This is a genomic window from Leifsonia sp. A12D58, from assembly GCF_047530025.1.
Lineage (GTDB): Bacteria > Actinomycetota > Actinomycetes > Actinomycetales > Microbacteriaceae > Cryobacterium.
The window spans coordinates 173,015-230,435 of the sequence record NZ_JBLJAT010000002.1; the positions used below are offsets into that span (position 1 = coordinate 173,015).

At 62.8% G+C, this 57,421-nt stretch carries 55 protein-coding genes (2 of these 55 cut by a window edge); 15 read left to right on the forward strand and 40 right to left on the reverse strand.

The window, feature by feature from the left end; all coding sequences use genetic code 11:
- The 9 genes from ACMT3I_RS06660 to hrcA form a co-directional block, all read right to left on the reverse strand.
- Positions 1-569 carry the start of a sensor histidine kinase gene (locus tag ACMT3I_RS06660; protein ID WP_414803683.1) on the reverse strand. The gene continues 1,243 nt to the left of window position 1, outside the view, so only the first 569 of its 1,812 coding nucleotides appear in the window; the start codon lies at positions 567-569; the stop codon falls past the left edge of the window.
- Between the two features lie 274 nt (positions 570-843).
- Complete coding sequence (era, locus tag ACMT3I_RS06665) at positions 844-1,743, reverse strand: GTPase Era (RefSeq protein WP_414803684.1); 900 nt, start codon at positions 1,741-1,743, stop codon at positions 844-846.
- Positions 1,736-3,052: a hemolysin family protein gene (locus ACMT3I_RS06670; protein ID WP_414803685.1), complete on the reverse strand. Its 1,317-nt coding sequence runs from the start codon at positions 3,050-3,052 to the stop codon at positions 1,736-1,738. Before ACMT3I_RS06670 ends, era begins: the two co-directional genes overlap by 8 nt.
- Positions 3,053-3,054: 2 nt before the next feature.
- Positions 3,055-3,516, reverse strand: a complete 462-nt coding sequence (gene ybeY, locus ACMT3I_RS06675; protein WP_414803686.1) for an rRNA maturation RNase YbeY — start codon at positions 3,514-3,516, stop codon at positions 3,055-3,057.
- On the reverse strand, positions 3,513-4,574 hold the full coding sequence (locus ACMT3I_RS06680; RefSeq protein WP_414804027.1) for a PhoH family protein: 1,062 nt from the start codon (positions 4,572-4,574) through the stop codon (positions 3,513-3,515). Before ACMT3I_RS06680 ends, ybeY begins: the two co-directional genes overlap by 4 nt.
- 40 nt (positions 4,575-4,614) lie before the next feature.
- A complete protein-coding gene (locus ACMT3I_RS06685) occupies positions 4,615-4,995 on the reverse strand; it encodes an HIT domain-containing protein (protein WP_414803687.1) in 381 nt (126 codons plus the stop codon).
- 20 nt (positions 4,996-5,015) lie between these two features.
- Positions 5,016-5,774: a 16S rRNA (uracil(1498)-N(3))-methyltransferase gene (locus ACMT3I_RS06690; protein WP_414803688.1), complete on the reverse strand. Its 759-nt coding sequence runs from the start codon at positions 5,772-5,774 to the stop codon at positions 5,016-5,018.
- 8 nt (positions 5,775-5,782) lie between these two features.
- Entirely contained in the window at positions 5,783-6,892 is a 1,110-nt protein-coding gene (gene dnaJ, locus ACMT3I_RS06695; protein ID WP_414803689.1) for a molecular chaperone DnaJ, read from the reverse strand.
- A gap of 50 nt (positions 6,893-6,942) precedes the next feature.
- Positions 6,943-7,965 carry a heat-inducible transcriptional repressor HrcA gene (gene hrcA / locus ACMT3I_RS06700; protein WP_414803690.1) on the reverse strand — a complete coding sequence of 341 codons (1,023 nt, stop codon included), beginning with the start codon at positions 7,963-7,965 and terminating at the stop codon, positions 6,943-6,945.
- A gap of 180 nt (positions 7,966-8,145) precedes the next feature.
- On the opposite strand from hrcA, the gene ACMT3I_RS06705 reads away from it, so the two are divergent.
- The 5 genes from ACMT3I_RS06705 (at position 8,146) to ACMT3I_RS06725 (ending at position 11,910) form a co-directional block, all read left to right on the forward strand.
- Positions 8,146-8,610 (forward strand): DUF4870 domain-containing protein, encoded by a 465-nt coding sequence (locus ACMT3I_RS06705; protein WP_414803691.1) that lies wholly within the window; start codon positions 8,146-8,148, stop codon positions 8,608-8,610.
- A 170-nt stretch (positions 8,611-8,780) separates the two neighbouring features.
- Positions 8,781-9,155 (forward strand): DUF4870 domain-containing protein, encoded by a 375-nt coding sequence (locus tag ACMT3I_RS06710; RefSeq protein WP_414803692.1) that lies wholly within the window; start codon positions 8,781-8,783, stop codon positions 9,153-9,155.
- 310 nt (positions 9,156-9,465) lie between these two features.
- Complete coding sequence (locus ACMT3I_RS06715) at positions 9,466-10,581, forward strand: iron-containing redox enzyme family protein (RefSeq protein ID WP_414803693.1); 1,116 nt, start codon at positions 9,466-9,468, stop codon at positions 10,579-10,581.
- Entirely contained in the window at positions 10,578-11,567 is a 990-nt protein-coding gene (locus tag ACMT3I_RS06720; RefSeq protein WP_414803694.1) for a glycosyltransferase, read from the forward strand. The genes ACMT3I_RS06715 and ACMT3I_RS06720 overlap by 4 nt, the downstream gene beginning before the upstream one ends.
- Positions 11,568-11,574: 7 nt before the next feature.
- Positions 11,575-11,910, forward strand: a complete 336-nt coding sequence (locus ACMT3I_RS06725) for a CDGSH iron-sulfur domain-containing protein (RefSeq protein WP_414803695.1) — start codon at positions 11,575-11,577, stop codon at positions 11,908-11,910.
- Positions 11,911-12,019: 109 nt separating this feature from the next.
- On the opposite strand, the gene ACMT3I_RS06730 is transcribed toward ACMT3I_RS06725, so the two are convergent.
- From ACMT3I_RS06730 to lepA, 5 genes are all read right to left on the reverse strand, one after another.
- On the reverse strand, positions 12,020-12,553 hold the full coding sequence (locus tag ACMT3I_RS06730; protein ID WP_414803696.1) for an HNH endonuclease signature motif containing protein: 534 nt from the start codon (positions 12,551-12,553) through the stop codon (positions 12,020-12,022).
- Positions 12,554-12,683: 130 nt separating this feature from the next.
- Positions 12,684-13,913, reverse strand: a complete 1,230-nt coding sequence (gene hemW, locus ACMT3I_RS06735) for a radical SAM family heme chaperone HemW (RefSeq protein ID WP_414803697.1) — start codon at positions 13,911-13,913, stop codon at positions 12,684-12,686.
- A 5-nt stretch (positions 13,914-13,918) separates the two neighbouring features.
- Complete coding sequence (locus tag ACMT3I_RS06740; protein WP_414803698.1) at positions 13,919-14,566, reverse strand: DUF1990 family protein; 648 nt, start codon at positions 14,564-14,566, stop codon at positions 13,919-13,921.
- Between the two features lie 46 nt (positions 14,567-14,612).
- Positions 14,613-15,770, reverse strand: a complete 1,158-nt coding sequence (locus tag ACMT3I_RS06745) for a hypothetical protein (protein ID WP_414803699.1) — start codon at positions 15,768-15,770, stop codon at positions 14,613-14,615.
- Positions 15,771-15,809: 39 nt separating this feature from the next.
- Positions 15,810-17,660 (reverse strand): translation elongation factor 4, encoded by a 1,851-nt coding sequence (gene lepA / locus ACMT3I_RS06750; RefSeq protein WP_414803700.1) that lies wholly within the window; start codon positions 17,658-17,660, stop codon positions 15,810-15,812.
- Positions 17,661-17,748: 88 nt separating this feature from the next.
- Between lepA and ACMT3I_RS06755 the strand changes: the two genes are divergently transcribed.
- The 4 genes from ACMT3I_RS06755 to rpsT all read left to right on the forward strand — a co-directional run bounded on the left by ACMT3I_RS06755 (position 17,749) and on the right by rpsT (position 20,940).
- Positions 17,749-19,038 (forward strand): sensor histidine kinase, encoded by a 1,290-nt coding sequence (locus tag ACMT3I_RS06755; RefSeq protein WP_414803701.1) that lies wholly within the window; start codon positions 17,749-17,751, stop codon positions 19,036-19,038.
- Positions 19,035-19,661: a response regulator gene (locus ACMT3I_RS06760; protein WP_414803702.1), complete on the forward strand. Its 627-nt coding sequence runs from the start codon at positions 19,035-19,037 to the stop codon at positions 19,659-19,661. Before ACMT3I_RS06755 ends, ACMT3I_RS06760 begins: the two co-directional genes overlap by 4 nt.
- Before the next feature lie 42 nt (positions 19,662-19,703).
- On the forward strand, positions 19,704-20,561 hold the full coding sequence (locus ACMT3I_RS06765) for an alpha/beta fold hydrolase (protein WP_414803703.1): 858 nt from the start codon (positions 19,704-19,706) through the stop codon (positions 20,559-20,561).
- Between the two features lie 118 nt (positions 20,562-20,679).
- Positions 20,680-20,940 (forward strand): 30S ribosomal protein S20, encoded by a 261-nt coding sequence (gene rpsT / locus ACMT3I_RS06770; protein WP_414803704.1) that lies wholly within the window; start codon positions 20,680-20,682, stop codon positions 20,938-20,940.
- Positions 20,941-21,155: 215 nt separating this feature from the next.
- On the opposite strand, the gene ACMT3I_RS06775 is transcribed toward rpsT, so the two are convergent.
- The 6 genes from ACMT3I_RS06775 to ACMT3I_RS06800 all read right to left on the reverse strand — a co-directional run bounded on the left by ACMT3I_RS06775 (position 21,156) and on the right by ACMT3I_RS06800 (position 31,205).
- Positions 21,156-22,286: an aminopeptidase P family protein gene (locus ACMT3I_RS06775; protein WP_414803705.1), complete on the reverse strand. Its 1,131-nt coding sequence runs from the start codon at positions 22,284-22,286 to the stop codon at positions 21,156-21,158.
- A 102-nt stretch (positions 22,287-22,388) separates the two neighbouring features.
- On the reverse strand, positions 22,389-23,417 hold the full coding sequence (gene holA / locus ACMT3I_RS06780; protein ID WP_414803706.1) for a DNA polymerase III subunit delta: 1,029 nt from the start codon (positions 23,415-23,417) through the stop codon (positions 22,389-22,391).
- Between the two features lie 48 nt (positions 23,418-23,465).
- Positions 23,466-25,910, reverse strand: coding sequence for a ComEC/Rec2 family competence protein (locus tag ACMT3I_RS06785; protein ID WP_414803707.1), 2,445 nt, complete (start codon positions 25,908-25,910; stop codon positions 23,466-23,468).
- A gap of 43 nt (positions 25,911-25,953) precedes the next feature.
- Positions 25,954-26,784, reverse strand: a complete 831-nt coding sequence (locus ACMT3I_RS06790) for a helix-hairpin-helix domain-containing protein (RefSeq protein WP_414803708.1) — start codon at positions 26,782-26,784, stop codon at positions 25,954-25,956.
- 189 nt (positions 26,785-26,973) lie between these two features.
- Positions 26,974-29,502: a leucine--tRNA ligase gene (gene leuS / locus ACMT3I_RS06795; protein ID WP_414804028.1), complete on the reverse strand. Its 2,529-nt coding sequence runs from the start codon at positions 29,500-29,502 to the stop codon at positions 26,974-26,976.
- Between the two features lie 152 nt (positions 29,503-29,654).
- Entirely contained in the window at positions 29,655-31,205 is a 1,551-nt protein-coding gene (locus tag ACMT3I_RS06800) for an anthranilate synthase component I family protein (protein WP_414803709.1), read from the reverse strand.
- A 46-nt stretch (positions 31,206-31,251) separates the two neighbouring features.
- On the opposite strand from ACMT3I_RS06800, the gene ACMT3I_RS06805 reads away from it, so the two are divergent.
- Positions 31,252-31,911, forward strand: a complete 660-nt coding sequence (locus tag ACMT3I_RS06805) for a DedA family protein (RefSeq protein ID WP_414803710.1) — start codon at positions 31,252-31,254, stop codon at positions 31,909-31,911.
- Positions 31,912-31,924: 13 nt separating this feature from the next.
- On the opposite strand, the gene cydC is transcribed toward ACMT3I_RS06805, so the two are convergent.
- Genes cydC through ACMT3I_RS06825 form a run of 4 tightly spaced genes read right to left on the reverse strand, consistent with a single transcriptional unit; the run spans position 31,925 to position 37,763 of the window.
- On the reverse strand, positions 31,925-33,679 hold the full coding sequence (cydC, locus tag ACMT3I_RS06810) for a thiol reductant ABC exporter subunit CydC (protein ID WP_414803711.1): 1,755 nt from the start codon (positions 33,677-33,679) through the stop codon (positions 31,925-31,927).
- Positions 33,666-35,330: a thiol reductant ABC exporter subunit CydD gene (gene cydD / locus ACMT3I_RS06815; protein ID WP_414803712.1), complete on the reverse strand. Its 1,665-nt coding sequence runs from the start codon at positions 35,328-35,330 to the stop codon at positions 33,666-33,668. Before cydD ends, cydC begins: the two co-directional genes overlap by 14 nt.
- A gap of 6 nt (positions 35,331-35,336) precedes the next feature.
- The gene (gene cydB, locus ACMT3I_RS06820; RefSeq protein ID WP_414803713.1) at positions 35,337-36,341 is read right to left on the reverse strand and encodes a cytochrome d ubiquinol oxidase subunit II; all 1,005 of its coding nucleotides are present in this window, start codon (positions 36,339-36,341) and stop codon (positions 35,337-35,339) included.
- Between the two features lie 9 nt (positions 36,342-36,350).
- Positions 36,351-37,763: a cytochrome ubiquinol oxidase subunit I gene (locus ACMT3I_RS06825; protein ID WP_414803714.1), complete on the reverse strand. Its 1,413-nt coding sequence runs from the start codon at positions 37,761-37,763 to the stop codon at positions 36,351-36,353.
- 105 nt (positions 37,764-37,868) lie between these two features.
- Between ACMT3I_RS06825 and ACMT3I_RS06830 the strand changes: the two genes are divergently transcribed.
- Complete coding sequence (locus ACMT3I_RS06830) at positions 37,869-38,249, forward strand: BlaI/MecI/CopY family transcriptional regulator (RefSeq protein WP_414803715.1); 381 nt, start codon at positions 37,869-37,871, stop codon at positions 38,247-38,249.
- Between the two features lie 23 nt (positions 38,250-38,272).
- Positions 38,273-39,217 carry a M56 family metallopeptidase gene (locus ACMT3I_RS06835; protein ID WP_414803716.1) on the forward strand — a complete coding sequence of 315 codons (945 nt, stop codon included), beginning with the start codon at positions 38,273-38,275 and terminating at the stop codon, positions 39,215-39,217.
- Between the two features lie 98 nt (positions 39,218-39,315).
- Here the strand turns inward: ACMT3I_RS06835 and ACMT3I_RS06840 are convergent, their stop codons facing one another.
- From ACMT3I_RS06840 to ACMT3I_RS06860, 5 genes are all read right to left on the reverse strand, one after another.
- Positions 39,316-40,242, reverse strand: coding sequence for a glycine betaine ABC transporter substrate-binding protein (locus ACMT3I_RS06840; RefSeq protein ID WP_414803717.1), 927 nt, complete (start codon positions 40,240-40,242; stop codon positions 39,316-39,318).
- Position 40,243: 1 nt separating this feature from the next.
- The gene (locus ACMT3I_RS06845) at positions 40,244-40,984 is read right to left on the reverse strand and encodes an ABC transporter permease (protein WP_414803718.1); all 741 of its coding nucleotides are present in this window, start codon (positions 40,982-40,984) and stop codon (positions 40,244-40,246) included.
- Positions 40,981-41,685, reverse strand: a complete 705-nt coding sequence (locus ACMT3I_RS06850) for an ABC transporter permease (RefSeq protein WP_414803719.1) — start codon at positions 41,683-41,685, stop codon at positions 40,981-40,983. The genes ACMT3I_RS06845 and ACMT3I_RS06850 overlap by 4 nt, the downstream gene beginning before the upstream one ends.
- The gene (locus ACMT3I_RS06855) at positions 41,682-42,575 is read right to left on the reverse strand and encodes an ABC transporter ATP-binding protein (RefSeq protein WP_414803720.1); all 894 of its coding nucleotides are present in this window, start codon (positions 42,573-42,575) and stop codon (positions 41,682-41,684) included. The genes ACMT3I_RS06850 and ACMT3I_RS06855 overlap by 4 nt, the downstream gene beginning before the upstream one ends.
- Positions 42,576-42,730: 155 nt before the next feature.
- Positions 42,731-43,390, reverse strand: coding sequence for a TetR family transcriptional regulator (locus ACMT3I_RS06860; protein ID WP_414803721.1), 660 nt, complete (start codon positions 43,388-43,390; stop codon positions 42,731-42,733).
- A 294-nt stretch (positions 43,391-43,684) separates the two neighbouring features.
- On the opposite strand from ACMT3I_RS06860, the gene ACMT3I_RS06865 reads away from it, so the two are divergent.
- Positions 43,685-44,593 (forward strand): App1 family protein, encoded by a 909-nt coding sequence (locus ACMT3I_RS06865; RefSeq protein WP_414803722.1) that lies wholly within the window; start codon positions 43,685-43,687, stop codon positions 44,591-44,593.
- 45 nt (positions 44,594-44,638) lie between these two features.
- Here ACMT3I_RS06865 and ACMT3I_RS06870 read toward each other — a convergent pair whose 3' ends face one another.
- From ACMT3I_RS06870 to hisD, 3 genes are read right to left on the reverse strand one after another with little or no spacing between them, the layout of a single operon-like run.
- Positions 44,639-45,670, reverse strand: a complete 1,032-nt coding sequence (locus tag ACMT3I_RS06870) for a quinone-dependent dihydroorotate dehydrogenase (protein WP_414804029.1) — start codon at positions 45,668-45,670, stop codon at positions 44,639-44,641.
- Between the two features lie 9 nt (positions 45,671-45,679).
- Positions 45,680-46,165, reverse strand: coding sequence for a transcriptional regulator NrdR (gene nrdR / locus ACMT3I_RS06875; RefSeq protein WP_414803723.1), 486 nt, complete (start codon positions 46,163-46,165; stop codon positions 45,680-45,682).
- Positions 46,166-46,206: 41 nt separating this feature from the next.
- Complete coding sequence (hisD, locus tag ACMT3I_RS06880) at positions 46,207-47,517, reverse strand: histidinol dehydrogenase (protein WP_414803724.1); 1,311 nt, start codon at positions 47,515-47,517, stop codon at positions 46,207-46,209.
- A 102-nt stretch (positions 47,518-47,619) separates the two neighbouring features.
- Here hisD and ACMT3I_RS06885 point away from each other — a divergent pair, with 102 nt between their 5' ends.
- On the forward strand, positions 47,620-48,180 hold the full coding sequence (locus tag ACMT3I_RS06885; RefSeq protein ID WP_414803725.1) for a flavin reductase family protein: 561 nt from the start codon (positions 47,620-47,622) through the stop codon (positions 48,178-48,180).
- A 22-nt stretch (positions 48,181-48,202) separates the two neighbouring features.
- Here the strand turns inward: ACMT3I_RS06885 and ACMT3I_RS06890 are convergent, their stop codons facing one another.
- Positions 48,203-48,985: a lysophospholipid acyltransferase family protein gene (locus ACMT3I_RS06890; RefSeq protein WP_414803726.1), complete on the reverse strand. Its 783-nt coding sequence runs from the start codon at positions 48,983-48,985 to the stop codon at positions 48,203-48,205.
- Between the two features lie 265 nt (positions 48,986-49,250).
- On the opposite strand from ACMT3I_RS06890, the gene ACMT3I_RS06895 reads away from it, so the two are divergent.
- Entirely contained in the window at positions 49,251-50,522 is a 1,272-nt protein-coding gene (locus ACMT3I_RS06895) for a pyridoxal phosphate-dependent decarboxylase family protein (RefSeq protein ID WP_414803727.1), read from the forward strand.
- Between the two features lie 27 nt (positions 50,523-50,549).
- Here ACMT3I_RS06895 and dnaE read toward each other — a convergent pair whose 3' ends face one another.
- The 7 genes from dnaE to ACMT3I_RS06930 form a co-directional block, all read right to left on the reverse strand.
- Complete coding sequence (gene dnaE / locus ACMT3I_RS06900) at positions 50,550-54,071, reverse strand: DNA polymerase III subunit alpha (RefSeq protein WP_414803728.1); 3,522 nt, start codon at positions 54,069-54,071, stop codon at positions 50,550-50,552.
- A gap of 50 nt (positions 54,072-54,121) precedes the next feature.
- Entirely contained in the window at positions 54,122-55,045 is a 924-nt protein-coding gene (locus ACMT3I_RS06905; protein ID WP_414803729.1) for an RluA family pseudouridine synthase, read from the reverse strand.
- Between the two features lie 5 nt (positions 55,046-55,050).
- Entirely contained in the window at positions 55,051-55,650 is a 600-nt protein-coding gene (gene lspA / locus ACMT3I_RS06910) for a signal peptidase II (protein ID WP_414803730.1), read from the reverse strand.
- Entirely contained in the window at positions 55,640-56,290 is a 651-nt protein-coding gene (locus tag ACMT3I_RS06915; RefSeq protein WP_414803731.1) for a DivIVA domain-containing protein, read from the reverse strand. Before ACMT3I_RS06915 ends, lspA begins: the two co-directional genes overlap by 11 nt.
- 144 nt (positions 56,291-56,434) lie before the next feature.
- The gene (locus tag ACMT3I_RS06920; protein ID WP_414803732.1) at positions 56,435-56,719 is read right to left on the reverse strand and encodes a YggT family protein; all 285 of its coding nucleotides are present in this window, start codon (positions 56,717-56,719) and stop codon (positions 56,435-56,437) included.
- A 7-nt stretch (positions 56,720-56,726) separates the two neighbouring features.
- A complete protein-coding gene (locus ACMT3I_RS06925; protein WP_414803733.1) occupies positions 56,727-57,227 on the reverse strand; it encodes a cell division protein SepF in 501 nt (166 codons plus the stop codon).
- Positions 57,228-57,263: 36 nt separating this feature from the next.
- Positions 57,264-57,421 carry the 3' end of a YggS family pyridoxal phosphate-dependent enzyme gene (locus ACMT3I_RS06930; protein WP_414803734.1) on the reverse strand. The gene runs 529 nt beyond the window's last position, so the window shows 158 of its 687 coding nt (coding positions 530-687); its start codon lies beyond the right edge, outside the window; the stop codon is at positions 57,264-57,266.

The window sequence follows — 57,421 nt, forward strand, 5'->3', positions numbered from 1 at the left end:
CAGCTCTCCACGCCAGCGTGTGCGATTCGCCGTGCGGCACGGCTTCGTGTGATCAAGCCGAGGGCCCACGAGCCGCAGAGCACGGCAGCGACCACCTGCACGCGCCCGAGGAACAGCACACCAGCGCCGATCGCCCTGACGACACTCGACTCGGTCCAGGAACCGAAGACGTAGCCTGGCATGCCAAGCGAAGTGAGCAGGAGCGAGGACACCACTGCCGTCACGACGATCGCGCCGACCAGGCCGACCCAGCGCGACGCAGTGTTTCCATACGCGCTCGAGGCAAAGAAGACGATGACGCCGGTTATGAGCAGTGGCCACCCGGTCAACGAGGATCCAGAGATGGACTCTGCCATGAATTGCGCGAGCCCGATGGCGCCGGCAGTGAGCGCCCACCCGGGGCTGATCCGGGCCATACCGATTGCGATCGCCAGCAGCAGAATGACACTTGCATCGTTCCTGCCTCCGATCACGGCAGAGACGAGCCCCCAGGTCAGCAGGAAGGCGAGCGCCACTGCTGGTTCGAACAGCAGACGATTGTGCCGAAAAAGGGCGGGTATTCGATGCATCCTGCCTCCATTCTCAGCTGACGTTTCGGACATCGTTCCACAGTACGGCCCGAATTCCAGGCGCCGAACCGGTTCACCCAGATCTCAACCCACGGTGAAGTGAAATCATCCTCACGATGTACGGGAGACGGATGGGCAGGCAACCGCTCGCGAACCGACGAATGCCACGCACCGTTATGGTGCGTGGCATTCGCGAAACAACAACGGGCAAATCCCGCTCGGCTAGAAGCCGACAGGCGCCTAGAAACCGATATCGCCTAGAAACCGATATCGCCTAGAAGCCCAAACGGCCCAGCTGCTTCGGGTCGCGCTGCCATTCCTTGGCCACCTTGACCCGGAGGGAGAGGAAGACGCGCTTGCCGATCAGAGGCTCGATCTCTTTACGGGCACGCATGCCGACATCCTTGAGCCGGCTACCCGACTTGCCGATGATGATGCCCTTCTGGCTGTCGCGCTCAACAAAGAGGTTCGCGTAGATCTCGACCAGGTCCTGGTCGTCACGCTCGATCATGTCGTCGATCGTCACAGCGATCGAGTGCGGAAGTTCGTCGGTGACACCTTCAAGTGCGGCCTCACGGATGTACTCAGAGATACGCGATTCCAGGCTCTCGTCTGTCACGGCATCCGCCGGATACAGGGGCGCTTCAGACGTCGGGAGCAGGCGCAACAGCTCACCGGTGAGGGTGTCCAGCTGGATGTGGCTCGTCGACGAGATCGGCACGATGGCCTCCCAATCGCGCAACTGCGACACGGCGAGCAGCTGAGCGGCGACGCTGGTCTTCGAGGCGGCGTCGATTTTGGTGACGATCGCCACCTTCTTGGCGCGCGGGAACGCGTCAAGCTGCTCATTGATGAACTTGTCGCCAGGGCCGATCGGCTCGTTGGCCGGAATGCACAGGCCGATCACGTCGACATCACCGAGCGTCGAGGTTACGAGGCTGTTGAGGCGCTCGCCGAGCAGGGTGCGCGGACGGTGGATGCCGGGGGTGTCGACCAAGATCAGCTGGCCGTTCTTCTGGTGCACAATTCCACGAATCGCACGCCTGGTCGTCTGCGGCTTCGACGAGGTGATCGCAACCTTCTCCCCGACCAATGCATTGGTGAGGGTGGACTTGCCGACGTTCGGCCGTCCCACGAATGATACGAATCCTGCCCTGTAGTCATCTTTAGCCACGACCATGTACTCCTTCATCTTCAGACACTGTGACAAACGCGGTTTGCGCGTCGATCAAGGCCTTGTCACGCTCCACCAGCACCGTGCTGATTCGTTTTCGCCGACCCTCTGTGCGTTCGGCCGTCAATATCAATCCGCTCACCGACGCAACCGAACCGGCTTCTGGAAGCCGACCCAATGTCTTAGCGAGCAAGCCACCGACTGAATCCACGTCATCGTCATCGAGCTCGAGCCCGAAAAGTTCGCCGAGTTCATCGACAGGCAGTCTGGCGCTCACCCGGTAGCGGCCTGCGCCGAGGTCCTCGACCTCGACGACATCCCTGTCGTACTCGTCTGAGATGTCGCCGACCAGCTCTTCGATCAGGTCTTCGAGGCTGACCAGCCCGGCGATGCCGCCGTACTCGTCAACGACCATAGCGAGGTGGTTGGACTCAAGCTGCATCTGGCGCAGCAGATCGTCGGCCTTCTTCGACTCGGGCACGAAGACGGCTGGTCGTGCCAGCTCGCCGACGGTCAGGGAATCGACGTTCGCCGGGCGCTCGTAGACGAGCCTGGCCACATCACGCAGGTACAGGATGCCTGTCACGTCGTCGACTTCACCGTCGACCACGGGCACGCGCGAAAAGCCCTTGCTCAGGAACAACCCCATTCCGGCGCCGATCGTGGCGTCGGCATCGATAGTCACCATGTCGGTACGCGGGATCATCACTTCGCGCACAACAGTCTCGTTGAACTCGAAGATCGAGTGGATGAGCTCCCTGTCGTCCTCCTCGAGCACGTCGAGCTCTGTGGCTTCGTCGACCATACTAAGCAGCTGGTCTTCGGACGTGAACGTGTTGAGCCTGCCGCGGCCCGGTGTCACCCGGTTGCCGAGCGAGACGAGAGCGTTGGCGATCGGGCCGAGAAGTACACGCAAGAAGTGAACAAGCGGCGCGGTGAACTTCAGCAGTCCGGCCGGGTGCGCACGACCCACGCTGCGGGGACTCGCCCCGACGAGCACGAACGACACCCCGGTCATGATGAGCGCCGACAGAAACAGGGCAAGCCACAACGACTCGATGGTGGTCGCGAACACCAGCGTGACCAGCACCGCAGCGGTGGTCTCAGCGATGATTCGCATGAAGTTGAGCGCGTTCAGATGCGCGCCAGTGTCGGCAGCGATGGCCAGCAGCGACCGTTTCGACCTGGACGTTTCAGCCAGTTCGGCGATGTCCGCCCTGGATTGCGCTGTGATGGCAGAGTCAACCGCAGCCATCAGCCCGCCGAAAGCGACGAGCAGAATAGCGAGGACTACAAACCAGCCGATCATGACTACGCGCGGCCTTCCTGCAGGTAGAAGCCAGCCAGGATGTCGCGCTGGATGCCGAACATTTCTTTCTCCTCGTCAGGCTCCGCGTGATCGAAGCCGAGCAGGTGCAGGATGCCGTGGGTGGTCAGCATCAAGAGCTCGTCGAGCGTGCTGTGCTTGGCAGTGATCGCCTGCTCCTGGGCCACCTGGGGGCAGAGCACGATATCTCCGAGCAGTCCGGGCGGGGTCTCGGCATCTGCAGTGCCCGGGCGCAGTTCGTCCATCGGGAAGCTGAGAACGTCGGTCGGGCCCGGCTCGTCCATCCACTGCACGTGAAGCTGTTCCATTGCACCCTCGTCAACCAGCACAATCGCCAGGTCGGCGTCAGCGTGCACGTGCATCGCATCCAGGGCGAATGCGGCCAACCGCAGAATAGTTGCCTCGTCGACAGGAATTGCCGACTCGTTGTTGATTTCGATGCTCAACTCTGTCTCCGTTTCGGGATGCGATCGCGTACCGCGCCAGAGCGACGCTCTGCCCGGTTTGCGAATTCGCGTGCTTGTTCGCTCTCGTAGCGCTGTGCTTGCTTGTGCGCGTCGTATTCGGTGTACGCATCAACGATGCGACCGACCAGGGTGTGACGCACGACGTCTGCACTTGTCAGACGTGAAAAATGGATGTCGTCGACGTTGTCGAGCACCCGGGTCACCAAGCGGAGTCCGCTGGAACCCGCCGGCAGATCGACCTGCGTGATATCGCCGGTCACGACCATCTTCGAGCCGAAGCCGAGACGAGTCAGGAACATCTTCATCTGCTCTGGTGTGGTGTTCTGTGCCTCATCGAGCACGACGAACGACGAGTTGAGGGTGCGTCCACGCATGTACGCGAGAGGAGCGACCTCGATGGTGCCTGCAGCGAGAAGCTTGGGAACCAGCTCGGGGTCCATCATCTCGTTGAGAGCGTCGTAGAGCGGGCGCAGGTACGGGTCGATCTTGTCGGTGAGCGTGCCGGGCAAAAAGCCCAGTCGCTCGCCAGCCTCGACGGCCGGACGCGTCAGGATGATCCGCTCGACCTCCTTGCGCTGCAGTGCCTGGACGGCCTTGGCCATAGCCAGGTAGGTCTTGCCGGTACCGGCGGGGCCGATGCCGAACACAATGGTGTTCTCGTCGATCGCGTCGACGTAGTCTTTCTGGCCCAGGGTTTTCGGCCTGATGCTCTTGCCGCGCGACGTGAGGATGGCCTGACCGAGCAGCTCGGACGGGCTGCGCGTGCTGTCGTCGTTCAAGATTTTCGCCGAGGTTGTCACTTCTGACTCCCCCAGTTCCTGGCCGTTGTGAATCATCAATTGCAACTCCTCGATGAGACGTCTGACAGCTTCAACCTGCGCGACGGGACCAGACACGGTGATCTCATTGCCGCGCACGTGGACGCTGACTGATGGGTATTGCTTCTCGATCGTCGTCAGGAATCGGTCCTGCGGCCCGAGAAGTCGGACCATGGCGATTCCGTCGATGTGGATCCGGGCCTCGCCTGCTCCCGCCATCGGAGCAACGACCTCGGGTGTAGCCGGTTCTGATGCGTCGTTATGCTCCGCCAAGGGATCCCTCCGTGAGGTGTCCGCCGAGCAGATGCGCGTGAACGTGGAACACCGTCTGACCGGCATCCGCTCCCGTGTTGAACACCAGGCGGAACTGACCGTTCGTGCGCTCAGCCGCAATGTCGTTCGCGACAGCGATGAGCTCGGCGAGCAGGGCAGGATCGCCGGCTGCAAGCTCGACGACGTTGCGGTACTTCTCAGTCTTGACGGTGATCACAATGTGGACAGGGGCCTGCGGGGCAATGTCTTCGAACGCGATGATGCGATCGGTCTCTGCGACAACAGTCGCTGGAATCTCGCGCGCGATGATGCGGCTGAAGATCGACGGTGCTGCACTTTCGGTTGGGCCCGCGCCTGAAGAAGACATATCTCTATCTTAAGCTGGCGTTACCAGCGATTGAGCGTTGCGTTCAGGATGGCAAGAGCCGCGGGTCCGGCGGTCGATGTGCGCAGCACGGTGTCGCCCAGGCGCACCTGGGTCGCGCCGGCAGCTTCGAGCTGGGCCAGCTCCGATGGCGCGATGCCGCCTTCGGGTCCGACGACGAGAACGATGTCGCGCTCGGCCTCGCCCTGCGTACCAGCCGCAGTCGCGTCGAACTGGGTCAGGCGAGCGGATGCCGTCGGGTCGAGCAACAGCATCCGTGTCTCGCCGGCCAGCTTCACCAACTGCTTCGTCGTCGTCAGATCTTCAACGACGGGAAGCCACGGCCGAATCGACTGCTTGCTGGCTTCACGCACGATGGTTGCCCAGCGCTCACGCCCCTTGGCGATCTTGGCGCCCTCCCAACGGGAGATAGAGCGTGCGGCGATCCACGGAATCACGCCGTCGACGCCGAGCTCTGTCGCTGCCTGGATGGCCATCTCGTCGCGATCGCCCTTGGCAAGGGCTTGAACCAGACGGATGCGCGGGGTCGCCGCAGCGTGCAGCGTCGCCTCGTCGACACGAAGCGTCAGCTCGCCGGGCTCGGCGGTGACGACGGTGCCTGAGACGATCAGACCGTGCCCGTTTCCGAGCAGCAATGACTCGCCGGGGCGTACACGGCTGACGGTGACTGCATGCTTGGCTTCGCTGCCGCCGATGCTTACGAGCGCGCCAGGCGCACACGCATCAGGCTGGAGCGACTCGTCCAGGTAGAAATGGGCCATCGACGCGCCTAGCCGAGGAAGCGATCGCGCAGTTTGGCGAAGAGTCCCTGCTGGAACTGGCTGAGCTCAGGGGCGTGCCCCTTGTGCCTGGCCGCGAACTGCTGAATGAGCTCTTTCTCCTTGTGGTCAAGCTTCGTCGGTGTGACAACCTGGATGCCGATCTTGAGATCGCCCCGGCCGCTGCCACGCAGCTTGGTCACGCCACGGTCCTTGACCGTGATGATCTCTGCACTCTGCGTTCCCGGCTTCAACTCGACCTCGAGGTCACCATCGAGACCCTTGATCGTTGCGGTCGTCCCGAGGATTGCATCGGCCATCTGCACTTCGAGCGTGCACAGCAGGTCGTCGCCGTTGCGGCTGAAGACGTCGTTGTGGCGCACCTTGATCTCAAGGTAGAGGTCACCGTTGGGTCCGCCGGCAGGTCCGGCTTCGCCGCTGCCCGGCATCTGCAGGCGCAGGCCGGTGTCGACACCTGCGGGGATGTCGACGGCAACAGTGCGGCGGGCGCGGACGCGGCCCTGACCCTGGCAAGTCACGCAGGGCGTGGCGATGATGGTGCCGTAGCCTCGGCAGGTGCCACAGGGGCTTGACGTCATCACGTTACCGAGCAACGAACGAACCGCGCGCTGGATGCTGCCGGTTCCGTGGCAGATGTCGCAGGTGACCGGCGAGGTACCCGGCTGGCAGCAGCTGCCGTTGCAGGTCTCACAGACGATGGCCGTGTCGACCTCGAGATCGCGGTGGGTGCCGAAGATGACCTCGTCGAGGTCGATTTCGACGCGGATGAGTGCATCCTGGCCGCGTTCGCGACGCGAGCGGGGTCCGCGACCGCCACCTCCACCGCCTCCACCGAAGAACGTCTCGAAGATGTCCCCGAAGTTACCGAAGTTACCGCTGTCGAATCCGCCACCGCCCTGGCCACCCATGTCGTACTGCTGGCGCTGCTTGGGGTCGCTCAGTACGTCGTAGGCGTGTGTGACGAGCTTGAACTGTTCAGAGGCCTCTGCGCCGGGGTTCACATCGGGGTGCAGCTGTCTGGCCAGGCGTCGGTATGCCTTCTTGATCTCGTCGATCGTTGCGTCTTTTGAAACGCCCAGGACTTCGTAGTGGTCAGCCAAAAGCGGCTCTCCTTGTTGATCTGTCGTACGGGAAAATTGGAAATGAAAAGCTAGTTCTCGCCGAGGTGGCGAGAGAGGTATCGGGCAACGGCGCGAACCGCAGCCATGTTGTTCGAGTAGTCCATGCGGGTCGGGCCGAGCACACCGAGCCTGGCGAGGTCGCCGCCCGACGAGGTATATCCGCTCGTCAGCACCGAGGTCTCCCCGAGGCCGAACGATGCGTTCTCGCGCCCAATGCTCACAGACACACCATGCTGGTCTGATGCCATCTCGCCGAAGAGACGAAGAAGGACGACCTGCTCCTCGATTGCCTCGAGTACCGGGAAGATACTGCCGCTGAAGTCTTCTTCGGTGCGCACCAGGTTTGCAGCGCCAGCCATCACGAGGCGGTCGTGGCGGTTGGCCCCGACCTGTTCGATCAGAGTGGCGACGATCGGGTCAAGCAGGTCGCGCACAGGAACGGGACCGAGGCTCTCGGCCTCTCGCAGCGCGTTTGCCGCCTCGGCCATGCTCAGTCCGCCGACTGCGTGGTTGAGAGCAGACCTGACCATGCTGAGCTGCTCTTCATCCACCACGCGCGGCAGATCAATGACGCGCTGCTCAACTCGGCCCGAATCGGTGATCAAGACAGACAGCACCCGGCGGTCGGTGAGCGGAACCAGTTCGATGTGGCGCACTCTGGCGCGAGACAAGGACGGGTACTGAACCAGGGCAACCTGGTTCGTGAGCTGGGACAGCAGGCGAACACTGCGGGCGAGTACCTCATCGAGGTCGGATGACTGACCGAGGAAAGTTTCAATTGCCGTGCGTGCAGCGGGCGACAACGGCCTCACATTGGCCAGGTGATCGACGAACAGCCTGTAGCCCTTGTCGGTGGGGATCCGGCCCGACGAGGTATGGGGCGCTGCGATGAGTTCTTCCTCTTCAAGCAGGGCCATGTCGTTGCGGATGGTCGCGGCTGAAACACCGAAGGAGTGACGGTCGACGATCGATTTCGATCCAACCGGCTCGCGTGACGCGACGTAGTCCTGGACAATCACCCGCAGGACTTCAAGGCTGCGTTCGGACACCATTCAGCTACAGCCTCCCTCTTCACTCGGCACGCGTACAAGCATTAGCACTCGCATTGACTGAGTGCTAATCATATCGCGTCAACCTGAGGCTTCTTTGATTGCCATGGGGAGTTTCACGGCAGTAGCGTTGACTGTTACAGCGCGTTGCGTGTCCACGTATCCGCCTGAAGGGCATTGATCATGACTGATCCACATGCACAGACTCCCCCTGATCCAAGCGATGGCGCCGGGCAACGAGACGCCAATCCGCAGGCCGCACGCGATTACGGGCAGCCACCCTCGACTCCGCCGGCACCGCTCTCGGCAATGGATGACAAACAGTGGGCATCATTTGCACACCTGGGCGGCATCCTGGGGTTTCTGCCGTCGCTCATCATCTGGCTGGTGTTCAGGGACCGCGGTTCGTTCACCAACGTTGAGGCTAAAGAAGCCCTGAACTTTCAAATCACCCTGGGGATCGGGTATGTCGTGATCTACATCGCCACCTTCGTTCTTGGCGTCATCACGTTCGGTCTGCTCTCGTTCCTCAGCAACCTCATCTGGGTGCTGTGGATCATCGGCGTGGTCTTCTCAATCCTCGGCTTCATGAAGGCGAAAGACGGTTTCCACTATCGCTATCCGTTCGCCATCCGCTTCATTAGTTGAGCGGCTCACGGTGAGCTGTCGCCCGCTTTGCCTGCAGGCCGCTCACCTGGACAAAAACTAAACACTCGCACAGCCGCGATGCGCGACATCGTTCCAGTGGCTACTGTGATCACTGCACGTCATCTCATCGTCCTCAGCCCGCGCGATTCAAGCGCCAGAAAGGAATCATCATGTCTGACGCACCTCCCCCTCCTGCCAGCCCGTACCAGGGTCCCAGCCAGCTCAGCCCCGCTGACGAGAAGCTCTGGGCGACGCTCGTACACATCGGTGGCATCTTCTTCGAGTTGCTGCCCGCACTGATCGGCTACCTCGTCCTGAAGGATCGTGGCCCGTTCATCCGCCAGCACACCGCTGCGGCGCTGAACTTCCAGATCACAATGCTGATCGGCTACATCATCGGGGCCATCCTGTCGCTCATCGTGATCGGCTTCCTGATCATGTTCGCCGTGTGGGTAGTTACAATCATCTTCAGCATCCTGGCTGCCGTCGCAGCCAACAAGGGCGAAACGTACGTCTACCCGCTGTCAATCAAGTTCGTGAGCTAGTCACGTCACTTCGCGTCAGCGAACAGAACCGCCTGCCAGGCTTGTCCTTGGCAGGCGGTTCTGCGTTAAGCGCAGGTCTTCACCAGTCGATCAGTTGAGCGTGTTGAGCGTGTTGAGCGTGGTCTCACCGTGGCGAATTCCGCGACCGCCGCAAAATGGGCGCGGGATATTGCGGCTGGCGCGCGAAAAAGCCCGCGCCAGCCGGAATATTGCGCGCCCAGCTGATGTGAAAGCTCACCCACCGACCAATGCATCGCGCCAGACACCAACCGGGGTTGACCATTCCTGATGCCAGATGAACTCTAGGGGCATGGACACCCCAGGCAATCAGGCGACAGAGGCATGCCCCACCGCGACCTCCCCCACGTTTCACTCGAGAGGCCCACTCAGTCAACGACTCCTCATCGCTCTGGCTGGCCGCCCGTCGGCCGAAGCCCCCGAGCTGGCCGACTATCTGGGCGACATAGAACGCTCATTGGCAACCACTGCCGATGTTCTTCGGGACGGTGATCTGCAACTCACGCTCTTCATGCTCTACGGGCTGTTCTACGGAGACGTCGGCGATGTCGAAGACGGATGGGAGTGGCATCCGGTGACCCTCGCTGCACGCGCTGCTATCGAGGAGAGGTTCGAGCGGGAGTTGCGCGAACGCGTGCAGGTTCCATCGCTGCCGGCGACAGAGGCCGAAGCTGTTGCGGCCGCCCTGTTTCGTCTGACCGGCAAGGAGTCGGGGCCAAGCCTCGCGCGCTTCATTGCCCAGCGGGCGACAGCGAACCAGCTGGTGGAGTACGTGATCCATCGTTCCGTCTACACGCTCAAGGAGGCCGACCCGCACTCGTGGGCTATACCGCGCCTCACCGGCAGGCCAAAGGCAGCCCTCGTGGAGATTCAGGCTGATGAGTATGGCGGTGGTCGAGCCGATCGGATGCATTCAGTGATCTTCGCCCGCACCATGAGAGGACTTGGACTTGATTCTCGCTACGGGCAGTACGTCGACCAGGTGTCCGCGCTGACGCTGGCGTCGATGAACATGATGTCGATGTTCGGTCTCAATCGTCGTCTGCGCGGCGCTATCGCCGGACACTTGGCTGCGTTCGAGATGACCTCGTCAATTCCGAACCGTCTCATCGGCAACGGCTTCCGTCGACTGGGTTTTGGTTCTGACGTCACTGACTACTTCGACGAGCACGTTGAAGCGGATGCCGTGCACGAGCAGATTGCCGCTCGCGACCTCGCCGGGTGTCTAGCCGAGGATGAGCCAGCCCTCCTGGCCGACATCTTCTTCGGCGCGAGTGCCTGCCTGGCTGTCGACGGGCTGGCAGGGCAGGAAGTCCTAGCGGCATGGACCTCAGGGCGTTCCTCCCTGCGTGTTCCGCTCACCCCGCTGGCCGCTGCCGCATCTACTCTCACTCCCTCGATACCGTGAACGCGCCCCTGCGTGCCGACTACGTGCTGCCGCTGCTCTGGCGGGATGACAGCGGAACAGACGAGCTCACCGACTACCTGCGCACACTCAGCGGATGGATCGCCGTCACCGTCGTTGACGGGTCGCCCGGCGGCATGTTCGACGACCACCACGGCCGGTGGTCTGGGTTCGTTCGGCACGTTCGTCCTAACCCGTGGCCAGGCAACAATGGCAAGGTCGCCGGTGTCATGACTGGCCTGTTTCTGGTTGACGGTGACCGCGTGGTCATCGCCGACGACGACGTGCGTTACGACCTGCCTGCTCTCAGCCGAATCGTCATCGCGCTGGACAACGCCGACGTGGTGCGCCCCCAGAACTACTTCACCAGCCTGCCCTGGCATGCCCGCTGGGATACCGGGCGCACACTCATGAACCGTGCGCTCGGCGCCGACTACCCCGGCACTCTCGCCGTGCGGCGGGAGCTCATTCTGGCGGTCGGTGGATACGCCGGTGATGTCTTGTTTGAGAATCTTGAGCTGATTCGCACTGTGGCCGCGGCTGGCGGCCGCGTGATTCGGGCCGACGACCTTTTCGTCGGCCGGATGCCACCGTCCGTCGGCCATTTCGTTGGCCAACGCGTGCGCCAGGCCTACGACGACTTCGCCCAGCCACTGCGTCTCGTCGCCGAGTTGTCACTGCTGCCGTTGGCGCTGTGGGCACTCAGTCGACCGCAGCGGTTGCTCGGCGGCGTCATCCTGGCCTGCGCCCTGGGCGAGTACGGACGGCGGCGATCCGATGGCGCATCAGTCTTTCCCCTGACCGGTGCGGCCTGGGTGCCGCTCTGGATGCTGGAGCGCGCTATCTGCGTGTGGCTGGCCGTTGGTCTACGCCTGCTCGGTGGGCCCCGATATGGAGCCGGACGACTTCGCCGTGCCGCCACCCCAGTACGGCGGCTTCGGGCGTCGCGGGAGCCCGTGGCGACGCAGGCAGCATGGACACCGGTGTGAACGACGGATGAACGACGAGATGAACGACGAGGCGAACGACGAGATGAACGACGAGGCGAACGACGAGGCGAACGACGAGGCGAACGACGCAACGAGCGAGGCGGCGGCACAACCGACGAGCGGCGATCGGCCCGGGGGGCTGCATCCGCTCATCTTTGTGTGCGCGGATGGCCCCCTTCTTGTCCGCGGCAGTGTCGACATCGTGGGCGCAGATGGAGCTCCTGTTCACCTCACACGCAAGACCATCGCCCTCTGTCGGTGCGGGGAATCGACGATCAAACCGTTCTGCGATGGCTCACACAAGCTCGTGGGGTTTCATCCGGATCAGCCGCCAGCCAACTAGCTCGCTCGCCCTAGGCTTCTCCTGCGGCCACAGGCACGATGTCGCCTGCCGGGTCGCTATCTGGTGGGCGGCTTCTGCGTTAAGCGGATGTCGCGGGGCCCGAAGAAATTCAGCCGGTCCGCCGATGTCGGAGTTCGTCGCGTTGATCGCGTTGATCGCGTTGCATCTGCTGGTCGGCGAGTTGGTACGTCATCCGGGTCGGTGATTTCGTGGCCACGTGCCATCGCTGGAACCCGTCGAGCCAGACCGGGGCTTTCACCTGGGGCACGCCGTCGACCATTCGGATCTGCCAACCCGACCGGTGAACTGTGCGGTGGTGGAACCAACACAGGGTCACCCCGTTACTGACCTCTGTAGGCCCACCGAGCGCGTAGGGGATCACGTGGTGGATTTCCGCCCACGCCGCGGGACTCTGACACCCCGGGATAATGCACCCGCCGTCGCGAAGGGTGACGGCCCGGCGTTGCTGTCCGGTGAAGCACCGGTCGGTGACTCCCAGCTCGATGACCTTGCCCTTCGCGGTGATCGTCACCGGTTGCACTCCCCCGGCACAGATCATCTGCTCCACGGAAAGTATCGAGATCGGTGCCACCTGCCCGTCGATGTGGCCGGCGCAGCCCTGCATCCACCGTCGAGAAGACATGTTCCGCACTGCGGAGATCTTCTTAAATCCGGGCTGATTCGAGGCTCATCAGTGGGACTTGCGCACATTCTCCGCAACGCGGGACAGCATCATGTCGCTGCCGCGCGTCTGCTTTGACCAGGTATCGCGACTAGTCGTCGGCGAGCAGTCGACGCACAACCGCGTCGGCAAGCAAGCGGCCGCGCAACGTCAGCTCGACAGTGCCGCCGATCGCTGCACGCGCATCGATGAGTTCATCTGCGATCAGTCCGGCCACCTCGTGTCGGCCACGCTCCGAGAGTGAGTCGACGCGAATGCCCTCACGGATGCGGCTTGTCAGCAGCACCCGCTCCACCTCGCGAGTCTCGGCGTCCAGCGTCTCGCGTCCGGCAGCCGGCGAGTGGCCGGCAAGTACACGGTCGGCATACGCGGCCGGGTGCTTCACGTTCCACCAGCGCAGTCCACCGACGTGGCTGTGGGCGCCTGGGCCAACACCCCACCAGTCCTGGCTGCGCCAGTACGAAAGGTTGTGGCGGGAGCGGTGGTCGACATCCGTTGCCCAGTTGCTCACCTCGTACCAGCCGTAGCCGGCCTCAGCGAGCATTCGGTCGGCCATCTCGTAGAGGTCGGCCTGGTGATCCTCGTCAACGGATGCAACCTCACCGCGCTTGATCTGGCGGGCAAGCTTGGTGCCATCCTCCACGATCAGCGAGTATGCGCTGATGTGGTCTGGCTTCTGCGCGATCGCATGCTCAAGGCTGGTCTGCCAGTCGTCGAGCGACTCCCCCGGCGTGCCGTAAATGAGGTCAAGGCTCACATCCAGACCAGCGTCCCTGGCCCACTGCACGACGAGCGGAACGCGCTCGGGATCGTGCGTGCGCTCAAGGGTGGCCAGCACACGCGGCACTGCCGACTGCATGCCGAACGAGACGCGGGTGAAGCCGGCCTCGGCCAGTGCGGCGAGGTAGTCAGCATCCACTGAATCTGGATTCGCCTCAGTCGTGACCTCGGCACCGGCTGCGAGTCCGAAATTACTGCGGATGGCGTCGAACATCTTGATCAGGTCGGTAACCGGAAGCAGGGTCGGCGTGCCACCACCGAAGAAGACTGTCGCGGCCTCACGAGCTGGAACGCCGGACTCGGCGAGCACGCGGGCTCCGGCCTCGATCTCGAGTACCGCCTGGCTGGCGTAGTCGCTCTGCTTCACGCCGCGCAGCTCAGTGGCGGTATACGTATTGAAGTCGCAGTATCCACAGCGAACGCGGCAGAACGGCACGTGCAGGTAGACACCGAAGTCACGGTCGATCGCCCCAACCGCAGCAGATGCCGGGAGGAGTCCGTCGAGGGGTGCTGGGTCGCCGAGAGGAAGTGCGCTTGGCACGCGGTTTACGCTCCAGACGCGGGGTGCAATGCCCGCAAGTACTGCTTGGTGATCTTGGCCTGCTGGTAGCGCAGGACGGGTGCAACCAGCTTGTATTTCATTGTGCTGGGCTGCGAGAACGAGCGGATTGTCAACCAGACCGAGTCATCCTCGAGCTTCTCAACGATGAATGATTCTTCGCCGCTCTCCGGATGCCCCTCCATCGTTCCGTAGGCGAAACCGATCTTGTTGACCTCGTCGATCATGTAAACCACTCGCACGGGAGCAATGACATTGAACGGGCCGGCCTTGATTGCCAGCTTGGCGGTCATGCCATTGGCAATGTATGGCGTGCCGTCTTCGGCAAATGTCGCCTCGTTGACCGGATGGCTCTGGTCGATGGACGGGCTACCATCCTCGTTGAATGAAATCCCGGAGTACTGCACGCCGGTTCCGACCTCAAGGTCCGTCACCTCGATACCGCTACCGCGCTGGACACCCCAGGTCATCAGCGAGATGGCGGCCGCCCTGAAGCGGTCATCGCCACTGCCAAGCCTGACCGTGTGTTCGGATGGACGGTAGCCCTGGGGGGGAAACGTCATCAGGTCTGGGGCTAGTGTTCCGCCGATCGCTCCGTACGTGACGGAAGCATCGGTAAATGTTGCGCGGCGCATATCTCTAAGCGTAGGCGACACAGACTGAGTTGAAGCCGTACGCGCGTCAGAGTGCAGCGATCGCAAGCTCCAGAGCACGAATCGCACCGGAGCGTGCATCCGCAGTGTTCCGCTGCTCGTTGGAGGCATTCGCCGCCACATAGCTCCCGCGCACCAGCGCCTGCACGGTGCACTCGTTGGCGTCCCAACATACGAGCACAGCGGCTTCTGCACCCGCTACGGAGATCTCGGCAGCGGGATTCTTCGCCAGGGCATCCGCGACGAGTTCAGGCCAGGCCCAGGCCGCGCCGGGGATCATCTCAATTCCGACCTGTCTGAGTTCTCCCGCCGGCGTGCCGTACACATTATTGTGCCGCCAGACACACATGGTGAATCCCGCTCTGTCCATCGCGAAAGAGAACATTGACGCCCCGGTCCAATACCCCTCCGGCGCAACGAAGGACGGTGAGCTGAGCTCTGTCCTGAATGCCTCGTTGCTGTCGACGTCGGCGCAGTCATCCCAGCCAGTCGCAGCATCCGCGGCCGGTACGAAAGCAGGGCGCGGCGGTCCTGCCGCGGCGAGAGCATCCCGAACGGCCGTGCCGATCTGAACGGCGTCGTCAGCCAGCGACGGGTCGGATGCGGCGAGAGTCGTATGCCCATTGAACGACAATTGCACCCAGTAGCCGTCGTTCTCAAACCGCATGGTGCACGATCGCTTGGACACTTCGCCGATACAGCTCACCAGCGAGTCTGGCCCGATGAGGCCAGTCGTGAACCCGTCGGTTGGGAAGGACGCCGCCATTGCCTGAAAGTCGTCAGCAGCGTCGGGGAGAATTTCCAGGCTCAATTCCCATGACGCGCCTTCGCCCGTCACCGCCTTCGAGCTCTCCCATTGGCACGTCAGCATGCCGCCTTGTAGGAATGAGATCATGCTGTTGGACACGGATGACGTCTTCAAAGAAATCGTCGATTTCAGCTGCCCCATCGCGAGTGCCCGTGCGTCCTCGTTGATGAGTTCATCACAGCTGAGCGGGACGCGATCAGCCGGCCGTGAGGCGACGTCAGGCTGCTCAGGTTCCGGACCGACCGTTGCCTCCGGCGTCGATGCCGATGTCGATGTCGGATCTGGGCTCGGCAGCGGCGCACTCCCACATGCGGTCAGAGTGAGAATAGCGGCGATTGCCACGCATCGAAGAGCGATAGTGCGAAGATCCCCAGTCATGCCCTCACGCTAGCGGATGCGAGAGCGCCGGGACGCGTGCTACTTCTTGTCCTTCTTTTCGACGTCGCCGGAGAGGGCAGCGATGAAGGCTTCCTGCGGAACCTCAACACGGCCGACCATCTTCATGCGCTTCTTGCCCTCTTTCTGCTTTTCAAGCAGCTTGCGCTTACGGCTGATGTCGCCGCCGTAGCACTTGGCCAGAACGTCCTTACGGATTGCGCTGATGCTCTCACGAGCGATGATACGGGCACCGATCGCGGCCTGGATCGGCACGTCGAACTGCTGGCGCGGGATCAGCTTGCGCAGGCGCCCCGTCATCAGCACGCCGTAGTCGTATGCCTTGTCACGGTGCACGATCGCACTGAACGCATCGACCTGCTCGCCCTGCAGCAGGATGTCGACCTTCACCAGGTCGGCCGCCTGCTCGCCTGTCGGTTCGTAGTCGAGCGAGGCGTAACCGGCGGTGCGGCTCTTCAGCTGGTCGAAGAAGTCGAAGACGATCTCACCGAGTGGCATCGTGTACCGGATCTCGACGCGGTCTTCACCGAGAAAATCCATGCCGAGCAGCACGCCGCGGCGGCCCTGGCAGAGTTCCATGATGACGCCGACGTAGTCCTTGGGCGCCAGGATCGCTGCCTTGACGACGGGCTCCATGACGACTGAGATCTTGCCGGAAGGGAACTCGCTCGGGTTGGTCACAGTGACAGTGCGCTTGTCATCGGTGGTGACCTCATACGGCACGCTCGGCGCAGTGGCGATCAGGTCGAGGTTGAACTCGCGCTCGAGGCGCTCAGTGATGATCTCAAGGTGAAGCAGGCCGAGGAAGCCACAGCGGAAACCGAAGCCGAGTGCAACGGATGTCTCTGGTTCGTAGATGAGGGAGGCGTCAGACAGCTTGAGCTTGTCGAGGGCCTCACGCAGGATGGGGAAGTCGCTGCCGTCGATCGGGTAGAGGCCCGAGAAGACCATTGGCTGCGGCTCGGTGTATCCGGGCAGCGCCTCGGTCGCGGGCTTCGCCGCGGTCGTGACCGTGTCACCGACCTTCGACTGGCGCACGTCTTTCACGCCGGTGATCAAGTAGCCGACCTCACCGACGCCGAGTCCCTTGCTCGGGGTGGGCTCAGGCGAACTCACACCGATTTCAAGGATCTCGTGGGTCGCGCGCGTCGACATCATCTGGATTTTCTCGCGCGGCTTCAAATTGCCGTCGATCATACGAACGTAGGTCACGACACCGCGGTAGCTGTCGTAAACCGAGTCGAAGATCATGGCGCGAGCCGGAGCATCCGGGTCGCCGACAGGGGCAGGGATCTGACTGACAGCCAGGTCGAGTAGCTCACTGACGCCCATGCCGGTCTTGCCTGACACGCGCAGTACGTCTTCTGGCTTGCCGCCGATGAGGCTGGCGAGCTCCTTGGCGTATTTGTCGGGGTCGGCAGCCGGCAGGTCGATCTTGTTGAGCACCGGGATGATCGTGAGGTCGTTTTCGAGCGCCAGGTACAGGTTGGCGAGCGTCTGGGCTTCGATGCCCTGCGCTGCGTCTACGAGCAGGATTGCACCTTCGCAGGCAGCGAGGCTGCGGGAGACCTCATACGAGAAGTCGACGTGACCGGGGGTATCGATCATGTTCAGCGCATACGTCTGACCATCGATCTCCCACGGCATGCGGACGGCCTGGCTCTTGATGGTGATGCCACGCTCACGCTCGATATCCATGCGGTCGAGGTACTGGGCACGCATCGCCCGGTCGTCGACGACGCCCGTGATCTGCAGCATCCGGTCGGCAAGGGTTGACTTGCCGTGGTCGATGTGGGCAATGATGCAGAAGTTACGGATGAACTCGGGGGCAGTTGCGGCCGGTTCAAGCGCTGTGTGAGCTCTCGGTGACATGATCTGCCCATTGTCCCATGAGAGGGCGACTTCGGGTGCCGCGCCCCTTTCTCGCGCGTGTGGGTGCGCGCTGGTTAGGCTGAGCGCAATGTCCACTACAGACGCCGCACTCGTCAGTCGGCTGCCTCACTCCGCTCTGACACCCGTCTTCGCCGGATTGCAGATCGCGTTGCACCTGATGATCCTGGGGCTGACGGGCTTCGTGATTGTGCGCGCAGCGTTCGGCATCTGGCCGTATCCGGGCGCGGTGGTGACGCTGGCGGCCGTGTTCCTCGGCACCTATATCGGTGGCAGCTATCTATCCAGCGCTCGATCCAGCACAGCACGATCAACCCCACGCTGGGTAGTCCCGGTCTGGGTGATCATCCTGATGCTCGAGTGGCTGCTCCTCACCTTGCTGGTCTCGGATGCCGCCTACATCGTTTTCCCCCTCTTCTTCCTGCAGTTGAATGTGCTCCCGCTGCGCTGGGCAATCCCTTCGGTTGGCGTCAGTGTGCTGTTGGCCATCTGGGCGCTGACGTGGCATATCGGCTGGAATCTGGGCGCGACTCTCGGCCCGCTCATCGGTGCAGGGGCTGCCATCGCTGTCGGGCTCGGATACCGCGCGCTGCTCGCCGAGGCTGCCGAGCGGCAAGCCCTGATCACCGATCTCATCGAGACCAGGGCGGAACTCGCGGCGGCAGCGCGAGCCGCAGGCACGATCTCGGAACGCGAACGGCTCGCGCGGGAGATCCACGACACCGTCGCCCAAGGTCTGTCAAGCATCCAGATGCTGTTGCATGCAACCGAACGCACGGTGACGGATCCCACAGCCCTTGAGCACCTGCGGCTTGCTCGCGAGACCGCCGCGCTCAACCTGCAGGAGACTCGCCGCTTCATCCGAGAACTCACTCCCCCGGCACTCGAGGCCCAGACATTGCCCGCTGCTCTGGAGCGGCTTGCCGAAACCGCGTCGGCGTCTGCCGGGCCCCTCGGTTCGCCCGACGCGTCAGTCGGCCGCGCGGCGGTGACCGTGCATGTCACCGGCGATCCTGTTCCCCTGCCCATGCGCCTCGAGGCGACACTGCTCCGCATCGCACAGGGCTCGCTGGCCAACGTCGCTCAGCACGCGAATGCCAGCAGAGCCGAGCTGACCCTCAGCTACATGCCGAATGCCATCGCCCTCGACATCGTCGACAATGGTGCCGGCTTCGACCCCGCCGCAACAACCGCCGCCGGACGTGCCGATTCATTCGGACTGCAGGCGATCAGGGCCAGGGTCGAACAACTCGGTGGCACCTTCGTACTCGAATCGGCGCCGGGCTCTGGCACAGCCATCGCCGTCACGTTCCCGCTCAATACCTCACCCGACAACTCCACAAGCGAGGTTCAGGCATGATCCGACTGTTGCTTGCTGATGATCATCCGGTCGTCAGGGCTGGCCTTCGCGCCCTCTTTTCGGCCGAAGACGACATGGAAGTGGTCGCTGAGGCATCCACTGCTGAGCAGGCCGTGGAGTTGGCGGCACGGGTTCCCGTCGACGTGGTGTTGATGGACCTGCAGTTCGGCGGCGCCCTGCAGGGAGCAGAGGCGACCAGGGGTGTACGGGCCCTCCCGACCCCGCCACACGTGCTCGTGTTGACCAACTACGACACGGATGCCGACATCCTCGGCGCTGTCGAGGCCGGCGCGAGTGGGTATCTGCTCAAGGACGCGCCCCCGGCGGAGCTGATTGCTGCGGTTCGGGCTGCGGCCGCCGGGGAGAGCGCGCTTGCGCCCGCCATCGCGTCGCGCCTCGACCCGCACAGCAGCGAGGCAGACTTCCAGCTCACCCTCCGCGAAATCGAAGTACTCAACCTCGTCGCGGCCGGAATGTCGAACCGCCAGATCGGCCACGAACTTTTCCTTTCTGAGGCGACGGTCAAGTCGCATCTCGTGCACATCTTCACCAAGCTCGGCGTCAGCTCGCGCACAGCAGCGGTGGCCGAGGCGAGAGCTCTCGGCACAATCAGGAACCAGTAGTAGCCTGCAGGTTCCAGGTTCCAGGTCACAGAAACTCGACCCATGCATGCCATTGACGACGACCCAGGCGAGGTACAGATGACCGAGGCAACTGCGATCCTGCTGGTGCACGGCATCCGCACCTCGTCGACAATGTGGCGCCATCAGGTGTCGGCGTTGACGGATGCCGGCTACCGCGTGCTGGCCATAGACCTACCGGGCCACGGAACCAGCACGGACACCGCGTTCACCGTGGATGCCGCGCTGGGGTCGATCGACGCCGGCATGAATGCGCTGGCCCCGGATGGCGAACCCGTGATACTCGTTGGCCTCTCACTCGGCGGTTACTTCGCCATGGCCTATGCGGCAAAGAACCCGGATCGCGTGCTCGGGCTCGTTGCTGCCGACTGTTCAGCCCTCCCCCTCGGATTGCCGCTGCGGGGGTACATCACGCTGGCAGACCTGATCCATTGCATGCCGGACAAAGGACTCTGGCTGCACACTGAAATGGTGAAGCGCACGCTGCCGGCCAGTGGGGTCAGCGACGTGATGGCGGGTGGAGTCGCCCTCGACGTGATGGCGACCGGGCTCACCGCGACCGGCCAACTCGATCCATTGGCTGACCTCGCCGCTTATCCGGGGCCTATCTGGTTGCTCAATGGCCAGTTCGACCACTTCCGGCTGCACGAACGGCGCTTCCTGGCCGCGAATCCTCGCGCCAGACTCGTGGTTGTCGGCGGGGCTTCGCACTTGGCAAGCCTGTCGCAACCGGAACGGTTTACGGCGGCCCTGCGGCGAATCGCAGCCGAGCTCGACGCTGCCGGCGCAGGGTCCGATGCACCCGGCACCGCACCTGCCCGTTCACCGGTCGATACATCCGCGGACACACCCGCGCCCTCGATTGTTCGCCAAGGCAAATAACTGGTAACGTTGCTTGTTGACTTGCGTGATGGGTCCCACCCCACACGACTTTCGCCGCGAAACGCCCCTCTACCGTCTAGCGGCACATCCAATTAGAACCGAACGAGAGCGTATAAACGTGGCAAACATCAAGTCGCAGATCAAGCGTATTGGCACCAACAAGAAGGCCCAGGACCGCAACAAGGCCGTCAAGAGCGAGGTCAGGACCGCTGTCCGCGCGACCCGCGCAGCTGTAACCGCTGGCGACAAGGACAAGGCCGTAGTCAACCTCGCCGTCGCTTCGAAGAAGCTCGACAAGGCCGTCAGCAAGGGCGTCATCCACAAGAACCAGGCTGCAAACAAGAAGTCGGCAATTGCTAAGGCAGTTTCCTCCCTCTAAGTAGCACATGCGCCTTCGGGCACATCCATAAGAACCCCCGCCTTTCGAGGTGGGGGTTCTTTGCGTTGTGTGTGTGGGGGGCCGCGAAATCGGAGTTGTGGTCGTTATGAAGCGCTCAGACTGACCACAACTCCGATTTCGCGGGCTCGGGAACGGGCACGGGAACGGGAACGGGAACGGGCACGGGCACGGGCACGGGCACGGCCGCAACCCCGCTATTCGACGATACGCAGCGTGCGGTCGGTGTTGTTGAACCGCTCGCCGCCGATCTCGGTGACCGTGACGATGTCCTCGATGCGCACCCCGAATCGATCGGCCAGATAGATGCCCGGTTCGATCGAAAAGCACATCCCTGGCTGGAGCAGCTGCTCCTCACCCTCAACCATGTATGGCGGCTCGTGTGTGGTGACGCCGATTCCGTGCCCCGTACGATGGATGAACTCGCGGCCATAGCCCGCATCGGAGATCACGGCGCGGGCGACCCGATCGACCTCCTGGCATGGCACTCCCGGGGCTACGACATCAAACGCCGCCTGCTGCGCCTGCCGGACGATCTCATGCACGTCACGCTGTTCCGCCGTCGACTCGCCGACACAGACAGTACGCGTCGTGTCCGAGCCGTATCCGTTCATCAGGCCGCCGAAGTCCAGCACAACAGCATCGCCGACCTGGATGACGCGTTCGCCGGATTCGTGGTGCGGCTTCGCCCCGTTTGGCCCCGAACCGACGATTGTGAAGTCGACTTGCTCGTGCCCGAACTCGCGGAGGAGACGGGCGAGGTCGGCAGCCACTTCCGACTCTCGGCGGCCGGCAAACTGCAGGTTCACGATCTCGTAGTAGGTCGCATCCGCTGCAGCTCCGGCCAGTGCCAGCCGGGCGAGTTCTTCGGCATCCTTGATGGCACGCATCATCGGCAGCGCCTCGCTGATCGAGTGGTAGCGGGTCTCTGGCGCGTTGTCCTGCAGCCCCAGCAAATGCATCGCCCAGGCCGAGTCGGAGATCCCGAACCGTCCGTCCTGCCGAAACAGCCCGCTCGCCACCTGGTACGGGTCGGTGCCGTCGTTCCAATCGGAGATCTGGATGCCAGGCGCGCCGGCCGCGGCTTCAGCATCCGCCCGTTCCAGGATCGGCACGAGCAGCGAGGGAGGCGCGTCGGGGGTGAGCACCAGCATCGTCAGCCGCTCGGTGATGGCGGTCGGCTGATACCCGGTGAGCCAAACGAGGTCCGGCCCTGGTGTGACCAGCACGCCATCCAGGCCCGCCGCCTGCGCGTCGTCGACGACACGGGCCATTCGGGCCGCGTAGTCTGCGCTCGTGAACGCGGCCAGCTTTGCTTCGGGATTCATCGGTGCCTCCTCGGCTCTCTCTGTCGAGGATCCCACCGATTCCGACCGCTGTGAAGTCGCTGGCGGCAGCGCATCACGCCGCACACACGGGAAGGCCGGGCCCTAGAGGGCTCCGCGCCGAGCGATGACACCGATCAGACGTTCAAGCGCGAAGACCGGGTCGCGACCTGCACCCTTGATGGATGCGTCGGTCTCGGCCAGCACCTCGATGGTGCGGGCCATGCCTTCATCGGTCCAGCCGCGCAAGTCACGCTGGGCGCGCTCTACCTGCCACGGTGCGAGCCCGAACTGGGATGCGAGCTGGCCGCTACCTCCGCGCACGCCATACAGCTTCGCCATAGTGCGGATCTTGCTCGCAAATGCAGCGACGATCGGCACCGGGTCGGCACCGGAGGCCAGCGCGTGACGCAGCGTGATCAAGGCCTCACCGTTGCGACCGGCGATCGCGGCATCCGCCACCTTGAACGCATTGGTTTCGACTCGGCCGCCGTAGTAACGGTCGACCGTCGTCTCGGTGACCTCGGAGGTGGCATCTGAGATGAGCTGCTGGCAGGCGGCAGACATCTCGGCCAGGTCGTCGGAGAAAGCCGCGACGAGGGCGCGCAACGCGCTGGCCGTAACTCTCTTGCCGGCGACCTTGAACTCGTTCGAGGCGAACTCGTACTTCTCGGTGTCTTTCTTCAGTTCGGTGCAGACGACCTCGACGGCTCCGCCGACACCGCTGCGCAGCGTGTCGAGCAGCTTCTTGCCGCGTACTCCCCCGCCGTGCCGCAGGATCACGTAGGTGTCATCAGCCGGATTCTTGATGTAGTCGAGGATCTCTTCGAGGAACGTATCGCTGGTCTTTTCGACCGAGGAGACCCTGATGAGCCTCGGTTCGTTGAACAGTGAGGGGCTGGCGAGGGTCAGCAGTTCGCCCGGCGCATAGCTGTCGGCCTGGATGTCGCTGACTTCAATGCTCGGGTCTTCGAGCTTGAGAAAATCACGCAGTTGCCGGATCGCGCGCTCGGCCAGGAATCCCTCGGTGCCTGACACCAGAACGATGGGCGCGGGGCGCACCTGATTCCAGCTGAGCTGCGGGATCGCCACTTGGGTCTTTGCGCGGCTTGATGCTGCAGTTCGTGTAGCCACTCGGCTCCTTTTCTCGTGCGTATCCAGCCTAGCCGTGACCACTGTCAGTCATCTGCGTTCGGTCCAGACGGTGAGGGCGCCTCCCCCGGCCGGACTCGGCGCGATCACCAGCAACCCCCGCAAATCGGTACGAAGGGCAGTGGTGTGCGCATCCGTGAGCATTCGCAGCAAGCCTGCTGTCGGATGGCCGTATCCATTGTCTGCGCCGACCGAGATTAGTCCGACGGTTGCCTGCAGCTTGCGGTAAAGCTCAGCGCTCTGATCGCCCGATCCATGGTGAGCGACTTTGACGACATCCACGCTCGCCGGCTTCGCCGCAGCCCACACCGCCTGCTGACTGTCTTCTCCCAAGTCACCGAGGAAGATCGAGCGGATGCCCCGGCCCTCGAATGTCACCACGACGCTGCCGTCGTTACCGGCGGTCGGGGGTCCGGTGCCGCGCGGCCAGAGCACCCGCCAGACCAGCTCACCGAGCAGCCCGCCGTCGCCACTGGCTGCCCGGCGCAGTTCAGCGCCGCCAGCACTCAGGCGCGCCTGGACGTGCTCGTCTTTCGCACTGGTGGGTGCACCGACCAGGGCGAGCGTCACGATCCCGAGCACTGCATCGAGCCCACCGACGTGATCCTGGTCGTAGTGGGTCAGCACCAGTAGATCGATGTGGTTCACGTCAAGTTCGTCCAGGCAGTCGGCCAGCGGTACGGGATCCGGCCCCACATCGATGAGCGCGATGCTGTCGCCGTCCCGCACGACAACGGCGTCGCCCTGGCCGATGTCACAGGCGGCGATCTGCCAGTTCGCCGGAAAGCTGGCCGTGCGACCGATGACCCCGCCGATCGCGGCGCCCGCATACGCGCCGACAACCGCCAGCACTGCAGCGAGGCCGATTGCCCTGGCTGCAGTTTCTATCCGATGCTCTGGCCCCGGGATCCGGCGGAGCATAAGCATGAGCACCACCGCGGTCAGGAGCACCAGCGCCGTCAGGCCTAGCAGCCCGTCCCACCATGGGAGTCGACTGCCCGGCAAGCCGGCCGTGTACCTCGCGGTGGCAGCAATCCACACTGATGGCACCCAGGCGATCTGCATGACCGCGTCTGCGACTCCGGGCAACACAGGCAGCAGGATGCAAGCGAACAGGCCCAAGATGGTAGCCATTGGCGCTGCCGGTGCTGCCAACAGGTTCGCTGGCACGCCGTAAAGCGCAATCGTCGGACTCAACAGGATCAGCACCGGCTGGCAGGCCAGCTGTGCAGCGAGAGGCAGCGCCAGCAGTGCAGCGATGCCCGCTGGCATCCATCGGGCCATGACCTTTGCCAGTGGCGCTGCCAGCACCAACAGCCCGCCGGTCGCCAGCACCGAGAGCGCGAAACCGTAGTTACCGGCCAGCCACGGGTCGATCGTCAGCAGCACGATCACCGCGAGCAACAGTGCAGGCACGCCCCTGCCCGGCCGTCCCGCGCCCAGCGAGAACATTACGATCGATGCCATCACCGCCGCCCTGAGCACGCTTGCCTCAGGGGTGACCAGCACCACGAAACCGAGCAGCACGATCAGCGACAGGGCGATCCGTACGCCGCGGCGCAGGCGCAGATAGCCGCCACAGACCATGACTATCGCAATCACAAGCGCACAATTCGCACCGGAAACGGCCGTTAAATGACTGAGCGAACTCTGCTTCATCGCGGTGTCGAGATCGTCGGTGACCGCCGAGGTGTCACCGATCGACAGCCCAGGCAAAAGTGCGGCTCCATCGCCAGGCAAGTCGGTCGCCGCCACGGCGAATCCGGTGCGCAGCGTATTTGCCCAGGCCAGCCACCATGATGGTGGTGCACGTTCTTCTGCCACCCCGCTACCAAAGAACAGGACTGCCGCAGCGTCTCCCGCATCGGCTGCCACCATCGTGCCGGTGAGAGCGAGCGACGTGCCGATTTCATATCGGGTGCCCGAGGCGTCGGCCTCGAAGAAGATCACCGCAGGCACCGAGATGGTCTCTGCGCCTCTCGCGCCTGACGAGTCCGGCTCGTCCACGAGCGCGGTGATTGTGCCACGTGCCCTGAGCGGGGTACCTGTGCCCGACGCGAACATACCGCCGCCGGCACGGCGCTCTGTGGCCTGCGACCAGAGCGTCACCAGCACGTCGACCCGTTCATGCGTGCTGACCGCCGACGAGATCGATGCCGGCATCCGGCGGGGTTCGGCGACAGCGATAGCGGATGCCACCAACGCGGCAGCGGCCAGGCTCACGCAGGCCAACGGCATGGCTCGGCGAATCAGCATGCGCCGTCTGGACGGTGGCACGACCGGGACGGTGGCCACGACGACGGTGATGACGACAATCGCCGCAGCCCAAAGTACAACGAGTGCGTATCGTGCGGTACCGGGCAGGCCGATCAGGACTCCCGCTGTGGCCCAGCATGCAGCCGCGGGAACTGCAAGCCTGGCGTCGACCGTCGCTCTGCGGCTCGGAGACGAGGATCGTCCGTTCGGGCCGATCACGCCGTCACCCTTTCGCCCGCGGCACCCGCGGCACCCACGGCGCTCACACCGTCACCAGCTCTTTGAGTGCCTCGAAGGTCTTCTCACCGATCCCGGAAATGCTGCGGAGATCGTCGATGCTGGAGAATCGGCCGTTCGCCTCGCGATAGTCGATGATGCGCTGCGCCATTGCCTCACCGATGCGTGGCAGCGCCTGCAGTTCTGCGCTGCTGGCCAGATTGAGATTGACCTTCGCGCCGGTAGCCGCGCTTCCTGAGTTTCCCTCCCTGGAACCTGCGCCTGCGCCGCCGCTGGCTCCAGCTGCTCCGCCGCCCGCGATCACCTCACCGACAGCTGGCACATAGAGCTGTTCCCCGTCGGACACCACGCGCGCGAGGTTGACGCCACCTTGGTCGGCGTTCTCCGCCAAACCACCGGCGGCAGCGATCACGTCGACGACCCGTGAACCGTCGCTCAGCTCGTAGAGGCCCGGATTGGCTACCGATCCAAGCACGTGAACAAAAATGATCGCGCCGCCAGACCCGCCTACGGCGCCACCGGCGCTACCGGTCGGGGAAGTCCCGGTCCCGGCAGGTGCCCCGTCATCCATGCCATTCCCGGCACCGCCATCCGTGCCTGACACAGCCGAATCCAGCCGCACAGTCGACCGGTTGCTCTGCTGGGAAATCGCTGAGATCACAATCGCAACGGCCAGAGCCGCCACCAACAACACGATCGACGCACCCACGCCCACTCGCCACCGGGCTGCGGCTCGTGACGACTCTGACCGTCGCGTGGCCGACGCAGACGTGGAAAAATCGGCGCCCCGCGCACCACGCCTGGCCGACGGAGCCAGCGACGCGAATGGATCCTCAGGTGCCTCGGGATCCTCCATCCCCACAGGCTAGAACGATGAAACGGTGAACAATCACCACCTATGTTGCCCTGTGGGCAGCAAGCCACGACAGCGCCCTGTGGAGGGCCAGCCGCTCCACGGAGAACTCGTATTCACGTACGAACAGCGCGTGCCCACCGACATCAACTGTCGGCGGGCACGCGCGTTGAAACAACGAAAGCAGCGAAACTACGGCTTCGTGACGACGCTCACCATGCGCGGTTCGCGCACAATGACCTTCACGATCGTACGGTCACCGATTGAACGGATGACAGCTGCCGACTCACGAGCCATCTTCTCGAGCTCGTCGCTCGAGATCTTCGGCGAGACCTCAAGGCGGTCACGAACTTTGCCGTCGACCTGCACAACAGCGGTGACCGACTCGTCGACCAAGAGCGTCTGGTCGGGCTTGCGCCACGGTACGAGTGCAACGGTTGCTTCGTAGCCAAGGTGCGCCCACATGTCTTCTGCCGCGTACGGCGCGAACAGGTTGAGCATCATCGCGGTGACCTCTGCGGCCTCGCGCACTGCAGCATCCGCTGCGCCTGCGCCTGTGTCGATCACCTTGCGGGTGGCGTTCACGAGTTCCATCAGACGGGCGACAACGACATTGAACTTGAACGACTCGACGAGGCCAGGTGCGTCGGCGAGCAGGCGGTGGGTAACGCGGCGCAGGGATTCGTCGCCGGTCTTCCACTCGACGTCGGGCGCGCTCGTCACATCACGCGCAACACGCCAGGCGCGAGCGAGGAACTTGGCCGAGCCGACCGGGGAGACGTCTGCCCAGTCGATGTCGTCTTCCGGTGGGCCGGCGAACGCCATCGTGAGGCGAACGGCGTCGACACCGTGACGGTCGACTTCCTCCGTGAAGTACACCAGGTTGCCCTTGCTCTTCGACATCTTGGCGCCATCGAGGATGACCATGCCCTGGTTGAGCAGCGCCGTGAACGGCTCGGTGAACGAGACGTAGCCGAGGTCGAAGAGCACCTTGGTGATGAAACGGGCGTACAGCAGGTGCAGGATGGCGTGCTCGACTCCACCGACGTACTGGTCGACCGGAGCCCACTTCTCGGCTTCCTTCGGGTCGAACGCCTTGGTGTCGTCGTTCGGGTTGAGGAACCGCAGGAAGTACCACGAGCTGTCAACGAAGGTATCCATCGTGTCGGCATCGCGCTTGGCGGGGGTGCCATCGATCGGGTTCACAACGTTGACCCAATCCGTGGCTCCACCGAGCGGCGAGGTGCCCTTCGGCTTCAGGTCGAGACCCTCGGTCGGAGGCAGCAGCACGGGCAGCTGGTCTTCAGGTACAGGAATCTCAGTGCCGTCTTCGCCGTGGATGATCGGGATCGGGGTGCCCCAGTAGCGCTGGCGCGAGATCAGCCAGTCGCGCAGGCGGTAGTTCTTCGCTGCGCGTCCGTTGCCGTCTGCTTCGAGCTGCTCGATGATGCGCTTGATCGCGTTGTTCTTGCTCAGGCCGTTGAGGGCACCAGAGTTGATCAGGCGCCCTTCGCCGGCCAGCGCGACACCCGTAGAAGCGGGATCGAGCGGCGGCAGTTCTTCCTCACCGGCAAGCATCGCCTCGGTGATGACCGGGATGACGCCCGTGACGGGAGCGAGAGTGTCGACAACGACCCGCACGGGCAGGTCGAACTTGCGTGCAAAGTCGAGGTCGCGCTGGTCGTGAGCAGGCACGGCCATGACGGCGCCGTGGCCGTAGTCGGCCAGCACGTAGTCTGCAGCCCAGATCGGCAGGCGTTCGCCGTTGACGGGGTTGGTGGCGTAACGGCCGAGGAAGACACCGGTCTTCTCGCGGTCGGTCGCCTGACGCTCGATCTCTGTGCTGTTCTGCACCTGAACGAGGTAGGTGGCGAACGCCGCCTTGATCTCGTCTGAGGCGTCGGCGACGAGTTCAGCCGCGAGGTCGGCATCCGGTGCAACCACCATGAATGTCGCACCGTGCAGGGTGTCTGGACGCGTGGTGAAGACACTGACGGGCTCGTCGCGGCCTTCGATGGCGAAGTCGACATCCGCTCCGATTGAGCGACCGATCCAGTTGCGCTGCATGTTCAGCACCTTGGTCGGCCAGCTGCCCTCAAGCTGGTTGAGGTCGTCGAGCAGGCGGTCGGCGTAGTCGGTGATCTTGAAGTACCACTGGGTCAGCTTCTTCTTGACGACGACGGCGCCGCTGCGCTCGCTCGTGCCGTCGGCAAGAACCTGCTCGTTAGCCAGAACCGTCTGGTCTACCGGGTCCCAGTTGACCCAGCTGTCCTTGCGGTATGCCAGGCCCTTCTTGTACATCTGCAGGAACAGCCATTGGTTCCACTTGTAGTACTCGGGGTCACTGGTGTGGATTTCACGCGACCAGTCGAAGGATGCCGCGTAGAGCTTCATGCTCTTCTTCTGCTGCGCGATGTTGTCGTAGGTCCAGCCGCGCGGGTCGATGCCGCGCTTGATGGCGGCGTTCTCGGCGGGCAGGCCGAAGGAGTCCCAACCGATCGGGTGCAGCACGTTGAAGCCCTGGTGGCGCCAGTAGCGAGCGACGATGTCACCGAGCGCGTACACCTCTGCGTGCCCCATGTGCAGGTCGCCTGAGGGGTAAGGGAACATGTCGAGCACGTACTTGCGCGGACGCTTGTCGTCGGGGTCGCTGGTGCTGAACGGGTTCAGCTCTTCCCAAATCGGCGCCCACTTGGCCTGGATTGCGGCGAAGTCGTAGATCTCTTCGTCGCTCTCGCGACCGACGGATGGGTCGGATGATGCGCCGTTCGCTGCGGTGTCGTGCTCGTGTGCCACGTGACTCTCATTCAGTGCATGATCAAGGCTCTGCCTCGATGCGGCGCCAGCCTGGCACCGTCCAAGCTTCTAGGTTACTAAACCCTGACCAATGCCATCGCTAACTCTTCATTGGATACCCCGAGAACCGTTGCCAGCGCCCTCGCCTTGACCAGGGTCTCCTCGATCTCCTCCGCCGGACGCGACAGCGCGGTGATCCCTCCGCCGGTGCCGATCGAGGCGCCGCTCGGATCGAGCACGATGCTCCGGATGACCATGGCCAGGTCGACCCCGCCGTCTCGCCCGAGGTAGCCGAATGCGCCGGCATAGATCCCGCGCGGCCCCGCCTCGAGCCGATGGAGGATTTCCATGGCCCTCAGTTTCGGGGCCCCTGTCATTGAACCGGCCGGGAATGCCGCCGCGATGACGGCGACGGCGGTGAGTCCATCGGCCAGCGTTGCTCCGACCGTGCTGACCAGCTGATGGACGTGTTCGTAGCTCTCGACAGTCAGCAGGTCGGTGACCTGCACGGATCCGAGTCTGGCGACTTTGCCGAGATCGTTGCGCATCAGGTCGACGATCATCAGGTTTTCGGCGCGCTCCTTGTCGCTGGCGAGCAGTTCGGCGGCCAGCCGGGCGTCCTCTTCGGCATCCACTGCCCGCGGGCGCGTGCCCTTGATCGGTTTGGTGCTCACCTGCCCGGCCGGTGTCACGGTGAGGAATTGCTCGGGGGTGGCGCTCAGCAGCGACACATCGCCGAAACGCAGCAGCCCGCCGTGGTGGCTCGGACTCCCCAGACGAAGAACGCGATAAGTCTCAAGCGGGTCAGGATGTATATCGACGTGTATCTGATTGGTGAGGCAGAGCTGATACGCGTCTCCGGCCCGGATGTGGTCCTGGCAGCGCTGGATGAGATCGGCATACTCGGCTGCGCTGTGTCGCCAGGTGACGGCGGGCTGTGCGGGCTGTGCAGGCTGTGTGGGCTGTGCGAGCGATGCGGACTGTGCGGGCTGCACAGATCGGGGCACTGATTCAGAGTCGTTGTGCGGCGCTGTCGCGTCATGCAGAGCGAGCAATTCGGTCGTTGCCCAGTCGATCCACTCGTCAATTTCAGCCGCAGCCGGGTCTGAAGCCGAATCCAAATTGTCTCTGCCGCCAACTGTCTCCCTCACCAGCAGCGTGACGGTGCGCGCGGCATGGTCAAACGCAATCGCGCGATCAACCTCGAGCCACGCCGCATCAGGAGTGGGTGACTGATGAGCGGCGAGCCCGAGCATGCCGGCCCCCCACTCGTAGCCGAACCAGCCAACCCAGCCGAGGGAGAATGCGGGCACCTCATCAGCATCGGTGGGGCTGGTCGCAAGTTCGTCCTTCAGATACTCAAGGATCGACCCAACGCGGGTCTCCTCCAGAGAAGCCACATCGGCAGGTCTGCTGATAGTGAGTGTTTCGGCACCACTCACCGCATCAATGGATGCCGTCACACAGCGTGACGACGGCCCCGCGGCACCCAGATAGCTCATCCCCGTGCTCGCTGCGGCTCCGGCATCCAGCCAGAAGGCGTGCCGTGCGCTGCCGAACAGTGCGCTGAAGACTTGATCTGGCTCGCTCCATTCCGGGAACGGAATACGTCGAGTGAGGGTTGGCACACGACCAGCCTAGAGTGCACAGGTTCGACCGCTTAGGCTGAGTCTGATGAACGACATTCTCAGCTGGATACTGGATACCGTCTCTAGCGTCGATCCTGTGCTGCGCACAGTGCTCGCCGGCGTTGCAATCTTGTGTGAAACGTCAATTCTGATCGGCCTCGTCGTGCCGGGCGACACCGTTGTGATCGTTGCCAGCACCGCAGTGTCGAGTCCCCTCGAGTACTTCTCGCTTATCGTCGCAGTCATTCTGGGGGCATTGGCGGGCGAAAGCATCGGCTTCGCACTGGGGCGGGCGTTCGGCCCGTGGATCCAGCGGAGTTGGCTGGGCCGAAAGATCGGCGAGAAGAACTGGAACAAAGCCGAAAACTATCTCCGCAAACGCGGCGGCATCGCGGTCTTCGTCTCCCGATTCCTGCCCGTGCTGCACTCGCTGATCCCCCTCACCGTCGGCATGAGCCCGATGCGCTACCGCAAATTCATTGCCTGGACGATTCCGGCCTGCATCATCTGGGCGGTGGCCTACGTCTCAGTGGGGTCCGCGGCTGCTGGTAGCTACCGGGAGATGTCAGAGCGGCTTCACTTCGCCGGGTACATCTTCGTCGGGATCATCGCGCTGTTCCTGCTCCTCGCCTTTGCTGTCAAGAAGTGGCTCTCGCACCGTGAGGCTCGCCACATGACAGGCGGGCACGAGGCCGACTCCGAGTAAGAGTCACCGCAGATCAGCGCTGCCGCTGCTCCAACTCAACCGGTGCCTCAAGCACGAGCGTTGACGTGATCAGCTCGGCGGGGACCGGCGTGTGCGAGATCAACAGCACTGCACGCTGTGACGATGCGGCAGCGGTCAGGATGTCACGGATGAGTGCATCACCCTGGCCGGCATCCACGTTGGCCGTCGGCTCATCGACGATGAGAATCGGGAACTCGGCGAGCAGCGCCCTGGCCAGCGCGATTCGCTGGGCCTGACCACCCGAGACCAGCGCTCCCCGCTCGCCGACGCGTGCATCGAGCCCGCCACGCGCCTCGACCCAACCGGCCAGCCCGACGCGACCAAGGACAGCGAGCAGGTCGGCATCCGTCGCTGTGTCGCGCGCGAACAGCAGGTTCTGCCTGATGGTGTCATCGAACAACCACGGCCGCTGCTCACACAGTCCGACGATGCGATGCACCTCGGCCTGGGGCAGGGTGCGCGCCTCGACGCCGTCTAGCGTGTACGAACCGGTGTACTCCAGGAAGCGCACGAGCGCGTGGGCGAGGGTCGTTTTGCCTGCGCCGCTCTCTCCCGAAAGGTGAACACGATCACCGGGTTCGAGCCGCAGGTTCACACCGGCAACTGCCTGATGCGTTGCCCCTGGCCAGCTGGCACTGATATTCGTGAGCTCGAGCGCCACACCTGCGGGAATCTCCGTCGTCGGCTGCAGCACCGAAGCAGGGGCAGCGTCTGTGAGTGGCTCCTCTGACACTGTGCTGTCGTCAACCGGAATCTCCTTGGGCACCGTCGCGGGAACAGCAGTCGCCACGCGCTCGGCACTCGAACGAACCTGACGCCAGGCGCTCACCGCGATGGGAACGACGCCGAACACCTCGAACACTGCCATCGGCACGAGCACGATCACAACGAGAGCGGGACCGTTCAGCCCGCCGTCTGCACCGAGCACCGGCACGCCGGTGACAAGCGCAGCAACAGTTGCAGCGCCGGCCAGCAGCGAGACGACAGCCGCCTGCACGCCTGCACCGACCGAGCGCCGAAGCGTCGCACGACGCAGCTTGCTGTCGACCTGATTCAATGACTCGAGTCGGCGATCCAGCGCACCGAACGCGGTCAGAACATCCAGGTTCTCAACAACCTCGAGTACGTCGTTGGCCAGTGCCCCGCGAAGCGGCGCGATGCTGCGCTCAGCCCGAGCGGCCAGCACACCGGCGCTGAGCGTGCCGATCACTGCCGCCAGGATGAGACAGATCAGCAGGGTCACACCGGCAGCAGGAAGAATCAGCCAGACACCGATGACGCTCACCACAGCGATCAGTCCGGCAGTGGCCAGCGGCTGCACGACCCGCAACGGAAGGTCCTGCAGATCATCGACGTCAGACACCAGCCGGGTCATCAGGTCGCCACGCTTGGTGCCACCCAGTCCGTCAGGAGCCAGCGGCACGAGTCGCTTGAAGATACCGAGCCGCAGGTCGGCGAGCTGCCTGAATGCGGCATCGTGACTGGTGACGCGCTCCAGATAGCGGAACGCAGCGCGACCGAGCGCGAACGCCCGAACACCGACGACGGCCATCGACAGATAGAGGAGCGGGGGTTGTTCCGCCGCTCGGGTGATGAGCCAGGCGGATGTCGCCAGGAGAGCGACGGCGGCAAAGGCGCTCAGCAGGCCAGCGGCCAGGCCGGGTACAAACCGGCGAAGTCGAGGCTGAGCCAACCGAAGGATCGGTCGAATATCGGGCGCTACGTGACCAGGATCAGGAGTGGACATTGACGATCTCCCCCAGTCGCACGAGCTGGTCGGCTGCGTTCAAAACGGCGGGGCGATGGCTCACCACGATGACGATCCTTCCCTGGGCCGCAAGAGTGCGGAATCCTTCGATGAGCGCGGCCTCGGCCGCAGTGTCAAGCGCTGAACTGGGTTCGTCACAGACCAGCACACTGCAGTTCGTGGTCAGCACCCGATACATCGCCCTGGCGACAGCTACGCGCTGCGCCTGGCCGCCGGAGAGGCCAGCACCGTTGACCCCGAGCACGGTGTCGCCAGAAAGCTCAGACCCGCCGGCCAGCGAGAGCGAGGTGACAACGGCAGCGGCATCCGGTGTTTCATCACCGAGGCTGATGTTGTCGGCGATCGTGCCAGCGAACAGGCCGGGTCGCTGACCGGCCCAGGCCAGCCAGTTGCGGGATGTGCCGGGGGCAAGTGGTTCACCGCCCAAACTGATCTCGCCGCCGAATGTGACGAATCCAAGCAATGCGCCGACAAGCGTCGACTTACCGACACCGCTCGGCCCGGCGATCACGCTCAGCGTCCCTGGCCGGAAGTCGGCATCGAGCTTGTCAACGACTGTGACAGGACCGCGATCGATCGTCACTCCCCTGAAACGGAGATCCCCACCGCCGGCGATGGTTCCTGCGGTGCCTACCGGCGGCGCGGCAGAAGCCGACGCTTCAGCCGAGCTGCCCGTTGACCCTTCGTCGAGGATGGCGAATACCTCGTCGGCAGCCGCAATACCGTCGGCAGCCGCGTGGAACTGGGCACCGACGTTGCGGATCGGCAGGAAGACCTCTGGCGCGAGGAGCAGCACGAAGAGTCCGGTGGCCAACAGCATCCTGCCGTCAAGCAGGCGCAGACCGATCTCCACAGCGACGATCGCCACCGACAGGCTCGCCGCGAGTTCGAGCACGAATCCGCTGAGGAACGAGACCCTCAGCACCTTCATGGTGTGCACGCGATAGTCATCGGTGATGCTGCGCAGCCGCCCGAATTGGCGCTTCTCGCGGCCGAAGATCTTGAGGGTGGCCAGGCCACCGATCAGATCGAGGAACCCCGCGCTCAGCCGCTGAAGGGTCTCCCATTGTTGCTGCTGTACAGCACGCGTCGCCCAGCCGATCAGGATCATGAAGATCGGGATGAGCGGCAGCACGATGATCATCGTGATCCCACTCAGCACGTCCGACCACAGCACGACGACCAGCAGGATCGGCGTGGCGACGGCTGTCAAGATGAGCTGCGGGAGGTACCGGGCGAAATAGTTGTCGAGTGCGTCAAGACCGGTCGTCGTGACTGTGGTCACCCTGGCGGCCTGCGAACCGGCAAGCCAATCGGGCCCCCGACGGGCGATGGCCGACATGACCCCTCGACGCAACTGGCTCTTCACCTGTGCCGCGCCTCTGGTCGCCACGAGTTCTTGCAGCCAGACCAGGACTGCCCTGAGCACGATGACCCCGGCCAGCGCGCCGATGATGCGCGCGATCTCATCGAGAGGCGCACCATCGATCGCCCTGGTGATCGCCTGGCTGAGCAGCCAGGCGAACGCCACGATCATCAGGGTCTGGGTGAACCCGATCACTCCCCCGAAGGCGAGGAATGATCGGGAGGCCCTGGCATAGCGGAGCAGCCGTGGATCGAGGGGTTTCATGCCGTCCTAGTGAGCTGAGACTTCGATGTTTGCGCGCGAGACTCGCTTGCGGAATATCCAGTATGTCCAACCCTGGTAGAGCAGGATGACCGGCATCGCGATCAACGCAGTCCACGACATCACCTGCAGGGTATACGGCGTCGACGAGGCGTTCTCAACGGTCAGGCTGTTCGCCGGGTCGTTGCTCGCCGGCATCACGTCGGGGAACAGCGAGGCGAACAGGGAGAGAACCGCGAAGGCGATGGTCAGAGCCATAAAGGTGAAGGCCCAGCCCTCCGCGCCGCGAGCGTTGGCAATGACTGCGCTGATCAGCACGACGGCCGCAACCGCCGAGAAGATAGCGGATGCCACGGTGCCGAATGCAAACGTCGTCCAGACCAGGAATACGGCGGCCACAACGATCGTGATAATGCCGGCCTTGGTTGCCAGCGCGCGAGCGCGGTGCCTGATGTCACCATCGGTCTTCAGCGCGACAAATACCACGCCGTGAGTGAAGAACAACAGCAGAGTCGTCACGCCACCGAGGAGGGCGTAAGGGTTCAGGAGGTCGAAGAACGAGCCGGTGTAGTTGAAGTCGGCGTCGAGTGGCACACCCTGCACGATGTTCGCGAATGCGACGCCCCACAGAAGTGCAGGAACAGCCGAACCGATGATGATCATCCAGTCGAACGACCTCTTCCAGCGCGACTCCGGCCGCTGGTGACGATACTCGAACGAGACGCCACGCGCGATCAGAGCCAGCAGGATGACAAGCAGCGCCAGATAGAACCCGCTGAACAACGTGGCGTACCACTCAGGGAACGCCGCGAACAGTGCAGCACCGGCAACGATCAGCCAGGTTTCGTTGAGGTCCCAGACTGGACCGATGGTGTTGATGAGAACGCGACGATCGACGTCATCCTTGCCGAGGAATGGCAGAGACATGCCTACCCCGAAGTCGAAGCCATCGAGGACGAAGTAGCCGATGAACAGCGCGGCTATTATCCAGAACCAGAGAATATTGAGATCCATGGTGAGCTCCTAGTAGACCGTGACCTGTTGGGCGATTTTGCCGGAATCCGGATCGATCTCCGGAGCGTCATCCGGGCCCTTTTGGGCAGCCTTGATGATGAGCTTGTATTCGACGACGGCCAGAATGCCGTAGATGAGCGTGAAGGCGACAAGGGAGATCAGGACTTCAAGCCCTGTTACCCCGGGCGAGACGCCGTCTTCAGTCTTCATCAGGCCGAAGACGATCCAGGGCTGCCTGCCCATTTCAGTAAAGATCCAGCCGACGATCATCGCAGCGAGCGACAGCGGGAAGGTCCAGATGGCGATCTTCCATACCCACTTCGCCTTCGGCAGACGACCCTTGCGGGTGACGAAGAGACCGACGAGCGCGACGATGATGTGCAGGATGCCGAGGGCGATCATCCAGCGGAACGACCAGTAGGTGATCCAGATGATCGGTGTGTAGTCTCCAGGGCCATACATCTGCACGTACTGCGCCTGCAGGTCGTTGATGCCCTCGACGGTGCCGTCGAACGAGTGTGTCGACAACAGCGAGAGCAGGTACGGCACGCGGATTGAGAAGAGTTCGTGTACGCCGTCCGGTGTACCGAGAGTAAAGAGCGAGAACGACGCGTCGTAGCCAGTGGCCGTGTGATAGAGGGCTTCAGCTGCCGCCATCTTCATCGGCTGCGCCTGCACCATGGCCAGGCTCAGCTGGTCACCGAAGAGTGTGGTACCGATACCGGCGATGATCATCATCCACAGGCCGAGCTTGAGCGCCGGGCGCATGGTTTCCATGTGCTGGTTGCGCGAGAGGTGCCAGGCCGACACCGAGATGATGAGGCCGGCCGAGACCATGAAACAGGCGAAGATCGTGTGTGGGAACGCCGCGAGAGCGATGGGGTTAGTGAGCAGCTCCCCGATGCTGGTGAGCTCCGCCCTGCCTTTAGCCTCGTTGATCTGGTAGGCGACGGGGTTCTGCATGAACGCGTTGGCCGCAATGATGAAGTAAGCGGATGCCGTCGAGCCGATGACGACGAGCCAGATAGTGGCCAGGTGCAGCTTTCTCGGCAGTTTGTCCCAGCCGAAGATCCAGAGGCCGATAAAGGTGGCTTCAAGGAAGAACGCCACGATCCCTTCGAATGCCAACGGCGCTCCGAAGACATCGCCGACGAAACGCGAGTAGTCAGACCAGTTCATGCCGAACTGGAACTCCTGCACGATTCCGGTGACGACGCCCATGGCGAAGTTGATCAGGAAGATCTTTCCGAAGAAATGCGTGAGCTGCAGGTATTTGAGGTGGCCGGTGCGGACCCAGGCCGTTTGGAAGATCGCGACCGTCAGCGACATCCCGATCGTCAGTGGCACAAACAGGAAGTGATAAATCGTCGTAAGTCCGAATTGCCATCTCGACAACAGCAACGGATCTAGCCAGTCGACCACGTGGTCCTCCGCTCGTTTCCCAGGCCGCAGTTTTCTACGCCACGTAGAACTCTACTCCTCTACAGACCGTAGAACTTACAGCTGCCAACCTGTAAACTCGACGCTATGGCAAGTTTGGGTGAGTTGGAAAGGGCAGTGATGGATCTCCTGTGGGATTCAAAGCTGCCGCTGTCGGCAAATGATTTAAGAGATCGACTTGTCGTGGAGTCGGCCGCCGCTGAAAAGAAGGAGTTGGCGACGACAACGGTCTTAACCGTATTGTCACGCCTTGAAAACAAGGGCTTCGTCACCCGCGATCGCGGCATCCGTCCGCACGTCTACCGCTCCGTCACGTCCCGCGCAGACCACACCGCCGAGATGATGCACGAGGTGCTCGGTTCCTCCCCCGACCGCGAAGCAGCCCTCGCCCGATTCATCGGCAGCGTCAGTGCCCAGGAAGCAGAAACACTTCGTCAGCTTCTCGGCGGTATTGCCGCACGGACCTAGAGCCTCTAAGCGACACATTCCGAGTGTTCACCGCCGCAACTGTCCTTGCGATCATCGCGATCGCGTTAGCTTGGCCGATCCCGATCGCCCTGGCCAATGCCTCGTGGCCGTCGCGCGCGCCGGGAACCGCGCTGGCACTCTGGCAGTCGATCGCCCTGGCCGGTGGGCTCTCCATGATCGGCGCCCTGCTGTGCTACGGGCTCATCCCCTTCGGCGACTCGTTGCTGAGCGGCCTGGGTACCCTCGCCACCCACGCACTCGATGGGGTGCCCGAAGGCGTCGGACTCGATCACATCCTCGCGCTCACCGGTGCAATGCTGCTGACGTTTCACCTGCTGATGAACCTGTTGGCGACATCATTCCGCTCGGAGCGCCAGCGCCGACGCCATCACCAGCTCGTGGAGCTTTTGAGCGACCCGCTTCCCGACCGCCCTGGCACCCGCGTCATCGAGTACGCGGCTCCTGTCGCCTATTGCCTGCCTGGAGCGACGCGCTCGGTCACCGTACTGTCAGCCGGCATCATGCAGCTACTTACTGCCGACGAGCTGCAGGCCGTGATCGCTCACGAGAGGGCGCATCTGCGCCAACAGCACCCCCTGGTCCTGGTGACATTCAAGTCCTGGCGCAGCGCGCTGCCTTGGTTTCCCATCGCGAACCGCTCCGAGAACGCTGTGGCACTCCTGGTTGAGATGCTCGCCGATGACGAGGCCAGGCACGAGGTTGACGACCTGGTTCTCGCGAGGGCCATCGCGCTAGCCGGAACCTCAGGGCATCCAGAACTCGCTGTGGGGATCGATCCCGAACAGGCGCCGGTGGTCGACGAGGTCGACCATGTCGACCTGGTGACACCACGGGTGAGACGGCTCGTGAATCCGCTTCCCCCGCTGTCCGTCGGTTCGAGGGCCATGGTTCTAGCCACGGCAATCTCACTGCTTCTGGTACCGACAACACTTTTGCTGTTCAACTGACATGACTGAACCCCCACCCTCGATACATGATGGTGGGGGTTCAGCGTCATCGGAACGGCTGATTCAGGCTTGCGACCGGCTCAGCCTTACCGAGAGCACTAGGAGAGATTGGCCTGCTCGAGCCAGGCTGTCGCAATCTTCTGAGCCGACTCCTGGTCGTTGACGCTCTGAGAGTTCAGGTTGACCAGATCTTCTTCGGTCAGTGCAGCGCTCACCTTGTTGAGCACGGCAGCAGCCTTGTCATCAACCTTCTCGGAGACCACGGGCACAACGTTGTCCGGGAAGAACAGCCCATCGGGATCGGCGAGGGCGACCAGGTTGTTCGACTTGATGTTGGGGTCTGCGGTGTAGATGTTGGCCAGCTGGATCTGGTTGTCGACCAATGCCTTCACCGTCAGGGGTCCGCCGCTGTCTTCAACAGGGGTGAATCCGGCGATGGTGATGCCGTACTTGTCCTTCAGCGCCGTAGGGCCATACGGGCGGGTCTCCAGCTCGGAGTTGCCACCGACGGTGATCGGCTCAGTCACATTCTTGAGCGACGCGATGTCGGTGAGGTTGTACTTCTCGGCAAATGCCTTCGTGACCGTCCAGGAGTTCTGGTCAGACGCGGCAGCCTTATCGAGCACCCGCAGGTTACTGGGGAGCGCGGCCTGCAACGCAGTGTAGACCTCGTCGCTCGTGCCGCCGGCCGCATTCTTGTCGAGCGCCTGCAGCAAGCTGCCCGTGTACTCGGGGAACACGTCGATCTTGCCGTTCTCGATGTCAGGTAGGTATACCTCACGCTGTCCGATGCGGAAGTCCCGCTGAACGGTGAAACCGTTGGCTTCAAGGGCCTGCGCGTAGATCTCAGCGATGATTTCGTTCGAGTAATAGTCCTGCGAGCCGATCACGATAGTTTCTGAGCTCGCAGAACCCGTATTGCCTGCATCCAGCGGGTCACCGGATGAGCACCCTGCCAAGGCAACCATCGCCCCGACCGCGACTGCGCCGATGAGGGCAAGCCGGCCTTTTCTTGCTGTGGACATATCAGTTATTCCCTTCTTCGATGGGGGTTCCCATCACCGCGTTCGATCGGGATGATCGTGCACGGACACTTTGGGGGCGGCCGGCGGCAACGCCCCGCGGAACGGCATACCTCTGCACCAGCGCAAGAAGTCCTTCACACACCAATGCGAGGAGGATCACAATGATCGACCCACCGAGCATCTCGGCGTAGTCCCTCGTCTTCAGGCCGGCGAACAGGAATCGGCCGAGCCCGAAGTTGGCCACATAAGCCGCCAGGGTCGCCGTCGCGATTACCTGGAGCGTCGCCGATCGCAGGCCACCGATCAGCAGTGGCAGACCAAGCGGGATCTCGACATTCTTCACGATCTGCCATTCTGACATCCCGACGCTTCTGGCCGCGTCGATCGTTCGGCGGTCGATCGCGTCAAATCCGGTATATGCACCGGCCAGAATCGAGGGGATGGCGAGCACTGTCAGCGCAACATAGGGCGCGGTGAGCCCGATGCCCACCCAGAGCCCCACGAGCGTCAGGAGCCCCAGAGTCGGGATGGCGCGCAGTCCGCCGGAGGTCGCAACGGCCACGGCCCGCCCGCGCCCGGTGTGGCCAATCAGGTAACCGATCGGAATGGCGATCGCTGAGGCAATAACCACAGTGACAAGGGTGAACACGATGTGCTGTCCGAGTCTTGTCCAGATGCCGTCTGGTCCGGGGTAGTTCGCCGGATCGAGCACCCAGGCAAGCGCTTCGGCGAAGATGTTCATCGAGTCACCGTCGCAACACCGGGTGACGACGCCAGCTCACTAGCGGCGCGAACCCTGGTTGTCGTTCTCGTCGCGCGTGACCACGGCATCAGCAGGCGACCGATCAGCACCAGGATGCCGTCAAGGACGAGCGCGACGACAACGGTTGCCACGATGCCCGCGATGACCTCGGCCTGGATATTCCGCTGGAAGCCGTCAGTGAAAAGCGATCCGAGGCTTTGAACGCCGATCACCGCGCCGATAGTGGCCAGGCTGACTGTACTGACGGTGACGACCCGCATTCCGGCAATCAATACGGGACCAGAGAGTGGAAACTCCACCTTCCAGAATTGGCTCCACGTCGAGAATCCGATGGCAGTTGCCGATTGCTTGACGTCGGGATCAACTGCAGTGAGTCCGTCTGTGACCACCCGCACCATGAGCGCGATTCCATACAGGGTGAGCGCAATGATCAGGTTGAGCGGAGAACGCAGTTCGGTTCCGACGATGGCGGGCAACGAGATCAGCAAAGGGAACGACGGGATCGCGTACAGCAGTCCACAGGCAATCAAGATGACTCCGCGGCTGATTTTGTAGCGATACGCGAGCCAGCCCAATGGCACAGAGAACAGGAAGCTCAGAATAATCGGCGGCACACTCAGGATGAGCTGGTCGACCGTGCGATCCCAGATGAGATCGAGGTTCGACCAAATCCAGGTCACCGGCGATCTCCGCGCTCCACCGGCACACTCGTTCCCGGCTCCTGAGAGTCCGGCGCGTGTGCAACCGGTGCGTCGTCGCGAGCGGCGAGTACACCGACGACCCGGCCTTCACTATCGATCAGAATCTGGGCGCCGTCCCTGTGTTCGACGTGCAGTGCGCGCTTGCCCTTGTCTGCACCCACGAAACTTGCAACGAATTCGTCTGCCGGGTTGGCGAGGATATCGGCCGGGGTACCGACCTGCGCGACATGTCCGCCCGTGCGCAGAATCACAACCTGGTCGCCGAGCAGGAAGGCCTCTTCGATGTCGTGGGTGACGAAAACAACAGTCTTGTCGAGTTCCTGTTGCAGGCGGATGAGTTCCTGCTGCAACTCAGACCGAACGATGGGATCGACGGCGCCGAACGGTTCGTCCATCAGCAGGATATTGGGATCGACGGCCAATCCCCTGGCTACTCCGACACGTTGCTGCTGACCACCGGAGAGTTGGCTCGGATACCGATCGGCAAGCGACCGGTCAAGGCCGACGGTGTCGAGAAGCTTCAGCGCATCAGCTCTCGCCTGCTTCTTAGGTACGCCACGCAGCAAGGGCACTGTGGCCACGTTGTCGATGACCTTCCGGTGCGGGAGGAGTCCGGAATTCTGCATCACGTAGCCGATACTGCGCCGTAGCTTCACCGGAGACAGCGTTGCAATATCGACGCCGTCGATCTCGATGCTTCCTTCTGTGGGATCAACCATGCGGTTGATCATTCGCAGCAGGGTCGTCTTGCCAGACCCAGACGAGCCCACAAGAACTGTTGTCTGCCGTGACGGCAGGACCAGGCTGAAGTCCTCGACCGCACGCGTGCCATCGGGAAACTCTTTGGTCACCGAGCGGAACTCGATCATTGAAGTGGCTCATTCCTCGTTGTAGCGGATCAACACGTGCCAGATCATCCAGCAAATCATTGTTCGGACCGCGTGGCAAAGCGGATTGCCAAGAAAGCAAACAAAAAGCGGCCCCGTTCATTCCTGAACGAGGCCGCTGATCAAAAAAACTGTAACTACGCTCCGGCTGCCGGTCCGTAATACTCGACCAGGTAATCGTGCAACACCCTGCGACATTCGAGGATGAAACGCTCATCACCGTTCACGTCCACGTAGAACGCGCGAGACAGCAGTGCGTCAGCCATCTCGACTGCGACCTCAAGACGGAAGATGAGGTCTGGACCGCCAGGCAGTCCGAACTCCTCGACGAGGATATCGGCCAGCGACCGTGCAAACGTCGTCGACTGGGCGTCCTTCGGATCAGACACAGAGACGCGTTCGCGCTCGACAAAGTGGATGATCCTGAAGCCAGGCTCAGAACGATAGAGACCGATGAACGCGCTGACGCCGCAGTCAACTGCTTCCCACCAATTCTGCGGAGCCTGTGCTGCGATCTCATCGACCACGCGCACTCGGAAGCGCAGAATTGCACGCTCACGCAGCGCATGAAGCACAGCGACACGATCGGGGTAGTACCGATAAACGGTGCCGATCGAGGCCCCGGCGCGATCGGCGATCATCGCAGTGGTGATGCGGTCGAAACCGACCTCGTCAACTACTTCAGCAGCGGCATCAAGCAGGGCTGAGAGCCTGTCTGCGCTGCGCTGTTGAATCGGTTCTGTTCGGATGAGCTGCCCCTGGGCCCCAGAATTCACAATCAGGTCACCAAGTGACACATTTCCTCCTCGACGCTAAACCACAATTCTACGATGCACCGAGTAGCTATTTGCACCGCACAGTGGTGTCAGAGGTGCCGCCAAGGTTGAACATGCCAGACTGGACATGTGCCTCTCCCCTCGTCAGCGTCACCCACGAGTACGACGCCGTCGAGGATTATTCATCGCGCGGCGCGTATTGAAGACTGGATTCACGACATTCGGGACCGTTGCGCCCGCAGGCGTGGCCACATCCCCGTTGTTGTGCCCTATGCGGGCTACGGATCGACCGAATGGGTCCGAATTCTGTGTCGTGTGCTCCTCGCCAAGCCGAAGAACGCCGAACGAATGGCTGCCAGACGCCTGTCGACAGCTGCAAATCAGTACCCTGGCATCCGTGGCTGGCGGAGCTTCACGAGCGTTCCAGTGAACGATGTCACGGTAACCATCGAAATCGGTGGCCAGGTGCACCATGTCCAAGCCGACCGCGGCGGCGTCGTCGACACCGTCGTGCCGATCTCGCTTGAGCCGGGAACCCACGTTGCACACCTGCGTACGTCGGAGTCCCTCCGCGTCGATGCTCCGTTCTATGTCGTACCACCAGAAGCCCAGCGTGGGATCGTCTCGGATGTCGATGACACCGTCATGGTCACTGCTCTCCCCAGGCCACTCCTGGCCGCTTGGAACACTTTTGTGCTCGACGAACATGCCAGGATCCCGACGCCTGGCATGGCTGTACTGCTTGACCGACTGGTTCAGAACGCCCCAGGCTCACCCGTGATCTACCTCTCGACAGGCGCCTGGAATGTCGCACCGACCCTCACACGCTTTCTCTCGCGCAATCTCTACCCATCCGGCACCCTCCTCCTCACCGACTGGGGTCCCACCCACGATCGCTTGTTCCGTAGCGGCCAGGACCACAAGCGCTCGAACCTGCGTCGACTTGCCCACGAGTTTCCGGGCATCCGCTGGATCCTGATCGGCGACGACGGACAGCACGACGAAGCCATCTACAGCGAGTTCCAGAAGGAATACCCCGGGAGCGTTGCAGCGGTTGCTATCAGGCAGCTCTCGACCAGTGAAGCCGTACTCGCCGGTGGTCGATCGAAGGATGAAGCGAGCGGCACACCTGATGCACCCTGGGTGTATGGCCCAGACGGCTCGAGTCTCTCTGACCAGCTTGTCGAGCTCGGGCTGCTCCCGGCAATCCAGCCGCAGGCATAGCGCGCCGTCGTGCTTTTAGCGCACGGCCCTCGTTAGTGCACGGCTCTAGCGCGACAGGATCTTGTCGAGGCCACGATTGATCTCTCGCGCCCAGAGCGGACCGCGGTAGAGGAATGCGGTGTAGCCCTGCACGAGGGTTGCGCCGGCAGCAAGCCGCTCTGCGACCTGGTCAGCGGTCTCAATACCGCCAACGGAGATGACGCAGAGTTCGGCTGGCACGTTGGCGCGGATGATCCGCAGCACGTCAAGTGCACGCGCGGCAAGTGGCGCGCCGGAAAGGCCACCGGCACCGGCTGCTTCGACGACCTCGGGGTCTGTGGCCAGTCCCTCACGCGACAGTGTGGTGTTCGTGGCGATGATGCCATCAAGGCCGAGCTGCACAACGAGTTCAGCGATGCGCGTGACCTCGTCGTCCGTCAGGTCAGGAGCGATCTTGACGAGCAGCGGCGTCGTGCCGGCCTTGCCCTTGACTGCGGTAAGCAGCGGCGCCAGCTGTTCGAGCTCCTGAAGCCCGCGCAGGCCAGGCGTGTTCGGTGAGCTGACGTTCACAACGAGGTAGTCGGCCAGTGGCGCGAGCACGTTCGTGCTGCTGAGATAGTCGGCAGTGGCATCCTCAACAGCCGTTACGCGGCTCTTACCGATGTTGATACCGAGCACGGGGCGACCAGCGATGGTGCGGACCTTCGTCAGGCGCTCGACCGCGGCGGCGGCTCCGCCGTTGTTGAACCCCATCCGATTGATCACTGCGCGGTCAGGAACGAGCCTGAACAGACGTGGTTTCGGGTTTCCCGGCTGGGCAATGGCCGTGAGCGTGCCGACCTCGACGTGACCGAAGCCCAGCTGACCGAGCCCGATGACTGCCTTGCCGTCCTTGTCGAACCCGGCTGCGACGCCGAACGGCGATTCGAACGTCAGGCCGAGAGTCTGTACGGACAGATCAGTGCGTGGACGCGTGAAGCGATTGACCAGGCGACCGAACCCCAGGGTCGGCAGCGCCTTGATCACCCCGAACGCCAGGTGATGGGCGTTCTCCGGGTCAAGTTTGGACAGCACTGTAGAAAAGAGAATGGGGTACAAGCGCATGACTTAGAGCTCCGTCGATGTGGATGCGGGAAGGATGCCCTCTTCGTGTTCAGCACGCAATTGCGTGATGGCGCTCTCGAAGTCTTCGAGAGAGTCGAATGCCTGATAGACGCTGGCGAAACGCAGGAACGCGACCTCATCGAGTTCGCGAAGCGGCGACAGGATAGCCAATCCGACGTCGTTGGCGTCGATCTGCGAGGCACCGGTCTGCCTGATCGTCTCTTCGACCTTCTGCGCGAGCAAGGCGAGGTCTGAATCGGTGACGGGGCGACCCTGGCAGGCCTTGCGCACACCGGCAACGATCTTCTCGCGGCTGAACGGCTCGACGACGCCGCTGCGCTTGATGATGTTCAGGCTCGCTGTCTCTGTCGTGCTGAAGCGGCGGCCGCATTCTGGACATTGGCGGCGTCGACGAATCGACAGGCCATCGTCGCTGGTGCGTGAGTCAATGACTCTGGAGTCGGGGTGGCGGCAGAACGGGCAGAACATTGTGAATACAGCCTATCGTGCCGCGCACTCGGTCTCGGGCGTTACCGGACGGTGAATCTGGCCTTGATAGCGTCACCGTGCGCCGGGAGTGCCTCAGCGGTCGACAACGCGTCGATGTGACCCGCGACAGCGTGCAGAGCATCCCTGCTGTAGCGGATGACCTGCTGCGGACGCAGGAACGTGTATGCACCGAGTCCCGATGAGAACCGCGCCTGTCCCCCGGTCGGCAGCACGTGGTTCGAGCCGGCTGCATAGTCGCCGAGGCTCACCGGAGAGTGCGGTCCCAAAAAGATCGCTCCGGCGTTCTCAATCAGTTCGAGGACCGCATCGGGGTCACTGGTTTGAATCTCGAGGTGTTCGGGTCCGAACGCGTTACTGAACGCTGCGGCAGCGACCAGATCGTCGACAAGCACGAGCGCCGACTGGGTTCCACCAAGAGCCGCGGTCACCCGTTCGCTGTGCGTTGTCGTCTGGGCCAATTGGGCGAGGCGCTCAGCGACGGCATCCGCGATCTCGACCGAATCGGTTACCAGAACTGCCGCTGCCAATTCGTCGTGTTCGGCCTGGCTCACCAGGTCTGCAGCGACGAGGATCGGGTCTGACGTATTGTCGGCGATGACCAGAATGTCGGTGGGGCCGGCCTCGGCGTCAATGCCGGTCTGACCACGAACCAGACGCTTGGCCGCCGCTACATAAACGTTGCCGGGACCCGTGACCAGCTGCACGGGGTCGAGTCCGATGTCGTGCACGCCCCAGGCGAAGGCGCCGATTGCTCCTGCTCCACCCATTGCGTAGATCTCGGTGACGCCGAGGAGCCCGGCCACGGCCAGGATCGTTGGGTGAACGCGGCCACCGAAGTGGGCCTGCGGCGGGGATGCCAGCGCGATCGAGGCGACGCCGGCGACCTGGGCAGGGACCACGTTCATCACAACGCTCGACGGGTAGACGGCTTTGCCGCCGGGAACATAGAGACCGACCCGATTGATCGGCTGCCAGCGCTGAGTGATCTCAGCACCATCAGCGATGGTCGTTGTGACCCGTGGCGGCACTTGGGCTGCACTGGCCAGGCGCACGCGGCGGATTGTTTCTTCCATGGCGGTGCGCACTGCCGGGCTCAGGCCTTCGAGCGCTTCATCGATGTGGCTCTGCGGTACGCGGATGGTGTCTGGACGCACCCTGTCGAGCCGTTCTGCCTGATCGAGCAGCGCCTGGCCGCCTCGCTCCCGCACATCAGCAATCAGTTCGGCTGCGATCTCACTCGCGACCGACACATTGGTGAGCGCACGCGGAACTGCAGCAAGCAGTTCGGCTGCGGTGAGCTGGGTACCCCGGAGGTCAATGGTCTGAATCATGGCAGATCCAGTTTATCCGTTTAGCCCTGCGGTTACCTGCGTGCACGGCTGGGTTTCAGTCGTCGGGAATATGCTGAGCCCGAAGGAGATTGATGCATTCGTATGAACAGTGAAACCGATCCACAATCAACCCCGTTGCCCGGAAGCCCCGTTCCGCCTCTCGAGGGCGACCCACACGCGCCGAAAGATCTCGAGGCCTTCAAGCATGCGTTCCGTCGCCACGCTGCGGGAGTCGCCATCGTCACGTCCCTGAACGAGGACGGCACCCCTGTCGGTTTCACCGCGACCTCGCTTGCCTCACTGTCGGCAGTGCCACCGCTGGCGACCTTCAATATGGCCCGATCGGCCAGCGCGTGGCCGGCAATCGTCGAAAACGATCGCGTCATCATCCACATGCTCGGGGTACGTAATCGGGCAGTCGCACAGAAGATGTCAGGACCGGCAGCTGAGCGATTCGACGGTGACCACTGGCACGTCGGCCCATATGGTCTCCCTGTCCTGAACGACGTGACGTCGTGGATGGTCGGTCGGATCGTCGAACGTGTTTCTGTGCACAACAATGCAGTCGTCGTTGTGCAGATCGAAGAGGGCGGCATGGGTGACGACGATGAAGCCCTGCTGTACCACGAGCGTCGCTATCACACGCCGGGTAGCGAAGTTTAGACAGCTCCCTCGAGCCCAGCTGCTACTTAGCTACTTTCGCCGCTGCCTTCGCCTCGCGAAGGCGGCGGCGTTCTGCTTCTGCGATGGCGGCTTCTTCAGGGGTCGGCGCCGTGCCGCCCAAGTGCCGTGGCTGCCACCAGGCGCCCGTGCCGTCCTCCGGATAACGCTCCTGGGCGACATCCACAAGCTCCTGCATGGTGTCGTGCAGACGCAGGGTCTGTTCCTGAGCGTCATCACTGCCGCTCGGCGTGATGGGGTCACCAATCACGAAGCTGATGGGCACTCCATACGCCTCTTTCAGCGACCGCTTGTGACCCTTGGTCATCAGACGATGCCCACCCCAGATGGCGATCGGGATGATCGGCACATTGGCCTCTGCGGCCATGCGCACGGCTCCTGTCTTCAGCTCCCTGACGGTGAAGGACGTATTCACCCCACCCTCGGGAAAGACGCCGAGCAGCTCACCGGCCTTCAGCGCGTCGACGGCGAGTGAGTACGCCTCTGCACCGTGGGTCATGTCGACTGAAATGTGGTGCATGCCGCGCATCACGAAGCCGACAAGTGGTTGATCGAACGCGCCCTTCTTCGCCATGAAGCGAATGTGGCGCTTATTCTTCTGCCACATCATCCACTCCGCCAGGGCGAAGTCGAGGTACCCGAAGTGCGTGATAGCCAGCACGGCTCCGCCGGTATCCGGCAAATGCTGAAGTCCGGTTACACGTGGCTTTAGGTGCAGAAGACTGAACAGCGCACGGCCAATGCCGATTGCGCTCGTATAGATCGGCTCGCTGCGGTGGTTCTTCATGAGGCAAGCGTATGGGAGTCTGCTGCATGCAACTGGTAAGCGTGCTGTGAATTCGGGTCGGGGGGGGCGATCGGTCGGCGAGCAGCGCCCGCGAGTGAAGGGGTGTCATCGTGCAGGGCTGAGGGTTAGCGTGGAAAACGTGATTGCCCCCTCAGACGCATTTCAGGAACCACTCGACAAAGCGCGAGAGCATGCACGGAAATGGCTCAGCTCTCTGCCGGACCGCCCTGTCGCGCCCCGGGCCAGCGCCGAAGAATTGGCAGGGATGTTCTCGACGCAACTGCCGGAGCACGGCGTCGGCGCCGGCGAGGTTATCGATGAACTTGTCGCCTGGGCTGAGCCAGGGCTGATGGCCATGCCATCGGGTCGCTTCTTCGGCTGGGTCATCGGCGGCACGCTTCCGGCTGCGCTGGCCGCCGACTGGCTGGTCAGCGTCTGGGATCAGAACGCTGCCATCAGGTTCGCGACACCGGCAGCCGCTGCGGCGGAGGAAGTCGCGGGCGACTGGCTGCTCGACGTCCTCGGACTCCCCCCGAGCGCCGGTGTCGGCTTCACGACGGGGGCAACGATGGCGAACTTCGTGGGCCTCGCGGCCGGCCGCACGAGTGTTCTCGATGACGAGGGCTGGGACCTGCACACAGACGGGCTCACCGGGGCACCACGCATCAAGGTCTTCGTCGGTGCAGAAAGGCACGCGTCTATCGACCTCGCTCTGCGCTACCTCGGTCTCGGTGCGCCGACCGCCGTTGATGTAGACAGCGAGGGCCGGATCGACCCGCTGGCGCTGTCAGTGGCCATGGCCGACATCGATGGCCCTGCCATCGTCTGCCTGCAGGCCGGCAACCTGCACTCTGGCTCATTCGACCCGATGCACGAGGCGATTGAAATCGCACACAAGCACGGCGCCTGGGTGCATGTCGACGGCGCGTTCGGGCTGTGGGCAGCGGCCAGCCCCCGTTACAGCAGCCAACTGGCAGGGCTTGCATCCGCTGATTCCTGGGCCACAGACGCACACAAAACTCTCAACGTGCCCTATGACTGCGGAATAGCCATCGTCGCCCGCAAGGACATCATGCAGAAGGCGTTCGGGGTGCACACCAGCTACCTCGTTGCAGACTCGCAGGGCGTCGGTGACCCGTTCGAACGGGTACCGGAATTCTCTCGTCGCGCACGCGGCATCACCGTCTGGGCAGCGCTTCGTTCCCTCGGTCGCACAGGCACAACCGCTCTGGTCAACAGACTCGCCGACACTGCGCAGTCGCTGGCCCGCGGCCTCGCCCAACTGCCCGGCGTCGAGGTTGTGAATGATGTCGCATTCACTCAGGTCTGCCTGAGCTTCGGCACCGATGAGCGCACCAGGCTCATCACAGAGAAACTTCTCGACGAAGCCACAGTGTGGATGTCGGGATCCGAATGGCGCGGGCAGGCAGTACTGCGCATCTCTGTCAGCAACTGGTCGACAGACGAAGCCGACATTGTCGCGTCAATAGCAGCAGTTGCACGAGCGATAGCCTCAGCCGACGCTCGCTCCGACTGATCCAGTTACGAGGGCGACGCTACAGCTCTAGGTCAGGCAGTTCGGGCCGAGCAGGCTCTTCAGCTCACCGAACAGGTCGGCGCTGACTTTCACCGCGTACGGCAGCTCGAAAACCCGCGCCACGTTGCCCTTGACCAGCTTCAATCGCACCTCTGCTGCTCCGGGATGGCTCGACAGGGTCTGGCTGAGCGACATGATCGTTGTGGCAGTCGCTCGCTGCTCAAGCACGGTGATCGACAGGGTGCCCGTGTCTGCTTCCTGAGCGAGCTCCGGAGCGAACACGCTATAGGCGTGCAGATTCATGCCGTCGTCGCGCATACTCACGCGGCCACGCACCACCACGACAGAGTCGTTGACGAGGTCTGGCGCGAATTCGGTATACGCCTTGCCCATGAACATCGCCGTGATCTCTCCGCCGAAGTCCTCGACCTGGATCATGCCGTATTGGTTGCCCGATTTCTTAGCGACCCTGTGTTGCACGCTCGTGATGAGGCCGGCAACGGTGACGGTGTCGCCATCCTGGGTCTGTTCGGACGCGAGCAGGTCGGCAATGCCGGTGCTTGCATGCTTGGCCAGCGGAATCTCGAGGCCGGCCAACGGGTGGTCAGACACATAGAGCCCGAGCATGTCGCGTTCGAACGCGAGCTTCTCTTTCTTCGACCATTCAGGTCTCTCAGGCACCTGGTCGGTCGACTGCGGGTCGTCGAACAGGCTGTCGAAGTCGAACCCGATGTTGCCGTGGGCCTCGTCGCGCTTGATCTTGACTGCCGACTCGACGGCGCCCTCGTGAATTTCGACCATCGCTCGCCTGGTCGACCCCAGCGAATCGAACGCGCCGGCCTTGACCAAGGACTCAATGGTTCGCTTGTTGGTCACCTGCAGGGGTACTTTGCGCAGGAAGTCGTGGAACGACTCGAACCGGCCCTTCTCCTTGCGCGCCTCGCGGATCGCATCAACCACGTTGAAACCGACGTTTCGCACGGCTCCGAGCCCAAAGCGGATGTCGGTGCCGACAGCGGCAAAGTAGCCGATCGACTCGTTGACATCCGGAGCCAACACCTGGATACCCATCCGACGGCACTCGTTCAGGTAGAGCGCGAGTTTGTCGCGGGAATCGCCAACACTGGTGAGCAGTGCGGCCATGAACTCAGCCGGGTAGTGGGCCTTCAGATACGCGGTCCAATACGACAACACACCATACGCGGCGGAGTGCGCCTTGTTGAAGGCGTAGTCAGAGAACGGGAGCAGGATGTCCCAAATCGTCTTGATCGCCTCGGCGCCATAGCCGTTGGCGACCATGCCGGCCGAGAAGCCCTCGAACTGCTTATCCAGCTCTGACTTCTTCTTCTTACCCATGGCTCGGCGCAGCAGGTCGGCCTGACCGAGCGAGAAGCCGGCGAGCTTCTGCGCGATCGACATGACCTGCTCCTGATACACGATCAGGCCGTACGTACCGCCGATAATGTCTTTCAGCGGTTCGGCCAGCTCAGGGTGGATCGGAACGATCTCCTGCAGCCCTGTCTTTCGCAACGCGTAGTTGGTGTGGGAGTTCGCTCCCATAGGGCCTGGCCTGTACAGCGCGATGACGGCCGAGATGTCTTCGAAGTTGTCGGGCTTCATCGAGCGCAGCAGCGCACGCATCGGCCCGCCGTCGAGCTGGAACACGCCGAGGGTGTCTCCCCTGGCCAGCAGCTCGTAGGCCAGGGTGTCGTCGAGGTCGAGGTCTTCGAGCACGGGCCTGTGGCCGCGGTTGACCTCGATATTGTCGAGTGCGTCGTCGATGATCGTGAGGTTTCGAAGCCCCAGGAAGTCCATCTTGATCAAGCCGAGCGACTCACAGGCCGGGTAGTCGAACTGGGTGACGATCTGGCCGTCGGCCTCACGCTTCATGATCGGGATGATGTCGATCAGTGGATCGCTCGACATGATCACGCCGGCAGCGTGCACGCCCCACTGGCGCTTGAGGTTTTCGATCCCAAGCGCCGTATCGAAGACGGTCCTGGCCTCTGGGTCGCTTTCAATTACCGCTCTGAAGTCACCGGCTTCCCGGTAGCGCGGGTGATCCTTGTCGAACATCCCGGTAAGCGGAACGTCCTTGCCCATGATGGCCGGCGGCATCGCCTTGGTGAGCTTGTCACCCATGCCGAACGGGAAGCCGAGTACCCGCGAGGAGTCCTTCAGTGCCTGCTTGGCTTTGATGGTTCCGTACGTGACGATCTGGGCAACGCGCTCGTCGCCGTACTTCTCGGTGACGTATCGGATGACCTCGCCACGCCTGCGCTCGTCGAAGTCGATATCGAAGTCGGGCATGGAGACGCGGTCAGGGTTGAGGAACCGCTCGAAGATCAGTCCGTGAACCAGCGGGTCGAGGCCGGTGATGCCCATGGCGTACGCGGCCATGGATCCGGCACCTGAACCGCGGCCGGGGCCAACCCTGATGCCCTGTTCTTTCGACCAGTTGATGAAGTCGGCAACGACGAGGAAGTAGCCGGGGAAACCCATCTGGGTGATGACACCGACCTCGTAGTCGGCTTGCTTCCTGACATCGTCGGGGATGCCGTTCGGGTAGCGCATCTGGAGGCCGACCTCGACCTCTTTGATGAACCAGCTCTCCTCGTTCTCCCCTTCAGGAGTCGGGAAGCGCGGCATGTAGTTGGCCTTGGTGTTGAACTCGACCTCACACCGCTCGGCGATGAGAAGCGTGTTGTCGCACGCCTCCGGGTTGTCGCGGAAGATATGCCGCATCTGGGCGGCGGTCTTCAGGTAGAACTCGTCTGAATCGAACTTGAACCGGTTGGGGTCATCGAGGGTTGATGCCGATTGCACGCAGAGCAGGGCAGCGTGGGCCGTGGCGTCGTGGGCATGCGTGTAGTGCAGGTCGTTGGTGGCAACGAGCGGCAGGTCCAGTTCTTTGGCCAGGCGCAGCAGATCACTCATCGTGCGTCGCTCGACGTCGATGCCGTGGTCCATCACCTCACAGAAGTAGTTGTCTGCACCGAAGATGTCACGCAGTTCGCCTGCGGCCTTCTTGGCTTCCTCGTACTGCCCGAGTCGCAGTCGGGTCTGGATCTCGCCACCGGCGCACCCAGTGGTACCGATCAGGCCGTTCGAGTACTGGCTGAGCAGCTCTCTGTCCATGCGAGGTTTGAAGTAGTAGCCCTCGAGCGAGGCGCGGGACGACAACCTGAAAAGGTTGTGCATCCCTGCGGTGTTCTCCGACAGGAGAGTCATGTGCGTGTACGCACCACTACCACCGACGTCGTCGCGGCTCTGGGTGTTGGTTCCCCACTTCACTCGCGTCTTGTCGGTGCGGTGCGTGCCGGGCGTGATGTATGCCTCTGTACCGATGATCGGCTTGATACCGGCATCGGTGGCCGTACGCCAAAAATCGAATGCCCCGAAGACGTTGCCGTGGTCGGTGACGGCTACAGCGGGCATCCCCTGTTCGACAGCCGCCGCGATAAGCGGCTTGACCCGCGCGGCCCCATCAAGCATCGAGTACTCGCTGTGCACATGGAGGTGAACGAACGAATCACTCTGAGACGACAAAACTGCTCCGAAATGCTGTTGGTAATACTGGGGGGTGGTGAGTCTCTAGCCTAATCTTCGTTCCGCAGGACAGAGAGCGCATGGGCGAGATCAGGGGCGTATTCAGAGTTGAACGTGACCCAGTCCCCCGTTTCAGGATGAGCGAACGAAAGCTGCTTGGCGTGCAGCCACTGCCGTGTCAGCCCGAGTCGTGCAGAGATCTTGGGGTCGGCGCCATACATGGCGTCACCGACACAGGGATGCCGCTGTGCGGCCATGTGCACCCGGATCTGGTGGGTACGTCCGGTTTCCAGGTGAACCTCGAGCAGCGACCCGTAAGGGAAGGCCTCGAGGGTCTCGTAGTGCGTGACTGCGTGCTTACCTTCTGCGGTGACTGCGAACTTCCAGTCAGCCTTTGGATGCCGGCCGACGGGTGCGTCAATCGTGCCGGACAGCGGATCGGGGTGCCCCTGGACCACCGTGTGATAAATCTTCTCGACCTCACGGTCGTGGAAGGCGCGCTTGAGAGCCGTGTATGCGGCCTCAGACTTCGCGACGACCATCAGACCGCTGGTTCCCGCGTCGAGGCGGTGAACGATGCCTGCACGCTCTGCGGCGCCCGAGGTCGAGATGCGATACCCGGCAGCGGCGAGGGCGCCAACGACTGTCGGGCCAGTCCAACCAACACTCGGGTGGGCCGCAACACCGGCAGGCTTGTTCACGACTACAAAGCTGTCGTCGTCGTACACGATCGTCAGATCGGGAACGGCCATCGGCACGATTGCCACTTCTTGCTTAGGCTGCCAGTTGACTTCGAGCCAACCGCCGGCTTTCAACTTGTCTGACTTATCGACGACAACACCATCAACGGTGACACCGCCAGCCTCAACGACCTCCGCTGCAAAGTTGCGGGAAAAGCCGAGGAGCTTGGCCAGACCGGCATCAACACGGACGCCGGCAAGGCCATCTGGCAAGGGAAGAGATCGAGATTCCATAGTGCTTAAGACGGCGACTCGGTCGACGTCGATTCTTCTTTCCCTGCGTTGTTGGTGGTGTCGTCTCCAACAGCCTTGTTGGCAGCTGTGTCGCTCACTTTGTTGCCGTCGAGACCGATACCGCGAATCGTCAGGATCATGAACAGAATCATGCTCGTCACGATGCAGATGTCTGCGACGTTATAGATTGCCGGAATCATCCACGGCGTCGAGACGAAGTCGATGACGTGTCCGAGGCCGAATCCCGGCTCTCTGAACAGGCGATCGGTCAGATTGCCGAGCACTCCAGCCAGGAGCAGGCCGAAGACGACTGCCCAGGCAATCGATCTGATGCGACCGGCGAACCAGATGATGAAGATGACCACGCCGGTGGCGAGGATCGAAAAGATCCACGTCATCCCGCTCGCGAGGGAAAAAGCAGCGCCCGGGTTCCGGACGAGGTGCAATTGAAGCACATCACCCAGAACCCGGACAACATCGCCGTCGTTCATGTTGCTGACGACGAGGAACTTACTGATTTGATCGAGCGCGTAACCGCCTAGCGCGACAAGAGCCAGAACGATGAGCGCACGAGCGCTGACCTTCGCTCTGGAACTACGCGCCAAAGCCCTGGAAGCTTGGCTTCGGAGCGTTGGAGTCGCTGCCGCCGCCGACGCTTACCGGTGAGGCAGAGTCGAGCTCGCGGAGCTGGCCTTCGATGTAGCTCTTGAGCTTGAGACGGTACTCGCGCTCGAATGTGCGCAGTTCGTCGATCTTCTTCTCGAGCGTTGCGCGCTCTGCATCGAGGGCATTGATCTGTGCACGCTGCTTGGCCTCGGCCTCCGCAACGACGCGAGCAGCAGTGGCGTGGCCTTCGGCGATGAGCGCATCGCGCTTCTCGGCGCCTTCCTTGACGTGCTCTTCGTGCAGGCGGCGAGCCAGCTGCAGGAGGTTGGTCGTGCCAGCGGTCTCGTCAGCCGACTCGGCGACGGGAACAGCAGCCGGAACGGGAACCGGTGCTGCAGCGACGGGCGCTGCTGCGGGTTCCGGAACGACAGCAGCCTGCGGGGCCTTGAAGGCCTGCGCAGCCGGGGCATTGCCGCCGGCGGCGAGCTGAGCCTTCAGCTCTTCGTTCTCCTGCGTGAGGCGACGAAGCTCGACAACCACCTCATCGAGGAAGTCGTCCACCTCATCCTGGTCATACCCCTCGCGGAACTTGGTTGACTGGAACCGCTTGTTGACTACATCTTCCGGAGTTAGCGCCATGGCTTTCCACCCTTAGAACTTGAGTTGCGAACAGAAACTTACGTCTACTAACGCTAGCAATTGCCGCATTAGATTGACTGCACCACTTGGCACCGTTACCGCTCAAGAATACATGCGATGAAGATGTCAAACGGCTGGTATTACCTAAAAGAGCCCTGTGAGCGACATGGCGACGATGGTGCACAGCATTGTCAGGCTCCACCCGAAGTCAAACGCAACGGGTCCGAGCCGCAGCGGCGGCAAAAGTCGTCTGAAGAACTTCACAGGCGGGTCGGTCAGTGTGTAAACCATCGACGCGGCCACCAGTCCGGCCCCACGAGGACGCCAGTTGTGATTTACAGTCCTGACCAGGTCGAGGATGAATCGCCCCCACAGCACAAAGAAATACAGCAGGAGGGCGAAATACAGGATATTCGCGACGATGTGCACGCTGATATCAGGACTGTGCGAAGAAGGACGCGTCAGCGTCCACGTCACCATCGGAGTTTTCTCCGGAGACGACGACGTGCGAAGGCGACAGCAGGAAGACCTTTGCTGTGACGCGCTCGATCTTTCCGTACAGGCCCTGTGACAGGCCGCTCGCGAAGTCGATGAGACGACGAGCGTCCGCATCACTCATCTGCGAGAGGTTGATGATGACAGGGATCCCGTCGCGGAAGGACTCAGCGATAACCTGCGCGTCGCGGTACTGGCGGGGGTGGACGGTGAGGATTTCATTCATTTCGGACGCTGCCACATTCTTGGGCGTGTTGGTCTTGCGAAGCGGGGTGACCGGAGCGCTTCCTGTGGTGTTGCGCACCGGCGCTACCGGGGAGTGGGTCTGTGCCTGCTGGTGGGGAACGGCAGAAACGGGAGCGACACTCGCGGGCGCCTCGTACTCCAGCTCTTCATCCGCCAGACCAAGGTAGACCATGGTTTTCTTGAGCGGGTTAGACATTTCGACCTCCGTGTTCGTGAAGCTTCTCAGTTGACATTAACCGTGTACCGGTCGATTTCCGGTGATTGCAGTGCCAATTCGCAGGTGTGTCGCCCCTTCGGCGATCGCATCCTCGAAGTCGTGCGACATTCCCATCGAGAGCAAGCTGGCATCTGGCGCGAGTGACCTGACCCGTTCACCGAGCTGGCGTACGC

What these genes read in the sequence shown, in the direction of transcription:
- ACMT3I_RS06670 (WP_414803685.1), bottom strand. Translation starts at nt 3,052, where the DNA reads ATGATCGGCTGGTTTGTAGTCCTCGCTATTCTGCTCGTCGCTTTCGGC.
- ACMT3I_RS06680 (WP_414804027.1), bottom strand. Translation starts at nt 4,574, where the DNA reads ATGGCGGGAGCAGGCGAGGCCCGGATCCACATCGACGGAATCGCCATG.
- ACMT3I_RS06685 (WP_414803687.1), bottom strand. Translation starts at nt 4,995, where the DNA reads ATGTCTTCTTCAGGCGCGGGCCCAACCGAAAGTGCAGCACCGTCGATC.
- ACMT3I_RS06690 (WP_414803688.1), bottom strand. Translation starts at nt 5,774, where the DNA reads ATGGCCCATTTCTACCTGGACGAGTCGCTCCAGCCTGATGCGTGTGCG.
- hrcA (WP_414803690.1), bottom strand. Translation starts at nt 7,965, where the DNA reads ATGGTGTCCGAACGCAGCCTTGAAGTCCTGCGGGTGATTGTCCAGGAC.
- ACMT3I_RS06705 (WP_414803691.1), top strand. Translation starts at nt 8,146, where the DNA reads ATGACTGATCCACATGCACAGACTCCCCCTGATCCAAGCGATGGCGCC.
- ACMT3I_RS06710 (WP_414803692.1), top strand. Translation starts at nt 8,781, where the DNA reads ATGTCTGACGCACCTCCCCCTCCTGCCAGCCCGTACCAGGGTCCCAGC.
- ACMT3I_RS06715 (WP_414803693.1), top strand. Translation starts at nt 9,466, where the DNA reads ATGGACACCCCAGGCAATCAGGCGACAGAGGCATGCCCCACCGCGACC.
- ACMT3I_RS06725 (WP_414803695.1), top strand. Translation starts at nt 11,575, where the DNA reads ATGAACGACGAGATGAACGACGAGGCGAACGACGAGATGAACGACGAG.
- ACMT3I_RS06730 (WP_414803696.1), bottom strand. Translation starts at nt 12,553, where the DNA reads ATGTCTTCTCGACGGTGGATGCAGGGCTGCGCCGGCCACATCGACGGG.
- ACMT3I_RS06740 (WP_414803698.1), bottom strand. Translation starts at nt 14,566, where the DNA reads ATGCGCCGCGCAACATTTACCGATGCTTCCGTCACGTACGGAGCGATC.
- ACMT3I_RS06745 (WP_414803699.1), bottom strand. Translation starts at nt 15,770, where the DNA reads ATGACTGGGGATCTTCGCACTATCGCTCTTCGATGCGTGGCAATCGCC.
- lepA (WP_414803700.1), bottom strand. Translation starts at nt 17,660, where the DNA reads ATGTCACCGAGAGCTCACACAGCGCTTGAACCGGCCGCAACTGCCCCC.
- ACMT3I_RS06755 (WP_414803701.1), top strand. Translation starts at nt 17,749, where the DNA reads ATGTCCACTACAGACGCCGCACTCGTCAGTCGGCTGCCTCACTCCGCT.
- ACMT3I_RS06760 (WP_414803702.1), top strand. Translation starts at nt 19,035, where the DNA reads ATGATCCGACTGTTGCTTGCTGATGATCATCCGGTCGTCAGGGCTGGC.
- ACMT3I_RS06765 (WP_414803703.1), top strand. Translation starts at nt 19,704, where the DNA reads ATGCATGCCATTGACGACGACCCAGGCGAGGTACAGATGACCGAGGCA.
- ACMT3I_RS06775 (WP_414803705.1), bottom strand. Translation starts at nt 22,286, where the DNA reads ATGAATCCCGAAGCAAAGCTGGCCGCGTTCACGAGCGCAGACTACGCG.
- ACMT3I_RS06790 (WP_414803708.1), bottom strand. Translation starts at nt 26,784, where the DNA reads ATGGAGGATCCCGAGGCACCTGAGGATCCATTCGCGTCGCTGGCTCCG.
- ACMT3I_RS06805 (WP_414803710.1), top strand. Translation starts at nt 31,252, where the DNA reads ATGAACGACATTCTCAGCTGGATACTGGATACCGTCTCTAGCGTCGAT.
- cydC (WP_414803711.1), bottom strand. Translation starts at nt 33,679, where the DNA reads ATGTCCACTCCTGATCCTGGTCACGTAGCGCCCGATATTCGACCGATC.
- cydD (WP_414803712.1), bottom strand. Translation starts at nt 35,330, where the DNA reads ATGAAACCCCTCGATCCACGGCTGCTCCGCTATGCCAGGGCCTCCCGA.
- cydB (WP_414803713.1), bottom strand. Translation starts at nt 36,341, where the DNA reads ATGGATCTCAATATTCTCTGGTTCTGGATAATAGCCGCGCTGTTCATC.
- ACMT3I_RS06830 (WP_414803715.1), top strand. Translation starts at nt 37,869, where the DNA reads ATGGCAAGTTTGGGTGAGTTGGAAAGGGCAGTGATGGATCTCCTGTGG.
- ACMT3I_RS06840 (WP_414803717.1), bottom strand. Translation starts at nt 40,242, where the DNA reads ATGTCCACAGCAAGAAAAGGCCGGCTTGCCCTCATCGGCGCAGTCGCG.
- ACMT3I_RS06845 (WP_414803718.1), bottom strand. Translation starts at nt 40,984, where the DNA reads ATGAACATCTTCGCCGAAGCGCTTGCCTGGGTGCTCGATCCGGCGAAC.
- ACMT3I_RS06855 (WP_414803720.1), bottom strand. Translation starts at nt 42,575, where the DNA reads ATGATCGAGTTCCGCTCGGTGACCAAAGAGTTTCCCGATGGCACGCGT.
- nrdR (WP_414803723.1), bottom strand. Translation starts at nt 46,165, where the DNA reads ATGTTCTGCCCGTTCTGCCGCCACCCCGACTCCAGAGTCATTGACTCA.
- hisD (WP_414803724.1), bottom strand. Translation starts at nt 47,517, where the DNA reads ATGATTCAGACCATTGACCTCCGGGGTACCCAGCTCACCGCAGCCGAA.
- ACMT3I_RS06885 (WP_414803725.1), top strand. Translation starts at nt 47,620, where the DNA reads ATGAACAGTGAAACCGATCCACAATCAACCCCGTTGCCCGGAAGCCCC.
- ACMT3I_RS06890 (WP_414803726.1), bottom strand. Translation starts at nt 48,985, where the DNA reads ATGAAGAACCACCGCAGCGAGCCGATCTATACGAGCGCAATCGGCATT.
- ACMT3I_RS06895 (WP_414803727.1), top strand. Translation starts at nt 49,251, where the DNA reads ATGTTCTCGACGCAACTGCCGGAGCACGGCGTCGGCGCCGGCGAGGTT.
- ACMT3I_RS06905 (WP_414803729.1), bottom strand. Translation starts at nt 55,045, where the DNA reads ATGGAATCTCGATCTCTTCCCTTGCCAGATGGCCTTGCCGGCGTCCGT.
- ACMT3I_RS06915 (WP_414803731.1), bottom strand. Translation starts at nt 56,290, where the DNA reads ATGGCGCTAACTCCGGAAGATGTAGTCAACAAGCGGTTCCAGTCAACC.
- ACMT3I_RS06925 (WP_414803733.1), bottom strand. Translation starts at nt 57,227, where the DNA reads ATGTCTAACCCGCTCAAGAAAACCATGGTCTACCTTGGTCTGGCGGAT.